At 46.8% G+C, this 41,202-nt stretch carries 37 protein-coding genes (1 of these 37 running past the window's edge); 34 read left to right on the top strand and 3 right to left on the bottom strand.

The annotated features are described in order from the left end of the window. From HY455_03810 to HY455_03790, 5 genes are all read left to right on the top strand, one after another. Positions 1-336, top strand: a 336-nt coding sequence (locus tag HY455_03810; protein ID MBI4118634.1) for a glycosyltransferase, incomplete at its 5' end; no start/stop codon positions are given. A 3-nt stretch (positions 337-339) separates the two neighbouring features. Next, a complete protein-coding gene (locus HY455_03805; protein MBI4118633.1) occupies positions 340-1,446 on the top strand; it encodes a glycosyltransferase family 4 protein in 1,107 nt (368 codons plus the stop codon). Further along, on the top strand, positions 1,424-3,241 hold the full coding sequence (locus tag HY455_03800) for a hypothetical protein (protein MBI4118632.1): 1,818 nt from the start codon (positions 1,424-1,426) through the stop codon (positions 3,239-3,241). Before HY455_03805 ends, HY455_03800 begins: the two co-directional genes overlap by 23 nt. Beyond that, positions 3,234-4,169 (top strand): NAD(P)-dependent oxidoreductase, encoded by a 936-nt coding sequence (locus HY455_03795; protein MBI4118631.1) that lies wholly within the window; start codon positions 3,234-3,236, stop codon positions 4,167-4,169. Before HY455_03800 ends, HY455_03795 begins: the two co-directional genes overlap by 8 nt. An 11-nt stretch (positions 4,170-4,180) precedes the next feature. Further along, a complete protein-coding gene (locus tag HY455_03790) occupies positions 4,181-5,107 on the top strand; it encodes a glycosyltransferase family 2 protein (protein ID MBI4118630.1) in 927 nt (308 codons plus the stop codon). 101 nt (positions 5,108-5,208) lie between these two features. Here the strand turns inward: HY455_03790 and HY455_03785 are convergent, their stop codons facing one another. Both HY455_03785 and HY455_03780 read right to left on the bottom strand, forming a co-directional pair. After that, the gene (locus HY455_03785) at positions 5,209-5,514 is read right to left on the bottom strand and encodes a hypothetical protein (GenBank protein ID MBI4118629.1); all 306 of its coding nucleotides are present in this window, start codon (positions 5,512-5,514) and stop codon (positions 5,209-5,211) included. Between the two features lie 127 nt (positions 5,515-5,641). Beyond that, on the bottom strand, positions 5,642-6,832 hold the full coding sequence (locus tag HY455_03780) for an aminotransferase class I/II-fold pyridoxal phosphate-dependent enzyme (GenBank protein MBI4118628.1): 1,191 nt from the start codon (positions 6,830-6,832) through the stop codon (positions 5,642-5,644). A 170-nt stretch (positions 6,833-7,002) separates the two neighbouring features. Here HY455_03780 and HY455_03775 point away from each other — a divergent pair, with 170 nt between their 5' ends. From HY455_03775 to HY455_03680, 20 genes are all read left to right on the top strand, one after another. Then, the gene (locus tag HY455_03775; protein MBI4118627.1) at positions 7,003-7,713 is read left to right on the top strand and encodes an NTP transferase domain-containing protein; all 711 of its coding nucleotides are present in this window, start codon (positions 7,003-7,005) and stop codon (positions 7,711-7,713) included. A 2-nt stretch (positions 7,714-7,715) separates the two neighbouring features. Then, a complete protein-coding gene (locus HY455_03770; GenBank protein ID MBI4118626.1) occupies positions 7,716-8,726 on the top strand; it encodes a GHMP kinase in 1,011 nt (336 codons plus the stop codon). A gap of 6 nt (positions 8,727-8,732) precedes the next feature. After that, complete coding sequence (locus HY455_03765) at positions 8,733-9,326, top strand: SIS domain-containing protein (protein MBI4118625.1); 594 nt, start codon at positions 8,733-8,735, stop codon at positions 9,324-9,326. Positions 9,327-9,353: 27 nt separating this feature from the next. Further along, positions 9,354-10,712, top strand: a complete 1,359-nt coding sequence (locus tag HY455_03760) for a CDP-glycerol glycerophosphotransferase family protein (GenBank protein ID MBI4118624.1) — start codon at positions 9,354-9,356, stop codon at positions 10,710-10,712. A 3-nt stretch (positions 10,713-10,715) separates the two neighbouring features. Further along, positions 10,716-12,641, top strand: a complete 1,926-nt coding sequence (asnB, locus tag HY455_03755) for an asparagine synthase (glutamine-hydrolyzing) (protein ID MBI4118623.1) — start codon at positions 10,716-10,718, stop codon at positions 12,639-12,641. Between the two features lie 16 nt (positions 12,642-12,657). Continuing rightward, positions 12,658-13,866 (top strand): aminotransferase class I/II-fold pyridoxal phosphate-dependent enzyme, encoded by a 1,209-nt coding sequence (locus HY455_03750; GenBank protein MBI4118622.1) that lies wholly within the window; start codon positions 12,658-12,660, stop codon positions 13,864-13,866. 72 nt (positions 13,867-13,938) lie between these two features. Further along, positions 13,939-16,056: a DUF4147 domain-containing protein gene (locus HY455_03745; protein MBI4118621.1), complete on the top strand. Its 2,118-nt coding sequence runs from the start codon at positions 13,939-13,941 to the stop codon at positions 16,054-16,056. A 2-nt stretch (positions 16,057-16,058) separates the two neighbouring features. Continuing rightward, positions 16,059-16,943 (top strand): class I SAM-dependent methyltransferase, encoded by an 885-nt coding sequence (locus HY455_03740; protein MBI4118620.1) that lies wholly within the window; start codon positions 16,059-16,061, stop codon positions 16,941-16,943. Position 16,944: 1 nt separating this feature from the next. After that, positions 16,945-17,757, top strand: coding sequence for a CDP-alcohol phosphatidyltransferase family protein (locus HY455_03735; GenBank protein ID MBI4118619.1), 813 nt, complete (start codon positions 16,945-16,947; stop codon positions 17,755-17,757). A gap of 6 nt (positions 17,758-17,763) precedes the next feature. After that, positions 17,764-19,530 carry an asparagine synthase (glutamine-hydrolyzing) gene (gene asnB, locus HY455_03730; protein MBI4118618.1) on the top strand — a complete coding sequence of 589 codons (1,767 nt, stop codon included), beginning with the start codon at positions 17,764-17,766 and terminating at the stop codon, positions 19,528-19,530. Beyond that, entirely contained in the window at positions 19,530-20,474 is a 945-nt protein-coding gene (locus HY455_03725) for a polysaccharide deacetylase family protein (protein ID MBI4118617.1), read from the top strand. The genes asnB (HY455_03730) and HY455_03725 overlap by 1 nt, the downstream gene beginning before the upstream one ends. Positions 20,475-20,514: 40 nt before the next feature. After that, positions 20,515-21,294: a hypothetical protein gene (locus tag HY455_03720; GenBank protein MBI4118616.1), complete on the top strand. Its 780-nt coding sequence runs from the start codon at positions 20,515-20,517 to the stop codon at positions 21,292-21,294. A gap of 10 nt (positions 21,295-21,304) precedes the next feature. After that, complete coding sequence (locus HY455_03715) at positions 21,305-22,252, top strand: methyltransferase domain-containing protein (GenBank protein MBI4118615.1); 948 nt, start codon at positions 21,305-21,307, stop codon at positions 22,250-22,252. Next, complete coding sequence (locus HY455_03710) at positions 22,253-23,638, top strand: CDP-glycerol glycerophosphotransferase family protein (protein ID MBI4118614.1); 1,386 nt, start codon at positions 22,253-22,255, stop codon at positions 23,636-23,638. It begins immediately after the preceding gene. Between the two features lie 11 nt (positions 23,639-23,649). After that, positions 23,650-25,437, top strand: a complete 1,788-nt coding sequence (locus HY455_03705; protein ID MBI4118613.1) for an ABC transporter ATP-binding protein — start codon at positions 23,650-23,652, stop codon at positions 25,435-25,437. A gap of 5 nt (positions 25,438-25,442) precedes the next feature. Further along, positions 25,443-26,975 carry a hypothetical protein gene (locus HY455_03700; protein MBI4118612.1) on the top strand — a complete coding sequence of 511 codons (1,533 nt, stop codon included), beginning with the start codon at positions 25,443-25,445 and terminating at the stop codon, positions 26,973-26,975. 9 nt (positions 26,976-26,984) lie between these two features. Further along, entirely contained in the window at positions 26,985-28,121 is a 1,137-nt protein-coding gene (locus HY455_03695) for an exostosin family protein (protein MBI4118611.1), read from the top strand. Positions 28,122-28,145: 24 nt separating this feature from the next. Continuing rightward, a complete protein-coding gene (locus HY455_03690) occupies positions 28,146-29,381 on the top strand; it encodes a hypothetical protein (GenBank protein MBI4118610.1) in 1,236 nt (411 codons plus the stop codon). Between the two features lie 20 nt (positions 29,382-29,401). Further along, positions 29,402-30,058, top strand: coding sequence for an acylneuraminate cytidylyltransferase family protein (locus HY455_03685; protein ID MBI4118609.1), 657 nt, complete (start codon positions 29,402-29,404; stop codon positions 30,056-30,058). Between the two features lie 4 nt (positions 30,059-30,062). Further along, the gene (locus HY455_03680) at positions 30,063-31,325 is read left to right on the top strand and encodes an alcohol dehydrogenase catalytic domain-containing protein (protein MBI4118608.1); all 1,263 of its coding nucleotides are present in this window, start codon (positions 30,063-30,065) and stop codon (positions 31,323-31,325) included. Between the two features lie 50 nt (positions 31,326-31,375). Here the strand turns inward: HY455_03680 and HY455_03675 are convergent, their stop codons facing one another. Continuing rightward, a complete protein-coding gene (locus HY455_03675; GenBank protein MBI4118607.1) occupies positions 31,376-33,088 on the bottom strand; it encodes a dihydroxy-acid dehydratase in 1,713 nt (570 codons plus the stop codon). A 120-nt stretch (positions 33,089-33,208) separates the two neighbouring features. On the opposite strand from HY455_03675, the gene HY455_03670 reads away from it, so the two are divergent. The 9 genes in view from HY455_03670 to HY455_03630 are tightly spaced (at most 45 nt apart) and all read left to right on the top strand, a layout consistent with a single transcriptional unit that may run on beyond the window. After that, the gene (locus HY455_03670) at positions 33,209-33,886 is read left to right on the top strand and encodes an acylneuraminate cytidylyltransferase family protein (protein MBI4118606.1); all 678 of its coding nucleotides are present in this window, start codon (positions 33,209-33,211) and stop codon (positions 33,884-33,886) included. Further along, the gene (locus HY455_03665; GenBank protein ID MBI4118605.1) at positions 33,883-34,602 is read left to right on the top strand and encodes an acylneuraminate cytidylyltransferase family protein; all 720 of its coding nucleotides are present in this window, start codon (positions 33,883-33,885) and stop codon (positions 34,600-34,602) included. The genes HY455_03670 and HY455_03665 overlap by 4 nt, the downstream gene beginning before the upstream one ends. A gap of 2 nt (positions 34,603-34,604) precedes the next feature. Beyond that, positions 34,605-35,573: a 3-phosphoglycerate dehydrogenase gene (locus HY455_03660; GenBank protein ID MBI4118604.1), complete on the top strand. Its 969-nt coding sequence runs from the start codon at positions 34,605-34,607 to the stop codon at positions 35,571-35,573. Beyond that, complete coding sequence (locus HY455_03655; protein ID MBI4118603.1) at positions 35,566-36,606, top strand: N-acetylneuraminate synthase family protein; 1,041 nt, start codon at positions 35,566-35,568, stop codon at positions 36,604-36,606. The genes HY455_03660 and HY455_03655 overlap by 8 nt, the downstream gene beginning before the upstream one ends. A 45-nt stretch (positions 36,607-36,651) precedes the next feature. After that, the gene (gene neuC / locus HY455_03650) at positions 36,652-37,794 is read left to right on the top strand and encodes a UDP-N-acetylglucosamine 2-epimerase (hydrolyzing) (protein MBI4118602.1); all 1,143 of its coding nucleotides are present in this window, start codon (positions 36,652-36,654) and stop codon (positions 37,792-37,794) included. An 8-nt stretch (positions 37,795-37,802) separates the two neighbouring features. Beyond that, on the top strand, positions 37,803-38,804 hold the full coding sequence (locus tag HY455_03645; protein ID MBI4118601.1) for an SDR family NAD(P)-dependent oxidoreductase: 1,002 nt from the start codon (positions 37,803-37,805) through the stop codon (positions 38,802-38,804). A gap of 31 nt (positions 38,805-38,835) precedes the next feature. Further along, positions 38,836-39,948: an N-acetylneuraminate synthase family protein gene (locus HY455_03640; protein MBI4118600.1), complete on the top strand. Its 1,113-nt coding sequence runs from the start codon at positions 38,836-38,838 to the stop codon at positions 39,946-39,948. Further along, on the top strand, positions 39,941-41,092 hold the full coding sequence (gene neuC / locus HY455_03635; GenBank protein MBI4118599.1) for a UDP-N-acetylglucosamine 2-epimerase (hydrolyzing): 1,152 nt from the start codon (positions 39,941-39,943) through the stop codon (positions 41,090-41,092). The genes HY455_03640 and neuC (HY455_03635) overlap by 8 nt, the downstream gene beginning before the upstream one ends. A gap of 6 nt (positions 41,093-41,098) precedes the next feature. Then, on the top strand, positions 41,099-41,202 hold the 5' portion of the coding sequence (locus HY455_03630; protein ID MBI4118598.1) for an acylneuraminate cytidylyltransferase family protein. It continues 613 nt past the right edge of the window; 104 of the gene's 717 nt are visible here — the first part of the coding sequence; the start codon lies at positions 41,099-41,101; the stop codon falls past the right edge of the window.

The raw sequence follows: 41,202 nt of genomic DNA, 5'->3' as shown, positions 1-41,202 counted from the left end.
GTGCTAGTCCTTCCCAATTCGCTCGAAACGAAAGAAAAGCGTTTTGCTGTGTATTCGGAGATGGATACAGCACCGATAAAACTTTTTGAATACATGGCAAGCGGCGTTCCGATCGTAGCTTCCGACCTCCCGTCGATTCATGCAGTGGTGAATGATAGGCAGGTGCACTTTGTTAAACCAGATAACTCCGAAGCCCTCCTCAACGGAATACAATTTGTTTTGGAAAATTCCACAAAGGGCAGAGAACTTGCTTCCGAGGCGCTTCTCCATTCGAAGCTCTACACATGGGATAAAAGGGCAGAAAAGATTCTCACGTTAATTAAAGGAATACATTAAGGCATGAAAATCGGCATCATTTTGCATCCATATGATGAAGACAAACCGGCAGGACTCGCACGGACTATTTTTGAGTTGACGAAGGGGATGCTCGACGTTGATTCTCAAAACGAATATTATGTTTTTCTTAAAAACACGCCAAAGACCCCGCCGCAGTTTCCTGGGGAAAACTGGAAGTTCGTATCATTGGGCGGAGGAAGGTTTTGGCTCGAAAAACTCCGAAATGCTCCGAGGTGTGACGTCTATATTTTTAACACACCTGTCATGCCCTTCTTTTGGAAACCGCCGAAATCAATAATCATCGCGCTCGACTTCGCGTACTGGTATTTAGCGGATAAGACTTTGGATGGACAGCTAAAGAAGCTCATAACTTTTCTTATCCACGGCTATTCACTTAAAAAAGCTGATGCTATCGTTGCCATATCGCACGCGACAAAAGAAGAGACAGCCCGACTCTTCAAGATCCCCGAGGGCAAAATTGATGTCGTGTACTGCGGCTTCAAGAGGATTTGTGTCGTTCCAGAGAAGCGTGTTCCCTTGCCCACAGAAAAGTTTTTCTTTTTCGCGGGTATATTAAAATTACGCAAGAACATCTTAAATATCGTTAAAGCCTTCCACGTGTTTCAGGGGGCACATCCAGATTATTCGTTAGTACTCGCCGGAAACCCATCAGGCGGGAAATATTTTGATTCCGTACTTCGTTTTATTGAAGAAAATAAGCTCACGGAAAAGATTCACTTTGTAGGGCACTTGAATGACCCAGAGCTTTCCTATGTCTATAAGCGCACAGAGGCCTTTCTTTTTCCCACGCTTATTGAGGGATTTGGTTATCCTGTGTTAGAAGCGATGGATTGTGGGGTTCCCGTCATTACGTCCAACCAATCATCTTTGAGGGAGGTTGGCGGAGAAGGTTCGGCCCTTCTTGTCGACCCTTACGAGCCAAAAGATATTGCGGCCGCCATGCGAGAAGTCGTAGAAAGTTCTGACAAAAAGGAAAAACTCATTACAGCGGGCTTTGTTCGCGCGAAACAATTCTCCTGGCGTAAGGCAGGAGAAGAGCTGCTCGAAATTGTTAAGAGAATACATCATGTGGAACATCACTCCAATTAAGATTTTGCTTGTTGTCGCAGTTTTTGCGATTGCCCTTGTTTATTCTGTTATACCGCACCTTGTTCGTTACGAGACACTTACATCTGAAGGCCTTCGGTATATACCTATTACCCTGGAGCCAAATTTTGATCACATGAACTTCGGCGCATCTCGATACCGAGATGTGGTTGATGGCAGGCTTTTCCCGGGAGAAATGGACACCTATGAGCATAAAGATGGCCCCATCTTATGGCCCATACTCGTTCCGTTTATGGTCTCGCCGTTTTTGCTTCCATTCGACTCGGTGTTTCCGGGGATAGTACTCTCCGAGCTTTTCTTTCCCGTCTTGCTTTTCCTCGCACTGTTTTTTCTCCTTGTTCGTTTTACAGAGAACAAACTCTTTTCGCTCTTTTCTGCCTATGTGATCATGCTCTTTCCCCAGCTCATGGTTTTAGTTCCCCCTTCTTCCCTTACGGAATTAAAATTGCTGTTTTTCCAATTCATCCCGTTCTCTAACGTCCCCGCATCCGAGCTCAATTTCCTTACCCGCGACTCGTTCATCCCTGGTGGCCCCTTTTTCGTCATGCTGTTTTATTGCATGTACCGAGTGCTTACCGATGAGAACAGGAGAAAACTTTTCACTGTACTCGGTGGCGTCTTTTACGGACTTCTATTCTATCTCTATTTTTACTATTGGGTGTTTGCAACTATTTTTCTCGGGATACTGTTTTTGGTGCTTCTCGTCACAAAAAATTATTCAGGAGCGCGAACAGTGTTTTTTGCGGGTCTCACGGGTGTCGTCATCTCGCTTCCATTTTGGTTGAACCAGTATTACCTCACGGGGCTTTCTTCGTATGGGGACATTATGCCTCGTATGGGGATTGAGGAGGGGCATGGAGTACGGTGGTTCCTGTGGAAGACATACGCACTCTTCGTAGCCATGGCCGCTCTCGCGCTGTACTTTGGAAAGCACTTTTCTAAAAGGATGCTTGGGTACTTCCTTGCCACCCTCGCTGTTACCGGCATTGTTGCGTACAACATAAACGTTGTCACGGGGTTCACCATACAATCCGACCATTGGGGGAACAAAGTATTTTTGATCGTAAACGGCATGCTTTTGCCCACGCTTCTCTATTACGCGTGGCTCCGCGTTGCTCCGTATTTGAAAAGAAAGTACACGATTAATACCACCAAAGTGTTTTCTTTACTCGCAATTGTGGTTGTGGTTTTGCTCACGACGCATGTTGTCGAAAGCAGCATCAAAGAAAATATAAAAGACGCGCCAAACTACACAGTGTCCAAACCTGTCATGGACGCCTATGAGTGGCTCACTAAAAATACTCCCAAAGACAGCGTGGTAATGACTCCGTCGATCGAGACCACGATTGAGCTTGCTGGGTACACACACAACAGGGTCTTTCAGGCGCGAGCCCAAAACAATCTTCTATCGAAGAAAGAGGTGTTGGAGCGCATGTATATCACCCACAAGTTTTTTGGTGTCCCCGGGGAAAAGTTATCTCAAGTGCTATCGACACACCTCGGTGTATTCAACTTCTTTACCGAAGAATATAATAGTCGAGCCCTCGATTCGCACCTGCGTCCGGAGAAATACCCGGTATACGTCCTACCGGAAGATGTCCTAAACGGTCTCTTGCTCACGTACGCCAACTACTCATTGCCGAAAGAGATGCCCTATCACCTTGATTATGTGTTTGTTGGCCCCCGCGAACATGCCCTTGCCGGGAGTGATGAATATATAAGGCAGTATGCTATAGTATATGACGATAACGGAGTTACCATATACAAATATGAGTAAAATCTTACTTACAGGAGGAAGCGGATATATTGGTTCAATTTTGACCGAGGAGTTGCTCAAAGCAGGACACCGCGTGCGCGTGCTCGATAATTTTATGCATGGACAAATTTCTCTCGCCCACCTCATGCATTCCCCGGATTTAGAAATTCTGCGTGGAGACACGCGCAATGAGGAGGCGCTTGCCAAAGCTCTAAAAGATATAGACATCGTGATACCGCTTGCTGCTATTTTGGGGGCATTGGTCTGTGATCGCGATCAGATTGGAGCCCACACTACTAATCTTGGAGCAATAGAAACGCTTTTGAAACTTCGGAAGCCCGAGCAGAAGATTATCTACCCAAACACCAACAGCGGTTATGGCGTGGGTCAGAATGATACTTTCTGTGATGAGAATACACCACTTAACCCCATTTCTATTTATGGTCGCACGAAGGTCGCGGCCGAAAAAGCTGTATTGGAAGCGGGCAACAGCATGGCGTTTCGGCTCGCCACAGTCTTTGGAGTAAGCCCTCGAATGCGGATTGACCTCTTGGTTAACGATTTTGTTCACCGTGCTGTCATGGACCGATTTATCGTGCTCTTCCAAGCGCATTTTAAAAGGAACTACATTCATGTTCGTGATGTCGCCCGAGCGTATCTCCACGCGATTGAGCATTTCGATACCATGAAGGGCCAGGCATATAATCTCGGACTTTCTGACGCCAACTTAAACAAGAAAGAGCTTTGTGAAGCCATACAAAAGCATCTTCCCGATTTTTATTTTGTCGAAGCAGAAATAGGGGAGGATCCGGACAAAAGGAACTACATCGTCTCAAATGAGAAGGTCGAGAAAACTGGCTTCAAGCCAGCGTATTCTCTTGACTTCGGCATTGCCGAACTGATTAAGTTCTACCGAACGATCAAGCATTGGCCGTATGGGAATCAATAATAAAGGTGGCTATGATTTCAGTCGTTTTTCCAACATACAATGAAGAGGGGAACGTGCGTGAGCTTCACGCGCGTCTTAAAAAAACGCTCGATGAAATGCACGAGCCGTATGAAATCATTGCCGTTGATGCTCCTTCGACCGACAACACCCTCGCTATTTTAAAAACCCTGAGGCCTCTTAAAATTGTTGTTTTTGGACACAGAACTGGGCCCGCGTCCGCTTTAAATGAAGGCTTGAGGCAAGCTAAGGGCGATGTCGTTGTTATCATTGACGCCGACTTGCAGGAGAATCCGGAAGACATACCGAAGCTTGTAAGTAAGCTCCGGGAAGGATATGACATGGTCGCAACGCTTCGCATGGGGAGGAAGGATACATGGGGGAGGCGCCTCATTTCTCGATGTGCAAATCTTGTGACGCGCACCATAACCGGTCTTCATATTCGTGATTTCGGGTCCCAATTTAAAGTCGCGCGGCGCGAAGTATTTCAGGACCTCTTTTTGTACGGAGAAATGCATGCGTTCATTCCTGCAATCTGTCACGCGCGCGGTTTTAAAGTTACCGAAGTTCCTATTGTCTATAACGAACGTAAGTCGGGCAAGACAAAATACTCTGTCTTTAGAGTAGCAACGCTCTTTCTCGATCTCTTGGTAGTAAAGTTTTTCGCCGACTACTTCATGCGTCCGCTCATGTTTTTCGGCGGGTGGGGCCTCGCCTCCATCTTTCTTGGGATCGTGACTGCTGGAGCGGCGATTGTGCTGAAGCTCATGGGGCTTTGGACATTTACACAGACACCCCTCCCACTCCTCGCATCTTTGCTCGTCGTCGTCGGCATGTTGCTTTTCATGATGGGCTTCCTCGCCGAGATTTTGTTCCGAATCTACTACGAAGGAAGGGGTAAAATGCCCTATATTGTTCGCGAGGTGATAGAGAATAAGTAAGAGCACTTCGTCTCATATTTCGTCTTCACTCGGAGAAAAGGAAAGCACAGCTTTCATTTTCCATCCTCGCTCGACGAAATAAAAAGCCCATCTATGGGCTTTTAATTCAAAACTCGGAGAAGTTGCCATTCTGTATATGGAGATGGAGTCCCGGGGCCTGGTCTCATTTGTGTCACAAGTTTGATTTGAACACGCGAGCCGACCTCGGCGTCTCTGCAGTTCGGGGGGTCTACGAGAGTAATTGGCTCACGTACGGTAGGAGTTTCGAGAGTGAGAGTACAGCGCTCGACGGTGCCCATTGGTATCGGGAGACCGAGGATCAGCATCCCCAGCGCAAAATTCGGAGCATCCGCCACCTCTTTGCCTACCACCACCGCCTCTACGGGCCTCGTTCCTATATTTTCCATCCCTACACAAGCCGTTAAGCTTCCTAAGCACAAGAGAAACACAGGTGTTTTACGCACAGCTTTTCTCCGTAAAGATCACTATGACAATAGTAGAATATTTACCGCAAATAAGCGAGAAGATTCGCTTTTACACCTTTTCTTTGAGGAAAAGGTCGAAGACGCTAAAGAGATATTCTAAGTGTGCATCGGTAAGCCCCTGGTGGCAGCCGATGAGGAGCGAGTTCTTCATGATATAGTCCGCATTCTTGAATGGGATTGGTCCGCCCACTAAATCTCTGAATCCTGGGTGCCGTGTTATGTTCCCCGAAAAGAGCGCGCGCGTCTGAACATCGTGGTTTTCCAAAAAGACGACGAGCTCCTGGCGAGTAAACGGACAGTCGGGAGTGAGTGTTAATGGGAAGTTAATGAAAAGAGTGTCCGTCTTTGGGTGCTGTTTCGGTGTAATAAAGTAGGGCTTTGTTTTAAAGAAGTCGAAAATCTTTTTGAAGGTTGCTTTTCTTATCCGCATGAACTCTGGCAGTTTTTTCAACTGCTCAACTGCGATTGTTCCCTGCATTTCCGTCACCTGCATGTTGAAGCCGCACTCTTTAAACGCGAGCTTGCTGTCGTAGGGAATGCCGTCTATTGAGTAATTGAACCTCACGTTAATATCCTCTGACTCAAGGGTTCCCGCTGAGGCACGCCCCCAGCCCCGGAGCACCTGAAGTTTCGACTTCAACTCGTCATCGTCAGTCATTATGACACCTCCACCACCACCGGCGGTAATGATGTGTGTGCTGTAAAAGGAGCTTGTGGCGATGTCTGCATACGTGCCAATGGGCTTGCCGTCAAAGAGCGCTCCGTTCGTGTCGCACGAATCGAGTATAAAAAGGCTGCCGTGTTTCCTGCTCAAGTCTCGCAATCGGGTGAGGTCGGGGAGGTTGCCGACGAGCGCGGGGATCATAAAGATCCTTTCCACGTTGGGAGTGCTTTCGACATACTCTTCGACTGCATCCACATCTATTACATATGTGTCTGCTTCGGAATCGAAAAACTTTGGCTTCATTCCGGCCTGCAAGATGGGGGCGACCGTTGTGCCAAAGGTGAGCGCTGGGGTAATGACCTCAAGCCCTGGTTTCTTGTGTGCGTAGAGCGCAAGAAGATTCGCCGATGACCCGGAGTTCACCATAACCCCGTGCTTTTTGCCGAACACGCGGGTAATGCCGTCTTCGAACTCACGAACCTTGCTACCGGGGGTGACGACGTTTTCTTTCAAAAGCTTCATTACGGCCTCTATTTCTTCTTGCCCGATTGATGTGTTTGCTGTAGGGATTCGCATAATGTTTATTTTAGAGAATGCTTGAAATTAAGTTTATTACAACGAACGAGGATGCGCAATGAGAACACAGAATCTCTAATAATTCACTTCCTCAAAACGTACTTGACACCCTTCCTACATGTTGTGTCCGCTTCTTTTTTGCCCCATTGAAGTGTGCTAGTATCCCATTTATGCAAGCGGTAATACTGGCGGGCGGTTTAGGAACGCGGCTCCGGCCCCTTACTGACACGATTCCAAAGCCGATGGTTCTCGTGCGCAACCGCCCTTTTCTTGAGCATCTTTTCGCACTCTTGAAAGAAAACGGCATTGTGGACATCCTTGTTCTCACGGGCCACTTGGGGGAGGTTATAGAAAACCATTTTGGTGACGGGAGTACCTACGGTTTGCGGGTAGTATACTCACAGGAGCACGAACCCTTGGGACACGGCGGCGCTCTTCACCTCGCTTACGAAAAGCTTGCTGATTCATTTGTGCTTTTGTACGGAGATAATTTTTTGCCGATTGATTACAGGGACCTTGTTAATTTCTACACAAAGTCGGGGAAGGAGGGCGTTGTAGTGTCGTACCAGTTCAAAGATGAAAGTGAACGGGGCGACAATTACTCAAATAATTTGTGTGTTGATGAGGAGGGTTGCGTCACCGGCTATGAGCAGCGCGGAGTCCCAAACGGCACCCACGCAGAAGCAGGAGCCATGGTGTTCAATAAAAAGGTCCTTGAGTATATTGGAGAAGGCTATACTGACGCCATAGGCAATGTGCTTTTTCCTGAACTCATACGGCGAGGGGAGCTTATAACCTATGTTTCTCCGCACCGGTTCTATGATATAGGCACCCCGCAGAGGCTTAAAGAAGCAGAAGTCTTTTTTGGCTCAAGAAAGTGATTATGATTATTACACGCTCACCATTGCGTATAAGTTTTGTTGGGGGCGGAACCGATCTTCCTGCTTTTTATCGTACATACCCAGGAAGAGTCATTTCGACGACTATCAATAAGTACGTGTACGCGGTCATCCACCCAACGCCGCTTCTCAACAAATTTCTCTTGCGCTACAGCATAACCGAATCAGCGTCTCATCCTAGAGATTTGAAACACCCGAGCATCAAAGCCGCTCTTCTTGATTTGGGTATTACAGACCCAGGTATAGAGATCGGCTCATTCGCTGACCTTCCGAGTAAGACAGGATTAGGTTCTTCCTCTAGTTTTTCCGCCGCTCTTTTAAAAGGGCTCAACATACATTTGGGGCGCAAACTCAGTGCCGAAGAAGTTGCGTGTGGCGCATGCCGTCTGGAAATTGATTTGCTCAAAGAACCAATCGGTAAACAAGATCAATATGCCGCCTCCTACGGCGGGTTAAACCTCATTCAGTTCAACGAGGACGACTCCGTTAACGTTAAGCCACTCTTTCTCGACTTCAAAAAGCGTTCCGCACTCGAGGACCACGTACTCCTTTTCTTCACCGGCATTACGCGCTCGGCCTCTGACGTCTTAAAGACTCAAAGCGCTGACGTAGACAAACACTTCGACACGTACAGAAAAATGTCAGATTCTGTTTTTGATTTTGAGCGATTATTGATTGCGGGCGACATGAAGGGGATGGGAGAGATGCTTCACGATGGGTGGCTGTTAAAGAAAACGCTCGCAAACAATATTTCAAATACGGCCATAGATACTCTCTATGAGGCAGGGCGATCCGCTGGGGCTTGGGGTGGAAAAGTGTTAGGTGCCGGTGGAGGAGGGTGCGTCCTTTTTCTTGCCGACCCGCAAAAACATGATGTGATCCGAAAGATGGTGACAGAGGCCGCCTTGGGAAGTGCACTCTCGGATTTTAGAGAGATACCAGTAAAATTTGTACAATCGGGTACGGATGTGTTATTTAACTACCAACAACAATAGAAAGCCATGAGAGTTTACATCCAAAACTTTATAGACGAGGTTGGGGAAACAATTAAGAAATTGCCCGTTGAAGAAATTGCTCGGGCAATGAACATCATCCAAGCGACGTATGAGCGTGACGGGCGTATTTATATATTCGGAAACGGAGGTTCGCTTGCTCTTGCCACACATTGGGTGAGTGATTTTAACAAAACCGTCTTCAGCTACAACCTCGAAGGACGTACGAAGCGGTTCCAAGCGATTCGAGTCCCTACAACCGAAGAAGAGTTAACAGCATGGGCGAACGACATCGGGTATGACATGGTTTTTGCTGGGCCACTCCAGAACTATATACAGGAAGGCGACTGCGTCATTGCAATCTCAAGCTCCGGCAATTCCGCCAATGTCATTAAGGCGGTCGAGTTGGCAAAAAAGCACCGTGTTCCGGTTATTGGTATTTCCGGTTTTGACGGCGGGAAGCTAAACGAACTTGCCGATGCAAAGATCTTTGTACCCACCCCCAAGGGGCGCTACAGCGTCGTAGAGGGGATTCACGCTGTCATTTTGCACCTATTCACTCAATATTTCCAGGATTCTTTTCAGCACGCCGAGAGAACTTAGACAGTCTAGAGGACGTTATATAGACCAATGAAGACGATATTCATTACCGTCTCCCGAGGGGGCATCATTCGTAATCTGTTCCATACAGGCGTCATACGTGGCCTTCTCGACAAAGGGATGAGGGTCGTTCTACTGACACCGTATTATAAAACCCCAGAACTTTTTGATGCGTTCAAGCACAAGGATTTGTTTATTGAACCGCTGTTTTGGGATCAACGCGAACGGCTACGGGGCTTTTTCCGGGAGTTATCTAAGGGAGCTGTATTCAACAGCAGTGTCTATGCGCGTTACAAGTACAGTATCGGCACGCATAGAAACCCCAACCAGTTTCTACTTCCTTTTCGGATGGCTTTTTTTGCACCGCTAAGATACATCCCAGGGGCCAAAAGACTCATCCGATGGATACATGCTCTTGTAAATCCGCTTCGAGCTCACGACGATCTTTTCGAAAAATATAAACCAGATCTTGTGTTCAACACCGCCTCGGGAGCCGATTGCGGTCTTCTCAATAGCGCCAGGAGATTCGGGGTTACTACCGTTGATATGCCCAAAAGCTGGGATAACGTCTCTCAAGCCCTTTTTCCCACAAAGGCCGACTTTCTCCTAGTCTGGAATAATTTCACTCGAGAGAAGGCTCTGGCACTTCAGGGCTATTCTCCCGAGGAGACTATTGTAACGGGCGTGCCCCAGTTCGATTTTTATGCGAGGAAGGAGGGACTACTTTCTCGAGAAGAGTTTTGCGAGAAGCATAAGTTTGATCCAAAAAAGAAAATTATTCTCTACGGGTCGGGTGGGGCCGAATTGTTTGATGAGACAAAGCATGTACGTCTGATACAAGAGTACATGAAGAAGGGGTTCATTAAAGAGGCCAATATATTGGTGCGTCCGCACCTTGGTTATAAGGGAGACGCGGAGCGCTTCGCGGTACTTCAGGGGGAAGAGGGCTTGAGTGTTGATACAAGCGATAAACAAAACCACGCACTTAGGGATCATTTCGATACTTCTATTGATCATGTCTACAACCTCTTTAATTCGTTGTATCATGCTGATGTGTGCGTGAATTCGGCCTCAACTCTTTCGCTTGATGCTCTTGCGTGCGGGATACCGGTGGTGAACTTCAATTTTGATGTCGATGCATCCGTGGAGGAACATGGTTCGGTGAAGCGCTTATTTGTTAGTGACTATATCAGAGAATTAATGGAGACCCGTGGTACATGGCTTGCCGAGAACAAAGAAGAGTTCCTCCAAATCCTCAAAGGTGTTTTGGAAGAAGGGCGCGAGAGGGAAACAAGAAGAACAATCGATGAATTCATATATAAGCGTGACGGGAAATCCGCAGAGAGAATGGTGCAGGCATTATTTCAGATTCTAACTACGCAATCTTAATATATGTGCGCAATCATTGGTGTCGTTGGAGACGTATTGCCTTCACGGGAAATGTTTGAAAGGGCCCGCGACCTCATGGTGCATCGTGGACCCGACGCCGCAGGGCTTTACTATGAGCCCAAAGAGGGCGTTGCCTTGGGGCATCGACGGCTTTCCATCATTGACCTTTCTCCCGAAGGGCGTCAACCGCTCTTTTCATTTGATGATAGATACGCGATTGTTTTCAATGGTGAGATTTACAATTACCGAGAATTAAAGAATGAGATTGGAAGTAAGTACAAGTTTAAGACACAAACGGATACCGAGGTCTTGCTTGCGGCGTATGTAGTCTGGGGGGAGAAGTGTCTTCAGAAACTTGACGGCATGTTTGCGTTCGCCATCTGGGACAGAAAAGAGAGAGTGCTTTTTGTCGCACGCGACCGGTTGGGCATAAAGCCATTATTTTGGAGCTTTTATAATGATGTTTTCTACTTTTCTTCAGAAATGAAGGGGATTCTTGAGTCAGCGCGGATGTCAAAGGTTCTCAACAAAAGAGCATTCTTAGACTATTTGAGCTATAGATACCCTCTCGGGGAGAGTACTTTTTTTGAAGGGGTCTATTCATTTTTGCCGGGTCACTACGCGTTTGTGACTGAAGGCAAAGCTCCGAAGCCGCAAAAATACTGGGAATTACCTGTCGTTAAGGATAAAAGCGATGCCGGAGAAGAGGAAATTTTGAAACACACAGAAGAAATCCTGAAAAAAGCAGTCAAGTCCCACATGATAAGTGACGTGCCGCTCGGGGCGTATCTTTCTGGAGGACTTGATTCAAGCGCGCTCGTGGGGTTCATGTCGGAGATATCGGATAAGCCGGTCAAAACATTTTCCGTAGGTTTTTCGGAAGAGGGATTCAATGAATTGGGGCACGCACGCATGGTTGCAAAGAAACTCAAGACTGATCACCACGAGATAGTCATGGGGGAGAATGAATATTTTGATATGTTGCCGGAAGCGATTAGGTATAAGGATGCCCCACTTCATGTGCCCAATGAAATTCCGCTCCTCGCCCTCTCCAAGGAACTCAAAAAGCATATTACTGTGGTACTTTCTGGTGAGGGGGCTGATGAACTTTTTGGCGGCTATGGGAGAATATTTCGGAGCGGCGATGATTTTGACCTGATGGCAGGACGACGCAAACTGGAGGCACTATCCCCCGAAGAGCAGAAGACGTTATTCTCCAATTTAAAACAAAAATACGGAGATGCTATTTTTGAGGAACTTGTTGACCACCTTTTGTTTCAGTATCCATATACGGCCTACGAGACCACACGCTCGCTCCTTAGTGGGGAAGTTTTTCCCGAAGCTAAGGATCAGATCTTAAACAGAGAATACATAAAGAGTGAGTTGAAAAAAGCCGAAGGACTGTCTTCCTCAGAGCAGTACGTACATTTTTTCCAAAGAATTCACCTCTTGGGTATATTGGGACGACTGGATAACGCCGCCATGGGAGCATCTGTTGAAGGGCGGGTCCCGTTCATTGACCACAAGGTCGTAGAATATGTTTCGTCCTTACCAATGAAATACAAAATGGCGTGGAAGTCGGAGAGGGACAGAGAGAACGCAAGGGTATTAAATAGTGACCAGATTAGTGATGTCCACGACGTGACAAAATATCTGTTGCGTAAAATCGGGAGCAGATTCCTCCCCAAGGAGATCGCAGAGCGAAAAAAGCTTGGGTTTCCTGTCCCCCTTAATGAATGGTTGTCGGGCTCACTGATAAAGACCGGCAGGGAACTGTTGCTTGCTTCTGACTCCCATTCTGCTTCCCTTTACGACAAAGAGATGCTTTCTCAGAGACTTTCTCCAGGGCGAAATGCTCTTACGGGTCGGGATGTCTGGGCGCTTATCAACCTGGAAGTGTGGATGCGGGAATATGGTGTTCGCCTATAAAGTCTGCTAAACTCTCATGAGAAATTTTGAAAAGAAACAGCCCCCTATGCACCTTTCTCGCATAGCGTCACGCATTCCCGATTTCCACGTACTGCGCATTGACCGATTGGCAAACGACCTCGTCCTCAAAGGTAAAGACGTCATCAAACTCAACTTGGGCAAGTCCGAAGTACCCATGCAGGAAGTTGTTGCTGATGAAGTGGCCAAGAGTATCTATGACAAGGAAAAGCGCGAGATCGTTGACGCGCAAGGACTCCTATCGCTTCGCCAGGCAATCGTCGAGGAGTATGAGAGAACGCATGCCGTCTCAATACGTCCAGACCAAGTCTTTATCAACAACGGAACAAGTCCCTTCTTCCTGATGCTCTATCAGCTGCTGCTTGATCCAGGTGACGAAGTGCTTCTACCTCTCCCGTATTATCCACCATACTTTGCGAACACTGTTATTGCTCGAGTGACCCCCGTTTTCTATTCCGTTACAAGCGACGGAAGAGTTGACCTCGAAGAATTCGAAAGGCGCTTTACCCCAGGGAAAACAAGACTCGTCGTTCTCAACTCGCCGGGGAATCCTCTCGGCAATGTTGTCCGCCGCGAGGAAATGGAGCGCATACTCGAGATTGTGGACGGGCAAGCAGTAGTCGTTTCCGACGAAATATACGACGGGTTTGTATATGGCGATGATTTTTGTCCCATACTTCGCGTGGCTCGGGGAAATAAAGATTGTGTCGTGGTGTTGAACGGCTTTTCAAAGATCCACCACATGTACACCCGGCGTCTAGGCTATGCCATTGTGCCCCAGGAGCTTGTCGAACCGATGCTTCGGTTTCAGCGGCACAATATCGTCTGTGTCGACCCAGTGACACAGTTTGCGGGTCTTGTTTCTCTCCAAAACAGGAAGCAGCTTCTTGAGAAAGAGATACGCAAAGAGATTGCTTCCTACAGAGAGCGATTGGCCCTCGCGAAGACAATACTAGAAGGTACACCGCTCAAGGTTCTGGATCCTTCGGGAAGCTTTTACATGCCCATTGATGTGTCCGCGTGTCTCGGGGGGAGATTTAAAGACTCTCTCACGCTTGCTGAAGCGTTGCTCAGCGAGTCGCTTGTCGCGGTGACCCCTGGTGAGGATTTCGGACGAAATGACCTTTTCCGGGTTGGCCTTACAAATGAGCGCACTATAGAAGGGATAGAGCGAATGCGCGATTTTGCGAAAAAGGAATGTTCATAAAACCCCATTTTCAAGGGGTTTTTTCTATATACACGGGACTTTTTCTCCAAAATAAGTGTTACCATTGAGTACATGAAAGCCGTCATTTGTGCCGCCGGAGAGGGGAAGCGAATGCGCCCCTTGACCCTAAAATATCCCAAGGCACTCCTACCAGTTGGGGAAAAGACAATAATCGAGTATATGCTCGACAATCTTTCTGCGTGCGGCATAACAGAGGTCGTTATCGTAGTTGGTCATTGTAGAGAAGCGGTCCAGGAAAAAGTCGGTGTCCGATACAAAAACTGTTCTATAACATATGTTTTGAACTCGGAGTACGAATCAACAAACAATATCTATTCCTTATGGCTTGCTCGAGATCACATTACGGACGGAATGATTTTTTTTAACGGGGACATCATCTTTCATCCAGGAATTTTGGAGGGCATTCTTTCGAATGATTTTGAGAACAGCTTTGTCGCTGATCCGTCTCCAAAATTGGAAGATGACGCCATGAAGGTTGTCTTGGAAAATGGGAGCATGCGGAAGATCGGCAAACACTTGAAGTCCGATGCGAGCGCGTGGGCGATCGGCATATACAAACTTTCACAGGAAGCGAGTGGGGTGTACTTCAAAGAGGCGGAAAAACTTTTTGAAGCAGGCAACAGAAACATATCCTTTGTTGTTCCGCTTCAAGCGATGGTCGGCAGATTTGCACTTCGAAAGCACAAGGTCTTGCCCCACTATGCATGGGCAGAAGTTGATACCCCGGATGATTACGAGAAGGCGAAGGCGTGCATTGGCACCATTCTTTCTGGCGCGGAAAGCGAAGCAAAAAACATCATTTTTAAAAATTACGAGGAGCTTGCCACTTCGCCGCTTCGAAAGAAGTTGCTTTCGTTAGCGCATGAGGGGATTCAGTCCGCGCTTCCGAAGAGTTTCATGCGTGAGGCGGTAAGGGTTACGCCCGAGAGTCTTTTTGTGCAAGAGAAAGAATTTCCCATCAAGGGAAAACGTATTTTTGTTATCGGTGCCGGCAAGGCTTCTGCCGCAATGGCAGTAGAGCTTGAGCGGATTATCGGTAAAGAAAGAATAACAGCAGGCGTCGTCATCTCAAATGACACAATCCATATTCCAGAAAAGATCGAGATCCACGAAGGGGATCACCCTCTTCCAACAGAGAGGAGTGTTGCCGGGTCTGAAAAAGTTCTCGCACTCAAGCAGAGGTTCAACATACAAGGAGACGATCTTGTCATAGCGTTGGTTTCAGGGGGCGGCTCATCGCTCATGTCATATCCTGCGGAAGGCATTTCACTTGAAGATAAACAGAAGACGATACAAGCACTTATCACAAGCGGGGAAAACGTCCATGGCATCACGATTATAAAAAAGAAAATCTCACGGATTAAAGGCGGGAAGCTTGCCCAACACTTTTACCCAACACCGATAATTTCTCTCGTTCTCTCTGATGTCGTTGGTAACAATCTCGACGTCATCGCCTCGGGCCCTCTCGCGGAAGATTCTTCCACGTATGCCGATGCGTTGCGGATTATCGACAAACGCAACATGAGGGAGAAAATTCCGGAAACCGTCCTCGCATATCTTGAGAGAAACAAAGACATCGATTCAAAGGACGATGAGTTTTCTCATGTGCGCCACCACATTCTTGCAGACAACGACCGAGTACTCCAGAAGATCAAAGAGCGCGCACAAGGCGAAGGTTTAGACGTAGTTGTGAGGTCTCACGTGCAAGGGGAGGCGCGGGAAGTTGCTTATGAGCTGTGCAATCTTGTCCATGAGCACGAAATTAAGCGTCCAACCCTTTTTCTCTTTGGTGGAGAGACAACCGTAACGCTTGATTATCCGCACAAGAAGGGAGGAAGGAATCAGGAATTTGTTCTTGCATGTTTGCAGCATCTCCAGTCTCAGCCATTTGAAGGAGAGTGGTGCGTTGCTTCTGTCGGTACAGATGGTATTGATTTTATTCCCGAATCCGCGGGCGGCATCATTGATGCGCATTCACTGCGTCTTCTAGAAGAAAAAGGACTCGATCCGGCAATATCCTCTTTTTTGGAGTCACACAAAGCAAATCGTCTTCTTTCCCAGATCAACTCGAATATCCATGTCGGCCACCCTACGGGGACAAATGTCTGTGATATAATGATGTTTTTAGTGCTTCCGCAGCTTCGTGGAGAGCTATCGGAAAGTAAGTAACTATGGAGGAGAATAAAAAACTGACTATTGAAGAGGTGAGAAATTATTGGGGGAAGAAAAACATCCCCCAGCAATGGTACTCCCGAAAAGAGCCCTTTACACTGGCGTGGTTTAACGAGCTCTCTTTCAAGCGGTATGACCGCTACTATCCGCACATTAAAAAATGGGCGGAGTTTGAGTATCATCCTGGCGAGCAAGTGCTTGAGATCGGCATTGGCATCGGGACGGACCTCATCGAGTATGCGAAGGGCGGGGCCATTGTCTCCGGAGTTGATTTGGGTCAAGACCAAGTGATGTTGACGAAACTCAACCTCGACTTGCGAAAACTTCCCTACAAAGAGATTAAAGAGGGGAACGCAGAACAGCTGCCGTTCCCTGACAATACATTTGACGTAGTGCTATCTATTGGTGTCGTCCACCACACGCCTAATACACAAAAAGCCATTGATGAAATATATCGTGTGTTAAAGCCAGATGGACAAGCCATGATCTTGGTCTATGCGCGCGGATGGAAACACTACATTAAACGATGCCTCATTCATGGGCTTTTGCTTGGTAAGTGGTGGAAGCATGGTTTTGATTGGAAAAAGGTCTATAGCGAGGTCTCGGAAGTCCATGGGAGTGCACCAAAAACCGACGTTTACACCAGGGGGCAAGTGAAAAAATTCTTTAGGAAGTTCGGAGATGTTGAGGTTAAGAAAAAACGACTAGGAGAATTCTTTGAGTATAAACCCTACAACACACTGAAGCTTCCTGACTTTGTTAAAAACATCCTTTTTTTGCTCAATGCCGAGGGGATCTTGGGTGAGAACTGGATGGTTCGCGCACTGAAGCGGCCTTTTCCCAAAGAAGCTAAGCTTTGGGAGGTATGGTTCAAACATTATTAAAATGAAGTACACACTGAAACAAATTCTTGCGACACGCTATGACCCAGGGAGAAGCGTATCTCGAAAGATCGAAGAACGTCTTATACCCATTAACGCTATTGGGAAGTTGTTGGCGCCATACCCCGCATATCTGTATCTCAACCTTGGTCTCAAGCCGGACCATATAACCTTTATTAGCTTTCTTTTTATTGGCGCGGCTGCATATTTTTTTGTCATTGGTAATCCTCTCGTGGCAGTCATATCTCTCCTCCTCTTCATTCTTCATGATTCCGTCGACGGCGACATGGCGCGTGTGCGCGGAGCTTCTTCATATGGAGCCATCATGGATTCCTTTGGCGCTGACATCTTTTACTCCGTTGTCCCCGTATCTGTAGGGTACTATCTTTTTTCATTGAATGTCTCCGTGTACGCTCTCACTCCGTCGTCTATACTTTTTCTATCTGCGCTTACTTCGATCTCCTTTCTTTTCTACCGTCTCACGAACACAAAGATACTGACTTTCTTTTGGGACAAGGGCGGGAAAGAAAAGACCAGTGTTTTTGACGATGTAAGTGAAGCGGGGTCTCCCCCAGGATTATTTGTCCGTCTCGCGAAGATATATCACCACACGCTTATCAAAGGAAATTTCTTTGCCGAACCCGGTATTGTAACCTGGATTACCATTCTCGCACTTCTCAAGCAGTGGGAGTTTCTGGGGGGCTATATGATTCTTATATTGCTCTACAACCTTGGCTATCTTGTGCCAAACTTTGCACGCACTTATTTTTCTTTTCTTGCGTATGAAAAAGGAGTAAGTCGCGAGGCGGGCAAGTAACATTATATGTGTGCAATAATCGGAGCCCTTGGGGTGACTCTTCCTCGGGAACAAGTTGAACATGCGCGAGATAGCATGACGCATCGTGGACCTGACGATGCGGGACTTTATTATGATGCCAAAGAGGGTGTCGCACTAGGGCATAGGCGGCTTTCAATCATCGACCTTACACAGGCCGGGCACCAACCTTTTGTCTCAAATGACGGGCGTTTTATCATTGTCTACAACGGCGAGGTATATAACTACGTAGAACTCAAGGAGGAGTTAAAGGGTATGTATGAGTTCAAAACAGAGACTGACACCGAAGTCCTTCTTGCTGCGTATATGGCATGGGGCGAAAAATGCCTCAACCGACTTAACGGGATGTTCGCTTTTGCCATATGGGATAAAAAGGAGAAAAAGCTTTTTTGTGCGCGAGACAGAATGGGAGTGAAGCCGTTTTTCTATACAGTGCAAAGGAACGCATTTTATTTTTCTTCTGAAATAAAAGGACTTCATGCCCTTGGTTTTGGGAAAGCCCCCAACGAACGAATGATATTTGATTATCTCTATTACGGGCTTTATGACCATACGAACGAAACCTTCTTTTCTGACATACAAAAATTGCCAGCGGGGAGTTACCTCCTGTGGGAGAACGGGGCTATTACCATCTCCTCGTATTGGGATCTTAAAAACCACGGAAGCTTAAAGGGGGGAGACACACAGGATGCCGAGTCCTTGAAGGGGCGGTTCAAAGAGCTTCTTGCCGATGCGATAAGGATTCGCTTCAGAAGTGATGTGCCCGTAGGTATCAATCTTTCGAGTGGGCTTGATTCCAATACGCTGCTTTATTTCTCAAAAAAAATCCTGAATCAGGATTTGCCGTCTTTCTCGTTTTGCTATGAAGACGAAAGGTACAATGAATGCCGATCTATTGAAGCACATCTGAATCAAGCGCAAAGGGCAAGGTGGCATACGACAAGCATATCTCCCGAAACTATCCTTACTGAAGCAGCTCGCATGAATCTTGTGCAAGGGGAGCCCTATGGTGGCATTCCAACACTTGCCCACGACCATCTGTTCCGAATGGCGCGGGAGAAGGGCGTGACCGTACTTTTGGAGGGGCAAGGAGGTGATGAGATCCTTGGGGGGTATTCGTACTATCGACACGAATACGAAAAAGACAGAGGGGGAGAACCTACGCAAAAAAGAGTTGCCCCTAGCTTGTATGGACAGGACGCATCCTCATTGCGACGAGCCAACATTTTGAACGATGACTTTGTAAAAAAGCATGAAAAGAACGCGATCTTTTTTGAGGCTCCTCTTGATTCACATGTGCAGAATGCGCAGTATAGAGATATTGCTCATACAAAATTGCCGCGTGTTCTTAGATTCCACGATCACATGAGCATGGCGTATGGCACTGAACTACGACTACCCCTTCTGGACTATCGTTTAGTTGAGTTTTGCTTCTCTCTCCCCATTCAATATAAAATTAATGAGCTTTCCCAAAAGGTTCTCATTCGTGAAGCGATGGGGGAATATTTGCCAGATATCGTCGGCGCGACCGAAAAGAAGACATTCAGCAGTGTGCAGGGCGATTGGTTTAGGAAGTATCATAAGGAGATGATTTTGGAGATACTCAATTCGCCGTCATTTAAACGAAGACCCTATTGGAACCACGAAGTTCTCGGAAGGCAGGTGGAGGACTTTTGGAAGGGGAATCAGGACAATTCCTTTTTTATCTGGCAATGCGTAAACCTCGAATTATGGTTTAGAGCATTTATAGATTAATGACATTATTTAACCCCCAAGACAAACAAATACTTGTCACGTATCATTATGTACGCGATCCTGATCCTAAGTTCTCGGCAATTCATTCATGCCCGGTAGCGGAATTTGATCGGCAGATTGCCTTTTTGAAAGAGCAATTCGCCGTTGTCTCAATCCCCGAAGTTTTCGAGGCGGCCCGCGAGAAGTCTGACAAGAGGGTGTGCGCCGTAACTTTTGATGACGGACTCAAGGACAACTTTGAGAACGCCGTCCCTATATTAGAGAAACACGCTGTAAAACATGCGACCTTTTTCCCCATTACCGAAACATTCGAAAATGTACTTCCAGCAACGCACAAGATACATATCATCCTTTCTTATGTCCCGACAGAAAAACTCGTCGAGGAGTTCAATGTTTTTTTAAGGGAAACTAATCCGGACAAGGTCGCTACGTATACTATTCCTAAAGATAGGCGAATTACGGAAGCAAGAAAGGTGTGGGACGATGTATTTACAGCAAACTTTAAGGAGACCATGAACATCATCCCGCTTGAGATGAGAGATGCCTTTTTGCAAAGAGTTTTTCTTACTTTGGGCCTCGACGAGAAGGAGTTCGCGCGCGACCTCTTCATGTCGACAGTAGAAATTGAGGAACTGGGTAGAAAAGGGTTTGCCATCGGAAGCCACGGTCACACACATACCCCCTTCGATCGTTTGGGTGAAAAAGAGGTGAGGCACGAAGTCATTAAGTCAAAAGAGGGATTGGGTCGTATACTGGGGAGAGAGGTTACGTTGCTTTCCTATCCCCAGGGGGGCGCTCCAGAATATGCGTCCGTGGTTCTTAAGGAAGAAGGGTTCACGCACGCGCTTACAACCGAAAAGCGAGGGGTTTCGGAGACGGACAGTCAGTTTCGTATTCCTCGTTATGATACGAATAATATAAGAGATTTCCTGGAAAAGGTCTAAAGACCTTTTCCTGCTTTTTCGGGTTTAAGTATCTATATTTATGAGGATTGTTGTATTCACAAGTAATGCCTTAAGGCATAAATATATAGCTAATACGCTTGCAAAGAGCGCTTCCGAATGTCTTGTAGTGTCCGAGTGCAAATCCTACGATGGCGTAGTCCCTTCGGAGGAGAGCGCTCTCGTGAAGAAGCATTTTGCTTTACGACTTGAAACAGAGCAGAAATTTTTTGGTGAGCACGAAACATTTCATGCTCCCACACTCCCGATACTTCACAAAGAAGTTAACACACCTTTTGTGTATGAGGCGGTGAAGAGATTTCGTCCTGATGCGGCATTCGTATTCGGATCTTGGATCTTGAAAGAGCCCCTCCTCTCGCTCATTCCGTCAGGGAAGTTCATAAACATGCACCTCGGTCTTTCCCCCTACTACCGAGGATCGGGAACTAACTTCTGGCCTATTGTTAATAAAGAGCCCCAGTATGTAGGCGCCACCTTACTTCACATTGACGCAGGGATAGATTCCGGGGATATCATTGCACACGTTCGTCCCCAGATAGCCCCAGAAGATACTGTGCACACACTCGGATGCAAGACGATTGTGGAAGGAGGCAAAGCCCTCCTCGCGATCCTGGAAACACTCGAGAGCGGCAAAGCGCTTCAAAGGACGAAGCAGTGGGCGGGTGGAGAGGACAAGTTTTACAAAAAGATTGATTTCAACGAAGGGGTATTGAAAAAGTATTACGAAATTCTTGAGAGCGGCATACTTTCCAAGTATCTTGAGGAGCGGCCTTCAGACCCGCGTTTAATAGCATTAGGGTAGAGTAAACACCATGAAAAAAGATATTAAAGAAAAAGACATGCTTAGAAAATTCCTAGAAGTTTTTTGGCTACGGCCTGAAAACGCATTGTGGTGTGCGTATCAGGACAGTGCGTATCAAAAAGGTCCGCACAAGCTCACATCCCCGTCACTTGATTTTGGGGCGGGGAACGGGCTTTTGAGTTTTGTGTCTATGGGTGGCGTAATCTCGCCCGAATACGATTTTTTCACCAACGCCGGTAGTCTCGACGCCTTTCACCAGGGAGTTGATATTTACGACTCGTTTTCTAACCCAGGGAAGCCGGAGTACATTATAAAGAAGCCCGACCAAGTTATTGATTTTGCCCTCGACCACAAAGAGAACCTGCTTAAGCAAGCCGAGTTTCTTGGAGTGTATGAGAAACTCATCACCGCAGATGGAAACAAGGCATGGCCCATTGAGTCGGAGTCGCTCGGATCCGTCATTTCAAACGTCTTGTACTGGCTTTCTGACAAGCATCACTCTTTTCGTGAGCTCCATCGCATTTTAAAGAAGGACGGCAAGGCGTTTTTGTTTTTACAGACGAAGAATTTCACAAAGTTTTGTATTTCATATCATCCCGAAAATTATCCCGGATACGAACAGACCTTGAGGAAACTCAATCGCAACAGGATAGAGTCGCATTTGTGGCAGACTGATCTCAAAGAATTGCAGGAGATGGCCACGCAGTACAACTTTAAGCTTGTCCACCACCAATATTGCTATTCGAAGCTCTTCCTCACCATGTGGGACATTGGTCTCCGCCCGCTTTCACCGGTCTTGATCGATATGGCAAACTCTTTCAGTGCTGAGGAAAGAAAAAAATACAAAGAAAAATGGGTGGATATTCTCTACGAGATATTGAAGCCGGTCTACGATCAAGAGACAGAAAAAGATTTGAAAGAAGGGGGGTATATTTTTGTTGTCTTGCAAAAAAAATAAATGGCAAAGAAGCTCAAAACCATTTTCATTGTTATTACACGTGGGTTTCTTGCCCGCGGTATTTTGCGCAGTGGCGTCCTCGACGGCCTTAAGAAGGCGGGATACAAGATTGTTATTTTCTTTCCGTCCCAGAACGGAGAAGTCGCCGATTATCTTCGTAAAGAATTTGAAGATGAACACGTCATTCTTGAGGGGGCTCCAGATATCCACATTCGGGGGTATTCCTTTTTCTCGTGGCAGACAAGTTTTTTGGTCTACAGTGGGTCATCGTGGGTGTATAGCCAAATTAATCTTAAGCGGCTGCAAAAGGCTCAGTACTGGAAGTATTTTGACCTTTTCTTCTACGGGACATTGAGTAAGTTCCATTTTCTGAAAACAGTCACCCGTTTTTTGGAAAAAAAAGTATTTCCAGCTTCTGCGTACGGTAAGTATTTTGATACCCACAAACCGGATTTAGTTTTTTCCACATCGGTAATGGGGAAACTCGATATAAGTATGATGAAGGAAGCGGAGCGGCGAGGAGTCCCGACAGTGTCTATGCCTAAAAGCTGGGACAATGTGACCATGCAACTGTATCGGTTCGTCCCCGACCATCTGGTCGTGCAAAACGAGATCATGAAGAGAGAGGTTGCTCGTGTCCAGAGAATTGATCCTGCTCAAATCTCCGTTTCCGGTTTCCCGCAGTTTGATTGGTATCGAAGGCCAGAGATACTAGTGAGTCGTGATGAGTTCTGCCATTCCTATGGCGTCGATCCAGAGAGGAAGATTATCTTTTATGGTTCAGAAGGGGCGTGGTCAGGCGACGATCAGCATATCGTCTCCTTGCTTTCTCACTGGGTAAAGAACGACATGCTTGGGGAAAAATGTGCATTAATAATCCGACCCCACTTTTCAGAGAAAGATCGTGGTAGGTTCGATGAGTTCAAGGGTTCGAACGTGATAGTAGACGACAATTTTACAACGTCGGATTTTCTGAAGCCATGGGATCCTAATGTTTCTGAAACGAAGAAATTCACCAATTTGCTTCACCACTGTGATGCGCTGGTCGCGGTTGCTTCAACACTTACGTTAGACGGGGTTTGTTTTGATAAACCCCTGATTAATGTGGCGTTCAAGATCCTCCTTCATCCGAAAACAGGGGAAGATATCTCAAGCATTTGGTACGATTCAGATCATTACCGATGGGTCATGGCCGCCGGGGGTGTTGACGTAGTGAAATCAGAAGAGGCTCTTAAGGAAAGTCTGAACCTCTACCTCCTTGACCCTGCGCGAAAAAGAGAGGAAAGAAAGAGGCTGCTCGAACAGCTCTGTTTTAAGGTTGATGGCAAATCCTCAGACAGAATCATTGATGTTATACGAAAAATAGTAGGTGACGCCCGCGCATAACACGTGTCATTATGAAAAAACTTTTTAAAAGTTTCTTACACAACATCAGTCTGCTCAAGCGAGGGTTTGGGCCCTACAAAAAACAGATTGCGGTCCTGACACTAGTCGGTTTTTTAAGCGGCCTCCTTGAGGGTGTGGGGGCGAACGCTTTGATACCCCTCTTCTCTTTTATTACTGGAGATGGGGCAGGTGGGGAAGATTTTGTCTCAAGGTCAATTGAGCGTGTCTTTGGTTTTGTCGGAGTCGATTTCACATTAACGTATCTGCTCTTTTTCATTGCCGCGCTTTTTATCTTAAAGGCAATGGTCTTATTTATTGGTTCGTACATACAATACAAGATAGCGTATGGGTATGAAAAAAGAGTCCGCACAGAACTTTTTGAAAAGTCCCTTCGCTCGACATGGGGGTACTTGCTCAACCAAAAAATCGGTCACTTGGAAAAGATACTTTCAGTTGAGGTGAGATACGTGATGCGTCTTTTGGAGACAGTGAGCTCCCTCGTGCTTATTCTGACGAGCTTACTTGTTTTCCTCGCAATTGCATTCAATATATCCATTCAAACTACTTCGATTGCCCTGGCCACAGGCATTGTCGTCATGATTGTATTCCAGCCGCTTATCAACAAGATACGCAAGATAACTCGAGAAGTTGCCTCAAGGGGGCGTGACATAGCGCACTTTGTTAATGAGAATGTGCTTGGCATGAAGACGATCAAAGCGATGTCTGTAACGAGCCCCGTCTCTCTCGTGGGAGAATCGAATTTTGAAGCATTGCGCCTTTTACAGATTAGGCGCTCTCTTTTGAGTAATGCTTTTGGGTCTTTTTTCCAGCCGTTCGGTGTGGTCTTTGTCCTAGTACTCTTTGCTGTTTCCTATAAGACGAGTACGTTTAGTCTCCCCGCTTTTATAGCAATTGTGTATCTGATACAGAGAATCTTCACTCAGGTGCATGGATTCCAGACCCATACCCAGACCATCTTTGGCATGCTCCCGTACCTTGAGAATGTGCTTTCGTATCAAGAACATGTAGTCCAAAACCAAGAACAGGATGAAGGCAGTAAGCCGTTTCGCTTTGAGAAAACATTTTCTTTCAACAACATCTCTTTTGGTTATAAAGCGGACAAGAATGTTCTTTCAAACATTTCCTTCCAGATCGCGAAGGGTTCATTTATCGGGCTCATCGGTCCCTCTGGTGCCGGCAAGACCACAATTGTTGATCTTGTGCTCCGCCTCTTTAAGCCCAATTCAGGAGATATTCTTGTAGACGGTATTTCAATTTCCGAGATTGACTTACACGAGTTTAGGAAAAAAGTAGGATATGTCTCTCAAGATCTGCATCTCATAAACGATACAGTTGCGAACAATATACGTTTTTTTGATGACGCGATAACCGATGCGAAGATTCAAGAGGCGGCGAAGCAAGCAAACATCCAAGATACAATCACATCCTTGCCTAATGGTTTTGATTCGATAGTGGGTGAACGTGGAGTTCAGTTTTCTGCTGGCCAACGGCAAAGAATTGTTATCGCACGCGTACTTGCTCGGAACCCCCGCTTTTTGATCTTGGACGAGGCGACAAGCGCTCTGGATAATGAATCGGAGAAAAAGATCCAAGAAGTCATTGAGAACCTTAAGGGCAAAATAACAGTTTTAGTCATTGCGCACCGGCTTGGAACAGTGATGAATTGCGACGAACTCCTTGTTCTTGATCGCGGAGAGATCATCGAAAAGGGAAAGCCAAAAGATTTGTTGGCCAATGAGCAGGCGTATTTCTACAAAATGTACAACATACGAGAATGAGATATATGAAAATTTTTCTAATCGACTTCATTACTGAACAGCTAGTAAAAAGCGCCTACGAACTTAAAGGGCGAGGTTTGGATATTGTCTATTGGGTGGGGGAGAAGCCCTACTTCGCTAAGGCCTGCGAGGACAGAGATGCGTTTCCAAACACTATTTTTCACACTACGTTTGATGCTGTACGTGGAGTTCCAGCGTCAGGAGTTTCTACTGAACTTTTTGAACCTCCGAGTAAAGAATTAATCGAGGAGATGCTTCCGTGCGAATCACAGGTTTTGATTATGATGAACAGCATCGACTATACAGGCATTCCCTTGGCGAGGAAGAAGCACCTCTATTACGAGTACCTCTCGTACTGGAGCGGAGTGTTACGACACTACAAACCGGACGCGGTTCTCTTTCACGATATTCCTCACCTGGCGCATGCATATGTGCTGTATTGTCTTGCCAAGAAGATGAACATAAAAACCATCATGCAATCGCCACTCCGAGGCGTCACTGATCGGCTTATCTTCTACGATGATTTCATGAATTATTCAAAGCTAGTGTCTGCGTACGGAGATGTCAAGAAAAAGAAGTTCTCACTTCATGATCTCGGTCCCGATTTCCAAGAGTGCTACAAAAGCCAGCGAAGTCTCAAACTTGACCCCCGCCCCGTCTATATACGCAACAACAGTTACGACAGAATTGAACAGGCAATGCGTTTTTTCCCGAGTCTCGGATCTGTCGTGAGAAACATTGAGCACCTCACCTTCTTCAAGACCACAGCGGGTTACTTGTGGGTGCTTTTTAGGAGGAGGGTGCTTTTGAGCATTGATGGACTCTCCTATACAGGTCTCGGATTAAAAATACAATTTCTCAAATGGGCTCGAAAAAGAAGGGCGTTTCAAAGAGAGTACGAGTCTTTAGTGATGCCCCCAGATTTTTCAAAGAAATTTGTTTATGTGCCACTTCATTTTCAACCCGAACGCTCGACAAGCTCGGAGGGTGGTGTTTTTGTCGATCAAATCTTGATGATAGAGATGTTGTCGAAAGCACTTCCGCGGGATTGGGTTATCTATGTAAAAGAATATAATGCCCAGTGGAAGCTCACCCGCGCGCATCTCGGGAGATACGAAGGGTATTATCAAGAAATCTTAAAACTTCCTAATGTGGTGTTTCTCCCTGTCGAAACATCAACATTTGATCTGATACAGAAGTCGGAGGCCGTTGCGACAGTGACGAGCACAGCAGGTCTCGAGGCGATTTTGCGCCAAAAGCCACTGCTCTTGTTCGGCTATACATGGTTTATGCATTACGACGAAGTGTTTCGAGTCTCTAATGTCTCTGATTGCAGAGAGGCATTTAAAAAGATCGCTCATGGTTTTATCCCCAACGAGCAAGGAATTATCGATTTTCTGGCGGCACTCGAAAAAATAAGCGTCGTTGGTCATTACCGCCGGGGTATAAATAAAGGAAGAGAGATAAGCGATGAAGAGAACATCCGTATTGTTACCGAAGGTTATTACAATGAATTACATTCTGGATTTCAGTCATAAGACCCCCGCATGTACACCCCCGGACAAGAAGGTAAAGACAAAGACTCTGTCGCGCTCTATACAGGAGCCGTCTTGAATGATGTTCCGGTTCCATTTTTTTTAGAGAGCTTTCTACAGAAAAAAGATGTCAAAAACAGTCTTTGGAATCTTTTCCAAGGGGCAAGTGGTGACGTCCCGCTTGATTTTTTGCGTAGTACCTCTGACCCACAAGAAGCCGACTTTCTTCTTTTGCCACACGATTATAATTTTTTAGAGAAAACAGGTAATCTCCAACTTGTTTCCGAATTTGTTACTCTTGCCAAAACACACGGCAAGAAGATACTCGTTTTTGCAATGGGTGATTCAGATGGGCATATTGATGTTCCGCACTCTTTCGTGATCAGGTATTCCCAGTATAAGTACAAGAAAAGAGAGAATGAAATAATTGCGCCACCCTATTTGCCAATTTTTAAAACAAGCGGACTCGAAGAGTATAGAAGGAAAACCTGGGAAAACCTTATTCTCAGACACAAGCGAGAGAAACCGACGGTCAGCTTTTATGGTTGGGCTGATTTCCCCAGTCTCTATCGCAAATGTACCTATGCCTGTAGGGTACTTTTTTCCGACCTAAAAAAACATCTTTTTTTTGACAAACACGCTGATCTGCACAAGCCAGGCATTTATTTTAGGAGGAAAGCTATTGAAACGTTGGCAAAGTCCTCTCTTCTCAAAACAGATTTTTTTATGAGAAAATCTTTCTTTTCTAAAGGGGGTCGCGACGGGAGAGATGTGATAAACGCCAAAGACGTTGAGCAGTCGTACGTACAGAGTATTTTAGAATCTGATTTCGTGCTTGCCCCGAAGGGGATGGGGAATACATCCACAAGATTTTTTGAGGCACTATCACTCGGGCGCATGCCCGTCCTTGTCGATACTGATTATGTATTCCCACTTGCTAAGCATATCGATTACAGCAAGTTTGTTCTGTCCGTTGATCATAGTCGCATGAAGGACCTTGAGTCTACGATCGTAAACTTTTATAACTCGTTGAGTGACGAGGAGTACAAGAAGAGGCAAAAGATGGCGCGTGATGCCTTTTTGTCTTTGCGCCCCGGTGCATTTTTGAAGACGGTGCTTTTCGAATTGAAAGAGGGGCAGTTAAAATAGTTGTAGTGCTAGAGAGACATGTCCATGAAAGAAAAAATCCTTTTCATACCTCCCTATATAGCCCCGCTCAAATACTTTGAGCGTTTTATTCCGCATCTTAGCGGTAGCTATACTATTGGCTTTCTCTTCATAGGCAGAGACAGCGCTCGTCGAAAAGAGATGATCTCATACGCGGAGCACAAGAACCATGCATTCCATATTCTTGAAGAAGGACTACCTGACCCAAGAAAGAAGCATATACCGTTTGTAACCCCCCTTAGGGAACGATATGTTCACGCTCATGCATGTAGGGAATTCTTGAAGAGGGTTAAACCTCAAAAAATCATTGCCCACAAATCAGGGTATGCTTTCGATACGATATACAAAGAAGCGAATAAGCTAGGCATAGAGACCATTGTGCTCCAATGGTCATCGGACGCAAGTTTCGTAGAGCGCTTCCCGGCCCCGAAGCGTATCCTTAAGAGGTTATATTTTTTCACGGTACAAATGGTTTCTGGTTTGCTCGATCTTTTCCACAAGGAACCAAGATACGGATTTACGCCCGGGGTGCCTAAAAAGATAATTGTTTTTACTAAGGCAAAAGCGGATTTATATCTACACAGAGGGTATGCTCCGGACACCATACATGTCGTTGGGTCCCCCGATTTTCAGCTTATACGAGAATTAAAACAAAAGATTGATTCTGATCCGATATTTAAAAAGCGGTTGCTAGAGAAGTATGGTCTCAAAGAAAACAAAAAAAAGATTGTAGTCATTTTATACCGCTTCTACCTGTCGCCACCGAAAGAATACAAGATGACCGTCGAGGAACATGTCGAGCATTATTACTACCTGTTCAAAACGATACGGGATGTTTTTCCAGAGAATACGGCCGATATTGTATTGAGGATGCATCCTACGGAGAACAGCATGGAAGAAATTTATAAACCCTATGAGGCATTAGGTGTACAATTATCTTTCGGGGAGGAGGCAAGAACAGATGAACTTATCTGTCTTTCCGATATATATGTAGGAGAGCCCTCCACAAGCGTTAATAACATGGTATTAGCGAGTGGCATTCCGGCAATCTTTGTTAACTTGTCGGAGTTCTCGGCCCTCGATAAGACGGGGGAGCATTTCAATATCGACCGCATCATTAAGACAGAGAGTGCTCTTAAAGAAGCGCTAATGAATTTTAAAAGAGGGGAAATGCAAAAATATTACGATAATTCCCATCTCGACGTCAGTTCGGTCGACAAAATAGTGAAACTTATCGGTTAAGGTGTGGGTTTATATTATCAATGAAAATCAAAGCGCTCATACCCGTTCGTTCAGGGTCTACACGAGTTCCCAATAAAAATATTCGTCCATTTGCGGATGCTACGCTGTTGGATATCAAAATCCAGCAGCTCCTCAAAGTGCCACTTTTGGATGGGATCGTCGTCAATTCTAATGATGACGAAATGTTGAAGATCGCTTCACAGTATGAACGTGTGGAGCTTGTGAAGAGAGACCAGAAGTTCGCAACTAACACCGTGTCTATGACAGATGTTTTTCAAGACATGGCAGAGCATTTTCCTGGTGATGTTATTGTATATTGCGCGGTAACCTACCCACTTTTAGGGACGGAGACCATAGGCAAGATTGTTGCAAAGTACATCGAGGGTGCTCATGATTCGGTCGCGCCCGTTTCCCGAGTAAGGCAGTTCTTATATAAAGAAAATAAACCTCTGAACTTTGACCCAATGCATTTCCCGAGAAGCCAGGATCTTCCTGACATTGTTGCGTTGCACTGGGGTGCTCCAGTCATCGCACGGGAGTTAATGGTAGAACGCAAAAACCCAGTTGGTGCGAACCCCTTCTTATATGAGCTTACGGAAGAAGAGGCACTTGATATAGATACGCCGTTTGATTTTGAGATTGCGGAACAGCTCTACCGAAAAAAGTTTGCTGCATAAATATATGGCCGAATCAATCGTATTTCATAAACCAGGAAGAGCAAAGCTCGAGGACGTCATTGCCCCGAGTGATGTTTTTGAGTACAGCACCAAGAGTCGAAATGGTCGCTGGGGGGTGCGTGTTGAGCCCCTTGTTGTGGGGTTGTGCCCAACAGATCAGGCGGGTGGGAGTAGGGACTTTCCCCCAGGCAGCACTCGCTCATTCGACGATCCTAAAAACCCTGCAGTAGCAGGCCACGAGTTCGTGGGAAGAGTTGTCGAGGCCAATCCGGATGCCCGCCAAAAGCTCTCGGAGCGAGGCATTTCTATGGGTGATACTGTGGTGGTTGATATTAATGTTGGGTGCGGAGAATGTACCAGTTGTCTACGTGGCGATCCTCCGCTGTATTGTAGAAAGGGCGCAACCTTCCTCGGCATTGGCTCCTCGCCGGGCGCCTCTTGGGTTAGGGAGCAAACGGGGAGGGAGCATCTTCCTGGGGCGTACACAAACGGGTTCGTTATAGCTCCCGCGTCTAATATATACAGTGTCCCCGTAAAGCGTTTTGAGAATATAAATCAACTTGCGGTCTTTTCCCAAACAGATGCTGTCGCGTGCGCCAAGACGTCGTGCGACACCATGGGAGTCACAACGTTCAAACAATTACGCGGCTTTGATAACCCCAAAATGCTTATTGTCGGGGCAGGAAGAATCGGCGCATGGCATGTCGCAGTTGCGAATGATCTGCTACCAAACCTGGAAGTCTACTTAGCAGATATTGATGAAGAGAATCTCTGCAATGTGGGCGATTTGTTCGCCATTCCTGAAGAGAAGAGGTATCTTGTCCCCAAGGATCTAGAAAATCCGTACTCAAAAGAAAATCTAGAATCCCAGTTTGGCGAGGGTGTTCTATTTGATTTTATCGTTGACGCAGCCGGTCACAATACGCTTTCGGGGGAGACGATTATGAAACTCATGCACGAAAGTCTCGCTAAAGGCGGAGCATTTTGTACGACTTCCCATACTGGAATAAGCGGCATTGATGCCGGTCACCCCGAACTTTTGCTGGGGGCGAAGAGGTTCTTAAACGGGCTTTCGCCCCAGAATAATTTTCCATACGCAGTAGCATTCCTTGCACGCCACCTTAAAAAATACGAATCATTTGTTAAAGAAATTAAGGGCGGCCTACATAAGGAATTGGTGCACATTGTTGAAACAGGGGGCGGAGAATACAAAAAGCAAATGGAGGGAACCACTTTTTACAGCGTTGTAGGGAAGGTTAATCTCTAAAACCACAAATAAAAACTCCGTGTGTTGCATCGCAATACACGGAGTTGTGGTTAATGCGCGTCTCGAGAGACGTGCGAACCACTCGAACCTTTTAAGAAGTCAAAGTCAGCACCAAGGTGGGCTTGTTCGACACGTTCTGCATACAATCGCTCATGTCCGCGTTCGGGAAGCGAAGGAGCTTTCCATGCTTCTCGGCGTGCCGCCAAGGTCTTTTCAGACACCTCAAGAGTAAGCGTGCGGTTTGGAACATTAAGGGTAATCATGTCGCCGTTTTCCACGAGAGCGAGCGTTCCGCCAACGGCAGCTTCGGGCGAGATGTGAAGAACAACAGTGCCATAGGCTGTACCGCTCATGCGCGCATCAGAAATACGGACCATGTCCCTAATGCCTTGTTTCAAGAGTTTCGGCGGAAGGCGCATATTACCAACCTCTGGCATGCCCGGATAACCCTTGGGGCCACAGTTCTTGAGAACAAGTATGCAGGTCTTATCGACGTCAAGATTTGGATCATCGATACCTGCGTTAAAGTCCTCGATCGTCTCGAAGACGACAGCGCGTCCACGGTGGTGCAGAAGCTCTGGGCTTGCCGCAGATGGCTTGATGACCGCGCCATCGGGTGCCAAGTTGCCATACAATACTGCAATTCCTGACTTTTCCTTTAAGGGTTTGTCAAAGGTGCGAATAACATCTCTGTCCCAGCATTCAGCATGTGCCGCATTGTCTCCAATGGATGTTCCGGTTACGGTCATTGCGTTCTTGCGGAGGACCCCAGCTTCGGCGAGTTCACGCAATACGACAGGAAGCCCGCCAGCATAAAAGAAGTCTTCCATCAAATACTTGCCGGATGGCTCGAGATCAACAAGACAGGGGAGGCGTGACCCAATATTATCCCAATCCTTAAGCGTGAGTTCGATGCCAATGCGTCGTGCAAGGGCAATGAGGTGGATTACAGCGTTTGTGGAGCCACCGATCGCGGCGTTCACACAAATGGCGTTTTCAAATGCTTCACGCGAGAGGACTTGGGACATACGAAGGTCCTCATTCACCATTTCGACGATTCTCCGCCCCGTAAGGTGCGCGAGCCGGTAACGTCGTGCATCTACCGCGGGGATGGCTGCGTTATCCGGCAAAGACATGCCGAGCGCTTCAACCATACACGCCATAGTGGAAGCCGTTCCCATGGTCATGCAGTGGCCCTTGGAACGATTCATGCATCCTTCCGCTGCTCTGAAATCTTGGTGCGAAAGCTTTCCAGCGCGCACATCTTCAGACATCTGCCACACACCCGTGCCAGACCCGATGTTTTTCCCGCGGAACTTTCCGGAAAGCATAGGCCCACCCGAAAGTCCGATAGTCGGCAAATTAACTGACGCCGCCCCCATAAGAAGTGACGGAGTAGTTTTGTCGCATCCCATAAGGAGCACTACTCCATCCATTGGGTTTGCGCGGATCGTCTCCTCAACGCTCATTGCGGCAAGATTCCGGAAAAGCATTGCTGTCGGGCGCATAGTAGTTTCGCCGAGCGACATAACAGGGAATTCGAGCGGGAATCCACCCGCTTCCCACACGCCGATCTTTACTTTTTCGGCGAGTTCACGGAAATGGCCGTTGCAAGGAGTCAGCTCCGACCACGTGTTGCAAATGCCAATGACCGGCTTTCCCTCAAATACATCATCGGGCCAACCCTGGCCCTTCATCCAGCCCCTGCCCAAGAATCCGTTGACTCCTGGAGCTCCGAACCAGTTCCTACTGCGCAAACGCATATCACACCTCTTTCTAACCACGTACAGACTGGTCTACTTATACAACTTCTTTAGCGGGTTGTCTAGTTTCTTTACAAAACAAAGTAACCGATGTTTTGCTGAATGCGTTATAATCAGACAATGGCAAAGTCATTGAAGATCCTCGCTGTAATTCCCGCTCGCGGTGGGTCTAAGGGGATTCCCAGGAAAAACATAAAACTTCTTGGAGGCAAGCCCCTCATTGCATGGTCCATCGAGGCAGCACTTGCTTCGCTTTTTGTGGACCGTGTCGCTGTCTCGACTGATGATAAGGAGATAGCGGAGGTTGCGAGAAAGTATGGGGCAGAGGTCATTATGCGCCCGGCAGAACTTTCCGAAGACGCAACCCCAATGGATCCTGTATTGGCTCATGCTGTTCTCTCTCTTGAAAAAGAATCCTATACTCCAGATGCTGTTCTCTTATTGCAGCCAACCTCGCCACTTCGGACGACGGAGCATATAGATGAGGGGGTAGGAACATTTTTGAATGGTGATTTTGATTCTCTGGTGAGTGTTGAAATTATCAGAAACGGCCAACATAAAATTGTCGAAGGAAACAGACTTGTTCCTGTTTTCTCAAAAGTTCAGAACCGCGACAAGAGGGAACCCTTGGTCATAGAAAACGGCGCGCTCTATATTTCCAAAACGTCGTTAATCAAAGAGGGGAGAATTCGTGGAGATGCGATCGGGTTTTACGAAATGGATCGTTATGCGTCGCTCGACATAGATGTCCCAATAGATTTTATTGTCGCAGAGCGGTTGTTTAAAAAGATAGTATGAAAAAAGAATCGAACATCGTCGCTATTATCCCGGCACGCGGCGGATCTAAGGGAATCCCTGGGAAAAATATTATACCCCTTGGAGGCAAGCCCCTCATTGCTTATTCAATCGAGACGGCAAAGAGAAGTAAACTTATCAGCCGCATCATTGTAACCACTGATGATGAGAAGATAGCCGCCGTGGCTCGGGAATACGGCGCAGAGGTTCCCTTTATACGTCCAGCGGAGTTAGCGCAAGATGATACGCTGCCCGCCCCTGTCTTGAAGCACGCACTCGAGTTTCTTCGTGATAAAGAGGGGGTCACACCAGATATAGTTGTGTGGCTTGAACCACCATGCCCCTTCAGGACGGCAGAGGAGGTTGATAGGGCTATTGTGGCTTTGCAAAATGATCCAGAAGCAGACTCTTTGCGCTCTGTTATCGAACCCTTTCAAAATCCGTTCAAGTCATGGACAATTGGTGAGGGCGGATATTTATCGCCACTCATTGATGTGAAAGGGCAGTCTTTGCACACTGGTCCACGGCAGAAAACTCAAAAAGTATATTGGCAAAATGGCGCAATCTTCCTGGTGAAATACGACACCATTATGAAAAAAGGTAACTTTTTTGGTGACAAGATCCTCCCATATGTTCTGGAGAGCGATCGTTTCATTGATATTGATAAGAAAGAGGACCTCATATTAGCGGAGGAATACTTAAAGAGATTTAAGATGTAGACATGACATATAAAATTCTCAACACATTGGGGTCTACGTTTGCCCCAAAGGCGAAAGAAGTATTGGACACGCTTGGCAATGTCGACTACAAACACGTCACACAAGATGAGTTCCTTAGAATTGTTCCTCGATATGACATCATCGTCGTCGGCATACAACCAATCGTGAACAAAGAAGCGATAGACAAAGCTTCCAGACTCAAGATAATTGTAGTTCCGGCAAATACGCTCGAGAACATCGATGTTGAATACGCCGAGTCACAAGGAATCGCAGTCGTGAGTCTCTGGGGGGAAACGAAGTTTTTGAATACGATTACAGGCACGGCGGAACTTGCGCTAGGCCTTATGATTTCGATTGTGCGCTTTTTGCCTTGGGCTTTTGGCTCGGTTAAGGAGTACAAATGGAAACGAGAGCTTTTCCGAGGAACCAATCTTTATGGGAAGACTATCGGCATTATTGGGATGGGGCGCTTGGGGACATGGATGGCGAAGTACGGAAGATCGCTTGGAATGGATGTTATCTTTTACGACCCGCATACCAAGAAAAGTATCGTTCCAGGCTCTAAGAAGGTTTCTTTGAGCGAATTGCTTAAAGCAAGCGATGTTATCTCTCTGCATGCACACCTGAATAAAGAGACAGAGAATATGTTGAACGCAGATGCTTTTAAAAAGATGAAGAAGGGAGTATATATTGTAAATACTGCTCGTGGGCGGATTGTCGATGAAAAAGCTCTCCTCCATGCCCTGAAGGGGAAACGTGTGGCTGGATATGCCACCGATGTGCTCGCTGATGAATTCGAGGTTGGTGTACGTCTGCGAGGATACCCACTTCTTGAATACGCCAAGAAACATTCGAATGTCATTATCGTCCCGCATATTGGCGGGGTCACTCGCGAGTCGAGAGAGAGGACAGACGAATTTGTGGTAGAAAAATTAAAAAAAATACTAAAAAAGAAAAGAAATCATGCCTGAAATTAAAATCGGAAAAAGAAAGATTGGTTCAAACCACCCGCCATTTGTCATTGCCGAAATTGGGATTAATCATAACGGGAGTTTGGCAAAAGCAAAGCGGATGATCCATGACGCAAAGAAGGCGGGCGCGGAGTGTGTGAAGTTCCAAGGTCATGTGCTCGAAGATGAAATGCTTGAGTCGGAAGCGCGCAAAACTATACCGGCAAACGCGAAAATCTCCATTTGGGAAATCATGGCGCGGTGCGCCCTTTCGGAGGAGCAGGAGCGGGAACTCAAAAAGTACACGGAAAAACTTGGCATGATTTTTCTTTCCACCCCGTTTTCAAGGGCCGCAGCAGACCGGCTAGAGAGAATGGGAGTCAAAGCGTTCAAGATCGGCTCGGGGGAATGCAATAACTACCCACTTGTCGAACATGTCGCACGCTTTGGTAAACCTATGATTGTCTCGACCGGCATGAATGATATTGCCTCGATCAAAAAGACGGTTGCCATTTTGAAAAAGCACAAGGTTCCGTTCGCATTGCTCCACTGCACAAACTTGTACCCAACACCGTGGAATCGGGTGTATTTGCAGGCAATCACTAAAATGGAAAAAACATTTCCCGACGCTGTAATCGGTTTTTCCAATCACTCGGCGGGTCCATGGGCGGCACTTGGCGCCGTTGCGCTCGGTGCATCAATACTTGAACGTCATTTTACATCCGACCGCGCATGGAAGGGGGAGGATATCGCGGTTTCTATGGACCCTCAAGAGCTCTCACTAATCATCAAAGGGTCCCGCGCAATCTGGGAATCACGCGGAGATCACAAGGGGCCCCTAAGGGAAGAGCAGCCAACAATTGATTTTGCGTTTGCATCTGTGGTCTCCATTGCTCCAATCAAAAAAGGAGAGAAGTTCACCAAAAAAAATATTTGGGTGAAGCGTCCGGGAACCGGCGAACTTAAGGCAGTCGATTATTCGAAGATTTTGGGGAAAAGGGCGGCGAGGTCTATAGCCAAAGACGCCCAAATCAAAAGGAAAGATGTCCTCTAGAGGCCCAAAAACCTTTTATATTGCGCGGGTGTTACAATAAGGGACATGAGGAAAATCCTTTTTGTGACCGAACGCCGGGCGGATTACTCGAGGTTTAAGCCCATTATAGACAAGATAATCCAGGATCCAGACTTGGATTATTATTTGATTGTAACCGGGATCCATCTTTTGGAAGAGTATGGCAGGTCAATTGACCTCATAAAGAAGGACGGACTCCGTATTGATTCGGTGATCCCGATGTTCGCAGACGATCATGGTGACACAGGGCGCCACATGGTACAGGCGACTGCCCGATTCATGGAACGCATTGCAGAGGAGCTCGAACGCTTGAAGCCTGATATGGTCCTCGCAGGGTTTGACATCGGCGCAAACTTTGGAGTTGCAGTTGCCGCCGCGCATATGAATATTCCCGTGGGACATGTACAGGGGGGAGAGGTCTCTGGCTCCATCGATGAGAGTCTGCGGCATGCGATTTCAAAATTTGCCCACTTTCATTTTCCGGCCAACAAAGATGCGGCGGATCGCCTTGTTCGCATGGGCGAGGATCCGCAGTACGTGTTTCCTGTCGGGTGTCCTTCTATTGATGCGCTCCTCTCTGCGCGCGACATAGCGTCAGATCAACTTAAGCAAGAGCTTGGTGGTTTTGACACAAGCAAGCCCTTCATCTTAATTATTCAGCACACAGTAACCACAGAAGCTGGAGAGGTTTCAGGCCAGATTGAAGAAACGATTCAAGCCCTGAAAGAGCTTGATGTACCGGCCCTCCTGCTGTATCCAAACAACGATGCGGGCGGGCGCTCGATTGTGCAGGCAATCGAAGGGACACCAATTCACCGTGTCCGCACGCTTTCTTATGAAGTTTTTGCAAACGTTTTAAAACGCGCTGGAGTGCTTGTCGGGAACTCCTCGACTGGTATTCACGAAGCCGCCACATTTCGTATTCCTGTCGTGAACATCGGCAACCGCCAACAGGGACGCATGAGGCCGGAAAACGTTATTGATGTTGCTAATGACAGGAGAGAGATTGGGGAAGCTGTGAACCGCGCGCTCACCGACAGGGCCTTTTTAGAAAAAGTTCAAACGTGCGATAATCCCTATGGTGATGGGAAGAGCGCAGCAAGGATAGTAAAAGTGCTAAAGGAGATACCGCTCAACGACTCGTTAATTAAAAAGAAGTTTGTCGATTAAACACCTACATGAAAAACATTTTCAAAAACAAAGTAATTCTTGTTACTGGCGGTTGCGGCTCCATTGGCTCCCAGATCGTTAAACAGCTTCTGACCTATGACCCCAAAGCAATCCGCATTCTCGAGCGCAGCGAATCAGCCCACTTCAAGCTAGAGCAAGAAGTTAAATCTCCCAAGATAAGGAATCTGGTGGGGGACATATGCGACGTAGAGAGAGTTCGGCAAGCTATGGCGGGCGTCGATATTGTCTTTCACGCAGCTGCCATGAAGCACGTGCCTTTTTGCGAATACAATCCGTTCGAAGCGGTGCGCACGAATGTTTTGGGAACACAAAACTTGGTCAATCGCGCACAGGAAGCGGGAGTCGAACGATTCGTAAGCATTTCGACGGACAAGGCCGTGAATCCCACAAGCACCATGGGAGCCACCAAGCTTTTGAGTGAGAAAATCGTCACCAATGCGGCAATAAGCACCCAGAAGACAAAGTTCTGTTGCGTGCGCTTTGGTAATGTTCTTGCCTCGTCGGGGTCTGTCATTCCGGTGTTTGAGAAGCAGATAAAAGAGGGGGACACCATCACTGTCACGTCAAAAGACATGACCCGTTTCTTCATGGGAATAGATGATGCTGTGGGGTTGGTACTCAAGGCCGCAGAACGTGCGGAGAGGGGAGAAATATTCATCTTAAAGATGAGACCTCTCAGGATCATCGACCTTGCCCAAGTCTTGGTAGAAGAACTCGCACCTCGCTATGGCAAAGACCCAAAGAAGATGAAGTATAAAGTTATCGGTTTACGGCCTGGTGAGAAAATCCATGAGCCGTTGATGACGGAAGATGAAGGGCGGCACATGAAGGAGGAAGCGCGAATGTTTGTCTTGCACAATCCTGCGTTAAGGAAGTACGGAGTCAAGATCCCAATAAACAAAAAAGGATATGACTACAACTCTGGCTCGTTACCCCCTTTGAGCAAAAAGGAAATTCGGGAAGTCTTAAAGAAGAAAAAGATTATCTAGCACACATCCTTGGTGTTTCTTCAAAATAATTATGGCGCATAACCCAACTTTTCCAGGGCTTTCAAAGACACTCGACAGCGACGGTGTTTTTGTTATTGCAGAAATCGGCAAAAATTTCATCCAAAGCGAGGATGATCGGACTGTAGAAGAATATTTGGAAAACGCCAAAGCATTGGTTGATGCCGCCGTGAATTCGGGGGCGGACGCTGTTAAGTTCCAGACCCACGAGTTAGAGGATGAATTTTTACAGCACATCACCGTTGTCTCGCCGCATTTCAAGGGAAGCGACCGTGTAAGGTGGATCACGCGGAATATGAATGCGACACCTCTAGAAACATTCTGGAAACCACTTCAAAAGCACTGTGAGGAGAGGGGGATTATTTTTTTCTCTACTCCCATGTCTCGAAAGGCCGCGCATAAATTGGAGGAGCTCAATGTCCCCTTATGGAAAGTCGGTTCTGGAGACGTCGAAGATTATGCGACGCTTGATTTCCTCATTTCGACCGGCAAGCCGATTATTATCTCAACCGGCATGGTTTCTTTGGGTGAGCTCGATGACATTGTGAAGTACATCCGTGGGAAAGGTTCTGAACTCGCCGTGTTGTATTGTATAAGCCAGTATCCCGCGCCAAAAGAATACTTCAACCTTTCAACAATTGAATACATGAAAGAGAAATATCCGGATGTCATCATAGGTTTTTCTGACCATTCATTAGGATATGACGTTGCACTTGCAGCCGTGAAGCTCGGTGCGCGTGTGGTGGAAAAGCATTTTTCCCTCTCGCGTGATCTTTGGGGGTCAGATCACAAAGTCTCAATGACCCCGGAAGAGTTTCGAGCAATGGTTGATATAATTCGTAGCGGCGAGTATAAGGACGTCGACCACTTGGCGTATTATGGAGATAAAGAGAAAGAACTGGAGGGCGCAAAAAACATGTTTCGCCCGTATTTCAACAAAGCCTTAATGGCGGGGCAGGATATTCCCGAAGGTACCGTGATTACGAAAGAGACGGTCTTTGCTATGCGCCCATTCATGCATGCCGGCGGCCTTCCTTCGAAGAGGTTTTATGATGTCGTTGGAAAGCGCACAAAGGTGGCGTTTAAGAAGTACGACCCAATCACAGAAGATTCACTATATGTCTAAACGAAAAGTCTGTTTCGTCATCACGTCAAATATTCACTACTCAAGGAGTAAAATGATACTCCGCGAGCTTCGTCGTAGGCCAGACATTGACTTACAGATTGTTGTTGGAGGTTCAGCTGTATTAGACAGATACGGCGAGGTGCTCTCCGTTATGAAGAAAGATGGCTTTCCGCACAATGCTCGGCTTACCTTTTCCTTTGAGGGAGGGGACTCAATCGCAATGGCAAAGACGGCGGGTATCGGCATTTCGGAGTTCGCGACCGTCTTCGATAATTTGAAACCCGACATTGTCGTCATTCGTGGAGACCGATATGAAGTGCTCTCTGCGGCAGTTGCCTCCGCTTATTTGAATATCCCCGTTGCACACCTTGAAGGAGGTGATGTCACTGGTACTATAGATGAATCCGTGCGCCACGCAGTCACAAAACTCGCGCATATTCACTTTGTGACAAATGATCTTGCCAAGGAGCGTGTCATAAGAATGGGGGAGGATCCAAGCTTTGTGTTCAATTTTGGGTGTCCCGAAGTTGAGTATTTGTCCGGGCAGCGCTTCCGCGTTTCAAATGCCCTAGTCAATAAGATAGGAGTCGGTGATATTGTTGATATGAGGAAGCCGTATCTTGTTGTTATGACACACCCCGTGACGACAGAGGGTAACGAGCAGAACGGTCGTAATGCGCGCGTACTACTCGAGGCTATTCATGAGTTGGGCATTCCCACGGTTTGGTTTTGGCCCAATGCCGATGCGGGGACTGATGCTATTGCAAGTCAGATCCGAGTTTGGCGTGAGAAGAAAAAACCAGAACACATGCGCTTTCTTAAATACCTGCCGGCGGATCAGTTTGTTGGGCTTCTTTCAAAGGCGACCTGTCTCATTGGCAATTCCTCAGCAGGCATCAAGGAGTGTTCATACCTCGGTATTCCTGTTGTGAACATAGGGACAAGGCAGCACGGGCGCATGCGGGGCCCTAACGTCATTGATGTTGGGTATGGCAAGGCTTCGATCCAAAAGGCGATAGACAAGCAAATTGCGAGGGGCAAATACGAATCAAGTGGCATCTATCATAGGCCAGGGACGAGCAAAAACATTGCCAAAACACTCGCCACGGTCCCACTCTATGTGCAGAAGCATTTTGTTGATTAAGCAAACATGACGTATAAGGACAAAAAAATTCTAGGTCTTATTACTGCGCGGGGAGGGTCCAAAGGGATTCCTCGTAAGAACGTGAAAGAGCTTTTTGGAAAGCCCCTTAT

The sequence above is a fragment of the Parcubacteria group bacterium genome, from assembly GCA_016204045.1.
In the GTDB taxonomy this organism is placed as follows: domain Bacteria; phylum Patescibacteriota; class Minisyncoccia; order Phycocordibacterales; family UBA2135; genus JACQLQ01.
Note: the sequence above shows the minus strand (reverse complement) of the source record. Positions and strands in the feature narration are given on the sequence as shown.

Coding starts and splice junctions, on each gene's coding strand:
- HY455_03805 (MBI4118633.1), top strand. CDS start 340: ATGAAAATCGGCATCATTTTGCATCCATATGATGAAGACAAACCGGCA.
- HY455_03800 (MBI4118632.1), top strand. CDS start 1,424: ATGTGGAACATCACTCCAATTAAGATTTTGCTTGTTGTCGCAGTTTTT.
- HY455_03795 (MBI4118631.1), top strand. CDS start 3,234: ATGAGTAAAATCTTACTTACAGGAGGAAGCGGATATATTGGTTCAATT.
- HY455_03790 (MBI4118630.1), top strand. CDS start 4,181: ATGATTTCAGTCGTTTTTCCAACATACAATGAAGAGGGGAACGTGCGT.
- HY455_03785 (MBI4118629.1), bottom strand. CDS start 5,514: ATGGAAAATATAGGAACGAGGCCCGTAGAGGCGGTGGTGGTAGGCAAA.
- HY455_03780 (MBI4118628.1), bottom strand. CDS start 6,832: ATGCGAATCCCTACAGCAAACACATCAATCGGGCAAGAAGAAATAGAG.
- HY455_03775 (MBI4118627.1), top strand. CDS start 7,003: ATGCAAGCGGTAATACTGGCGGGCGGTTTAGGAACGCGGCTCCGGCCC.
- HY455_03770 (MBI4118626.1), top strand. CDS start 7,716: ATGATTATTACACGCTCACCATTGCGTATAAGTTTTGTTGGGGGCGGA.
- HY455_03765 (MBI4118625.1), top strand. CDS start 8,733: ATGAGAGTTTACATCCAAAACTTTATAGACGAGGTTGGGGAAACAATT.
- HY455_03760 (MBI4118624.1), top strand. CDS start 9,354: ATGAAGACGATATTCATTACCGTCTCCCGAGGGGGCATCATTCGTAAT.
- asnB (MBI4118623.1), top strand. CDS start 10,716: ATGTGCGCAATCATTGGTGTCGTTGGAGACGTATTGCCTTCACGGGAA.
- HY455_03750 (MBI4118622.1), top strand. CDS start 12,658: ATGAGAAATTTTGAAAAGAAACAGCCCCCTATGCACCTTTCTCGCATA.
- HY455_03745 (MBI4118621.1), top strand. CDS start 13,939: ATGAAAGCCGTCATTTGTGCCGCCGGAGAGGGGAAGCGAATGCGCCCC.
- HY455_03740 (MBI4118620.1), top strand. CDS start 16,059: ATGGAGGAGAATAAAAAACTGACTATTGAAGAGGTGAGAAATTATTGG.
- HY455_03735 (MBI4118619.1), top strand. CDS start 16,945: ATGAAGTACACACTGAAACAAATTCTTGCGACACGCTATGACCCAGGG.
- asnB (MBI4118618.1), top strand. CDS start 17,764: ATGTGTGCAATAATCGGAGCCCTTGGGGTGACTCTTCCTCGGGAACAA.
- HY455_03725 (MBI4118617.1), top strand. CDS start 19,530: ATGACATTATTTAACCCCCAAGACAAACAAATACTTGTCACGTATCAT.
- HY455_03720 (MBI4118616.1), top strand. CDS start 20,515: ATGAGGATTGTTGTATTCACAAGTAATGCCTTAAGGCATAAATATATA.
- HY455_03715 (MBI4118615.1), top strand. CDS start 21,305: ATGAAAAAAGATATTAAAGAAAAAGACATGCTTAGAAAATTCCTAGAA.
- HY455_03710 (MBI4118614.1), top strand. CDS start 22,253: ATGGCAAAGAAGCTCAAAACCATTTTCATTGTTATTACACGTGGGTTT.
- HY455_03705 (MBI4118613.1), top strand. CDS start 23,650: ATGAAAAAACTTTTTAAAAGTTTCTTACACAACATCAGTCTGCTCAAG.
- HY455_03700 (MBI4118612.1), top strand. CDS start 25,443: ATGAAAATTTTTCTAATCGACTTCATTACTGAACAGCTAGTAAAAAGC.
- HY455_03695 (MBI4118611.1), top strand. CDS start 26,985: ATGTACACCCCCGGACAAGAAGGTAAAGACAAAGACTCTGTCGCGCTC.
- HY455_03690 (MBI4118610.1), top strand. CDS start 28,146: ATGAAAGAAAAAATCCTTTTCATACCTCCCTATATAGCCCCGCTCAAA.
- HY455_03685 (MBI4118609.1), top strand. CDS start 29,402: ATGAAAATCAAAGCGCTCATACCCGTTCGTTCAGGGTCTACACGAGTT.
- HY455_03680 (MBI4118608.1), top strand. CDS start 30,063: ATGGCCGAATCAATCGTATTTCATAAACCAGGAAGAGCAAAGCTCGAG.
- HY455_03675 (MBI4118607.1), bottom strand. CDS start 33,088: ATGCGTTTGCGCAGTAGGAACTGGTTCGGAGCTCCAGGAGTCAACGGA.
- HY455_03670 (MBI4118606.1), top strand. CDS start 33,209: ATGGCAAAGTCATTGAAGATCCTCGCTGTAATTCCCGCTCGCGGTGGG.
- HY455_03665 (MBI4118605.1), top strand. CDS start 33,883: ATGAAAAAAGAATCGAACATCGTCGCTATTATCCCGGCACGCGGCGGA.
- HY455_03660 (MBI4118604.1), top strand. CDS start 34,605: ATGACATATAAAATTCTCAACACATTGGGGTCTACGTTTGCCCCAAAG.
- HY455_03655 (MBI4118603.1), top strand. CDS start 35,566: ATGCCTGAAATTAAAATCGGAAAAAGAAAGATTGGTTCAAACCACCCG.
- neuC (MBI4118602.1), top strand. CDS start 36,652: ATGAGGAAAATCCTTTTTGTGACCGAACGCCGGGCGGATTACTCGAGG.
- HY455_03645 (MBI4118601.1), top strand. CDS start 37,803: ATGAAAAACATTTTCAAAAACAAAGTAATTCTTGTTACTGGCGGTTGC.
- HY455_03640 (MBI4118600.1), top strand. CDS start 38,836: ATGGCGCATAACCCAACTTTTCCAGGGCTTTCAAAGACACTCGACAGC.
- neuC (MBI4118599.1), top strand. CDS start 39,941: ATGTCTAAACGAAAAGTCTGTTTCGTCATCACGTCAAATATTCACTAC.